The sequence below is a fragment of the Caballeronia sp. LZ043 genome (assembly GCF_031451075.1).
Taxonomy (GTDB): Bacteria; Pseudomonadota; Gammaproteobacteria; order Burkholderiales; family Burkholderiaceae; genus Caballeronia.
In genome coordinates, this window is sequence record NZ_JARUXT010000004.1 from 322,002 (window position 1) to 379,672 (window position 57,671).

The window sequence follows — 57,671 nt, forward strand, 5'->3', positions numbered from 1 at the left end:
GCTTTGCGCCATCAGCAGTCGGCCGACGGCGGTGGAGCCGGTGAACGAGAGCTTGCGCACGATCGGATTGCCGGTCATTTCCTCGCCGATGGCTTTCGGATCGCCGGTGAGGATGCTCAGCACGCCCTTCGGAATGCCGGCGCGTTCGGCGAGCACGGCCATTGCGAAGGCCGAGAACGGGGTGGCTTCTGCTGGTTTCACCACGATCGGGCAACCGGCTGCGAGCGCGGGGCCGACCTTGCGGGTGATCATTGCTGCCGGAAAGTTCCAGGGAGTGATCGCCGCGCATACGCCGATCGGCTCCTTCGTCACGACAATGCGTTTGTCCGCTGCCGGAGTGGCGAGCGTATCGCCGGCGACGCGCTTGCCTTCTTCCGCGAACCATTCGATGAACGACGCCGCGTAGCCGATTTCGCCCTTGGCCTCGGCGAGCGGCTTGCCTTGTTCGGTGGTGAGGATCAGCGCGAGGTCATCGGCGTTTTCCGTCATCAGGTCGAACCACTTGCGCATCACGGCCGCGCGTTCCTTCGCGGTCTTCTTGCGCCAGGCGGGCCACGCAGCGTTCGCTGCATCGATCGCGCGGCGCGTTTCAGCCGTGCCCATCTTCGGCACAGCGCCGAGCGATTCACCTGTCGCGGGATTCACCACATCGAAGGTCGCGCCGTTGTCGGCCTGCTGCCATTCGCCGTCGATGTAGGCTGCGTGACGCAGCAGGGTCGGGTCTTTCAGTTGGTCTTTCAGGCTCATTTCTGCGAATCCTTTGCGATTGATCGGGAGCGTGGGTCGATCATGCCTTCGATCGTCACACCGTGGCGCCGACCGTTTCCGTCAGCACGTCTTCCAGGATGCCCAGCGCTTCGTCGAACACCTCGTTCTGGATCGTCAGCGGGAACAGGAAACGCACCACGTTCGAATACACGCCACACACCAGCAGCAGCAAGCCACGCTCCAGCGCGCGCGTCTGCACGTGCTTGGCGAAGGCGGCGTCGGCGTCATGCGTGCCGGGCTTGCAGAACTCCGCGGCCACCATCGCGCCCGGGCCGCGCACATCGGCAATCTGCGGGACGTCAGCCTTGAGCGCTTCCAGCTTGGCCTTCAGCTTGTCGCCGAGCGCCGCGCCGCGTTCGCACAGCTTTTCTCCGTCGATGATGTCGAGCACCGCGTGCGCCGCCGCCACCGCCAGCGGATTGCCCGCATAGGTGCCGCCGAGACCGCCGGGCGCGGCTGCGTCCATGATCTCCGCCCGGCCGACGACACCCGACAGCGGCATGCCGCCCGCGAGCGACTTCGCGATGGTCATCAGATCCGGCGCGACGCCGTAGTGCTCCATCGCGAAGAGCTTGCCGGTGCGTGCGAAGCCGGTCTGCACTTCATCGGCGATCAGGAGGATGCCGTGCTCGTCGCAAAGGCGGCGCAGCGCGCGCACGAATTCCACCGGCGCCTGATAGAAACCGCCCTCGCCCTGCACGGGTTCGAAGATGATCGCGGCGATGCGCGCGGCTTCGATGTCGGCCTTGAAGAGGTGTTCGATGGCGCGCAGCGAGTCTTCCACCGAGACGCCGTGCAGCGGATTGGGGAACGGCGCGTGGAACACGTCCGACGGGAACGGCCCGAAGCCGATCTTGTACGGCGCGACCTTGCCGGTGAGCGCCATGCCCATCAGCGTGCGGCCGTGGAAGCCGCCGGTGAACGCGATCACGCCCGGACGGCCGGTCGCGGCGCGCGCGATCTTCACGGCGTTCTCGACGGCTTCCGCGCCGGTCGTGAAGAACGCGGTCTTCTTCGGATGCGCGCCGGGCGCGCGGGCGGCGATCTTCTCGGCGAGCGATACGTACGACTCGTAAGGCACGATCTGGTACGCGGTATGGGTGAAGCAGTCGAGTTGGGCGCGGATCGCCTCGACGATCTTCGGATGACGATGCCCGGTGTTGCAGACGGCGATGCCCGCCGCGAAGTCGATGAAGCGGCGGCCCTCGACGTCCCACAGTTCCGCGTTCTCGGCGCGCGCCGCGTAGAAATCGCACATCACGCCGACGCCGCGCGGGGTTGCGGCGTTTTTGCGGGCTTGCAGGTCTGCGTTCTTGACGGGGGTGCTCACGGGGATCTCCTTGGATGGACGGGGCGTTTCGGCTGCGGCGAGAGGGTCCGGCAGGCCAGATGGCCCACGGGACGATGCGATGACTATAGTAAGATTTGGCCCTCAAGTTCAGAGCCATTTCAATAAATCTATAGGGGCCAATCGGATGTCCAATCGTGCCAGCGTGTTGTCGGACTGGCTGGCCCAGCGGATCGAGCGGGGCAATGGTCAGCCGGTCTACCGGCAACTGCACCAGCTTCTCCAGCAGGCGATCCTCACGCGCGAGCTCGCGGCGGGCGCGAAGGTGCCGTCGTCGCGGCTGCTGGCGGCGGAGCTGGGCATCGGACGCAATACGGTGACGCAGGTCTACGAGCAACTCGCCATTGAAGGCTACGTGTCGTCGGCGACGGGGCGCGGCACCTTCGTCACCGACGGCGCGCCCGACGAAATCCTCTTCGACGACACACCGCCCGCCGCCTTGCCGTCCGCCATCGAGGCTGAGCAACCGGCGCTTTCGGCACGCGGTACGCGGCTGATCGCGGGCGCGGGCGTCTCGAAGCGGCAGGGCGGCGCATTCATGCCGGGCGTGCCGGACGTGTCGCGGTTCCCGTCGCGTGTGTGGAACCGGCTGCACGCGAAATACTGGCGCCGTCCACAGCCCGATCTGCTGACCTATGCGCCCGGCGGCGGCCACGCCGGTCTGCGCCATGCGCTCGCGGACTATCTGCGCACGTCGCGGTCGGTGCGCTGCACGCCGGAACAGATCGTCGTGACGACTGGCATCCATCAGTCGATCGATCTCGCCACGCGCCTGCTCGCCGACGCCGGCGACACCATCTGGACCGAAGATCCCTGTTATTGGGGCGTGCGCAGCGTGCTGCAGGTGTCCGGGCTGGACCTGAAGGCGATTCCGGTCGATGCGGAAGGCATCGCGCCGACGCCCGCCGATCTCGCCGCGCCGCCGCGTCTGATGCTCGTCACGCCGTCGCACCAATATCCGCTCGGCATGGTGATGAGCCTCGCGCGCCGCCGCATGCTGCTGGAATACGCGCGCCAGCATCGCTGCTGGATCATCGAGGACGATTACGACAGCGAGTTCCGCTACGGCAGCCGTCCGCTCGCCTCGCTGCAGGGCATGGACACGGGCGGGCAGGTGATTTACGTCGGCAGCTTCGGAAAGACGCTGTTCCCGGGATTGCGCGTGGGTTACGTGGTGGTGCCGGAAGCGCTCGCGGAGAGTTTCGCGACCGCGAGCGCCGAGTTGTATCGCGAGGGACAGCTCCTGCAGCAGGCCGTGCTGGCCGAGTTCATCGAACAGGGACACTTCACGTCGCATATCCGGCGCATGCGCGTCCTCTATGGCCAGCGCCGCGACGTGATGCTCGCCACCATCGCCGCGCGCTATGGCGAGACGCTTGCCATCGCCGGCGGCGATGCCGGGCTGCATCTGGTGCTCAGGCTGCCGAAGGAAATCGACGATCGCGCCGTTGCCGCGGCGGCGCTGGCCGCGAATATCGTCGTGCGGCCGCTGTCGGGGTATTACGCGCATCGGCCGGAGGCGGAGTCGGGCCTGCTGATCGGCTATGCGTGCGTGCCGGACGAGGACATCGCGCCATCTTTCGCCGTGCTCGCGGACGTGATCGACCGCTTCCTGCGCTGAACGAAAAAAAAGCGCACGACACGTCGTGCGCTTTTCACCGCTTTTAGGTGACTCAGGCAGGCAGCCTGAAACTGCCGATCGCCTCGCGCAGCACATCCGCCTGATCCTTCAGCGAGTGCGCGGCGGCGGCCGCCTGTTCGACCAGCGCGGCGTTCTGCTGCGTGACCTGATCCATCTCGACCACTGCACGGTTCACCTGCTCGATGCCCGCGCTCTGCTCGCGTGATGCGTGGCTGATCTCGTCGAGAATCTCGTTCACGCGGCGCACCGACTGGACGATCTCGCCCATCGTCGCGCCCGCGTTCGACACCAGCGACGCGCCGCGTTCCACCGTCTGCGTCGAGGTTTCGATCAGCGCCTTGATTTCCTTGGCGGCCGTGGCGGAACGCTGCGCGAGGCTGCGCACTTCCGCCGCGACGACCGCGAAGCCGCGGCCCTGTTCGCCCGCGCGCGCCGCTTCGACGGCCGCGTTGAGCGCGAGGATATTGGTCTGGAACGCGATGCCGTCGATCACGCCGATGATGTCGCCAATCTGCCGCGAGCTGGCGGTGATGCGCGTCATGGTGTCGATCACGTCGTCGACGACGCCGCTGCCGCGCGTCGCCACGTCCGCTGCCTGCTCGGCGAGGCGCGCGGCCTGCGCGGCGCTTTCGGCGTTGTTCTTCACGTTGGCGGTCATCTCGTCCATGCTCGACGCGGTCTGCACGAGCGCAGCCGCCTGTTCCTCGGTGCGTTGCGAGAGATCCGTGTTGCCCGCCGCGATTTCCGATGCGCCGACATTGATGTTCTCGGTGCCGTTGCGCACGCGCGAGACCGTTTCGACCAGACCGCGCTGCATGATGCCGAGCGCGTGCAGCAGGCTGGTGGTGTCGTCCGGATGCACGTCGACGGCGCTTGTCAGGTCGCCGCGCGCGATGCGGTGCGCCGCGCCGACCGCGAGTTCCAGCTCCCCGCCGAGATTGCGCCGGATGCTGCGCAGGACGATCAGCATCGCGGCCGTCGCGATGCCGCCGAGCACCGCCGTGATCGCGAGCCAGCGCAGCGCGCTCGCCCAGAAGGCGCTTTGCACGTCGTCCATGTACATCCCGGTGACGATGTACCAGTCCCACGGCGCGAAGCGCTGCGAGTAGGACATCTTGCCGACCGGCTTGTCGCTGCCCGGCTTCGGCCACAGGTAGCTGATGAAGCCGCCGCCCGCCTGATCGCCGGCCTTGACGATATCGACGAACAGGCGGTTGCCCGCCGGGTCCGTGTAACCGGACAGGTCCTGTCCGTTCATCGCGGGCTTGATCGGATGCATCACCATTTTCGGATGCGAATCGTTGATCGAGAGATAGCCGTCCGCGCCGTAGCGGATCGCGCCGACCACGTCCAGCGCGCGCTTTTTGGCTTCTTCTTCGGTGAGGGTCTTGTCGGCCGCGAGCGCGGCGTAGTGCGCGGTGATGGCGTGCGCTTCGTTGACGAGGGTCTTCAACTGTTCCTTGCGGTCCTCGATCATCGACGACCGGTTCTGCCACGCCCCGATGATCCCGATCGCAATCAAGCCGATCCACAGCACGGCGATCATCGAGCCGAGCTTCCTGTTCAACGTCATTCTGTTCATGTGCGCCTGCCGCCTCTTGGTATTGTCGGTTGCGACGGCGCATGCCGCCGCATGCCCGCTTTACGGCAGGCGCGGCGGCGTCATGAGGGCGGGGAAAACCCGCGGGTTCCGGGCGCGTTCAGAAGCGGCGGATCGGATCCTTGTCCGGCGGTGCATCGGGATGCTGCGGTTCGTCCGGACGATGTCCCGGCGACGGCGGCGTCAGCGGATCGGCTTCCGGATCGCGGTTCGGGTCCGCGACAGGATCCGGGACGGGATTGGTCTGCAGGTCGATTTTCATGGTGTCCCTCGAAAGACGGTTCGGCGCGCGGACGGCCTCGTCACGCGGATTGGGGTGCGGCCGGCATGTGCAGCGTGAACGGCGCGCCGGGATGCGCGCCGCCTGCGTCCGAGAGGAGGGCGCGGGCGCGGGCCGTGATGGCGTCGCTGGTCGTGTCGCGCGGGTGCTCCGCGAGCACGATGTGCGGCGTGCCGAGCGCGCGGGCCATGGCGACCGGCGACACGGCGGCCGAGGAAGCCGGCGCGGCGTCGTCCGACACCAGCAGGCGCGCATGGGCGATCAGGCGCGGCAGCACGCGCGGCGCGACCGCGCCCGCCAGGAACAGCGCGGCCGTCTGCATCGCGCCCAGCACGCCGCCCGTGCGCACGGGATCGGGCGCATCGCCGACGATGGCGATCTGCCAGCCATCGGCGGCGAGCTGGTCGGCGAGATCGGCGTAACGCTCGGCGGGCCAGGCCGGCGGCGCGCCGTGACTGCCCGGATGCAGCAACACCAGCCGCTCCTGCTCGATGCCATGTAACGCGGCGAGTTCGTCGTATTCGGTGTCGGGCGGAGGGGCTGCACCCTCCGCGCGGGACCTGACATGAGGCGCGCCCGGCGTGTCGGGCAGCAATGCCGGGGAGAGTTCGTCGCTCATGATGGAAAGGGGATTGGCTCGCATCCTGGCTCCTGCAAGTGGCGTGGGCCTCGTTGGATCGTCCGCGATGACGCGGTGGCTGGAGCGGGCAAGCACCGTCCATGCCCGGGCCGGCGCGTGCGCATGGCGTGTGCCGATGCTTTCAAACGCGCGCCGTGACGTGCACGAAGTGCAACGGCGCGCGTGACAGTCTGGTCGAAGACGGCTCTGACAGATATTGAAGGAGCAGCGGCGGCGCGCGTCAAGGCGGGCCGGTGTGGAGCGGGAGTCAGTCGTGGAGCGTAAAAAAGCCGCTGCCTCGTCAAGGCGAGGCGGCGGCTTTTACGGAGACGTTGTACGGCGGAAGCGGGGAATCAGGTTTCGGCGTTGCCGTCGTCGGCGGGCAGGGCTTTCGGCACGAACGCTTCGGCGCGGCGGCGAATGCCTTCGATTTCGCCGGTCACGAAAGTGCGGTTGTCGGCGGCGAGCGCTTCCTGATACGACGTGCCTTCGGGCACGCGATGCAGCAACGCGCGCAATTCGCCCTGGGTCGTCTGCTCGACGGGTTCGTAGTCGTAGAGGCCCAGCGAAAGCTCGGCGCGCTCATGCAGGATGAACAGGCAGGACGCGAACACGGCGACCGCGAGCACTTCCTGCACGCCGAAACGGAATTCGTGGGGCACCGGCGAGAACGGCAGCCAGGCGATGAGCGCCGCACCGGCGAGCGCCACGGCGATGGTGAGATTCAACAGCCACTGCGCGCGGATGACGAGGCGTTCCCGCTCGGTCTTCAGCTGCCCGGCCGACTTCGGCACGAGCGCCAGCAGCGATTGTTGACGGTGGAGTTCCTGAAGCGGGAGAGCGGCCATGTAAGTTGTGGTCGTAACCATCGGTGAGCGCCGGGATCGACGCGACATCGATATTAACGCGCGGCTTACAGGATCGTTGACGGCTCTTTCGTCTTGTTTCTCCTGTTGCTTCCTGTTGCACTTGGACGCCTGAAAGGCGCGCAACGGGTGCGCCGTCAGCGCGTGCGCTCTTTGACCGGGGTACGGATCGTCGCGGTGCCGTCGGCGATCTGCTGCGCGAACACCAGCGCCTCGACTATCGTCCCGAGCACTTCCGCGCGCACTTTTTCGTCGGTCAGGCGCAGCAGATACGACGGGTGATAGGTCGGCACGATGATGCGCCCCTTGTGCTCGATGGTCTTGCCGAGATATTCGGACAGCGCCGTGCGATGCCCGGTGAGCGCCTTCAGCGCGGTGGCGCCCAGCGCGACGACCACTTTCGGCCCGATGCGCGCCAGTTCCTCCTCCAGCCAGAAGCGGCAGGCTTCGCGCTCACGCTGGGCGGGCGCGACGTGCGCGCGCTCGTCGCCGTGCGCTTCCCACTTGAAGTGTTTCACCGCGTTGGTCAGATAGAGCGATTCGCGCGCGAGCGACGCCTCGGCGATGGCTTCGTCGAGCAGCTTGCCCGACGGCCCGACGAACGGCTTGCCCTCGCGATCTTCCTGGTCGCCCGGCTGCTCGCCGACCAGCATCACCCGCGCGCCGGCCGGCCCGACGCCCGGCACCGGCTGCGTGGCGTTGCGCCAGAGCGCGCAGCGCCGGCAGGCGTCGAGCGAGGGCGGCGCGTTCAGGATCGTGCCCTTCACCGGCTCCCGGTCCGTATTGAGCGTCACTTCCATGTCAGACGGCACGTTGCGCGGATGGCCGTCGCGCCGCGAGTACGGATCGGCGCGGGCAATCAGCGCGGGATCGGCGCGTTCGTTCGACGGACTTTTCCAGTAGCGCACCGGCATGTGCGAGGCCATTTCGGCGGCATTCGCCTGGGCCGGCGCGAAGGTGCTCTCGTAGTACGCGAGCCAGAGCGCCTCGATGGCGTCGCCGCTGACCGCCTCGCCACTCATGGCGGTGTCGCCGAAGTCCATCGGCTTTTCTTCCGGCTCGCTCGTGCGGTCGACGCGCAGCAGCGCGCCGTCCCAGAAGGCGGCGCCGTGCGGCGTGGCGATCATCCAGGTGGCGCTGCCCATGCGGGTGGCGAAATGCATGGCGGCATGCTCCAGCAGATCGTGCACGGGCTCGAACCAGCTGATGAACTCCGGCGGCCCGAGCGACGAGTCGCGATGCCTGAAGCGCAGCACGCGGCGCATCGTGTTTTCCTCGGCCTCGACCGCTTCGATCATCCGGCGCAGGCGCAGGCCGTCGGCATCCTCCCGGGACGCGATGGCGCGGTCGCCCTGGGTCCAGCGCCACAGCGCCTTGTACAGGAACGGCCAGCGATCCGGCGCGCGATAGCACGCGGCCGTCTCCAGCATGGCCAGGAATTCGCGGGCGATCCTGACCGGCTGCTTCGCGTCCGGGCCCGTGGCGCCGGCCGACGACTGGATCGTGCCGAACACCGTGGCCGATGCGTCCGATTCACACCAGAGCACCTCCTCGGGACGCAAGCCTTGCGTGAGGAGAGTGCGTGCTTCGGTGCGCCACGCGGCAAACGACGGATCGAGGGTGACGCTTTTCATCGGCGAACGGGATCGGAAAAGTACTGTATATCCATACAGTATTCTAGCGACGACCATTGGCTTAAGGCAACTATCTCGGGACGATCGTGCCCTTTGCCGACTCCGCGCCCGGACAGGCAGGGGCCATGGGTACGGTCATTGCTGAAATCGATCTGTCGCGGCGTTCGATTGTTTTTATTCGACGCCTGAAGCGTCGCGCCATCGATCAACCTACGGAGCCGTCATGCTGGCCATCATCATTCCTGCCCACAACGAAGCTGCGCATATCGGCGCCAGCGTGGCGGCGGCATGCCGCGCCGCGACGTGTCATCAACTGTCCGGCGAACCGGTGCGCGTGATCGTCGTGCTCGACAGCTGCACTGACCAGACCGGCGACATTGCGCTGGCGCACGGCGCGCAGGTGGTATCGATCGATGCCCGCAATGTCGGCCGGGCGCGCGCTCACGGCGCGGCGCTCGCGCTCGAGTTGGGCGCGCGCTGGCTGGCCTTCACGGATGCCGACACGACGGTCGCGGAAGACTGGCTCGTGCGGCAGCTCGACTGTCACGCCGATGCCGTCTGCGGCGTGATCGGCGTACACGACTGGTCGCCGCATATTCACGCCGTGCGGGAGCACTTTGGGCGCACCTACATGGATGCGGATGGGCATCGGCATATCCATGGCGCGAATCTGGGCGTATCAGCGCAGGCTTATCTGCGCGCGGGCGGTTTTCCGCCGCTGGAATCGAGCGAGGACGTGGCGCTGGTGGAAGCGCTGATGGCGAGCGGCGCGAAGATTGAATGGAGCGCGATGCCTCGTGTGGTGACGAGCGCGAGAACGGACTTCCGTGCGCAAAAAGGCTTTGGCGCGACCTTGCTCGAGGTCAGCAAGCGCTATCTGCCGGCGGTGTCCGATGCCGGCGATTCAAACGATGCCGCGGCGATTGCGGCCTGAGGAACCCGCTGGGCCGGATCTTCAGGTTTCCCTCTGTGCCTTGCTTCACGGCTGCCCCTCATGACCGTACCGGTGAGGAACGCCGTGAGCACGCTGACGAGGAGCGTGACCGCCACCGCGATGGCAACGCCGTCATGCTCTTTTTCGGCCAGCTGTAGACGAGCCCGAACCCGATCAGCACGAGAATGCCTGCGATGAATTGCGCGCGGGCGTCCTTGCGGATAGAGCCGCGCGCGTTCATGGATTCCATGTGCCGCGTGTGCTGACCGTTCATCTGAAGTCCTCGACGATCATTCGACCTGCGCCCGGCATGATCCGGTCGTACTGCGCAAGATAGTCAGGCGACGGCATGGGTCCGCGGAACGAATGCGCCTGGACCGCGACCATGACCGAGGCCGGACTCAATGCTTGGCCTGACGACTGATCCAGTCCAGACACGGGTTCAGCCCTTTCGCTCCGAGCCGCATGCGCGACGTAACGAATGCGCGTCTCCTCAGCGGTTCCGCTGACGCTGTCCATAGCCGTTCAAGGTCCTGTCGAAGTCCGACATGGTTCTCTGCCACGCGTCGTCCATCATCTCGGCAGGCGATTTGCGCGGACGATTCGCCAGGTAATCGGTACGCGGATAAATGGAAAAAACGGAGGCGAACGCGTTGGCCACGCGCCGCATTTCGCGCCGGATTGTCATGTGGTGCTCTCTTCCCCGAAGGGGTGCGCCGCGCCGCCGGAATGCCGCGCGATTGAAATTGATCCTACCATTTGATAAACGGTCCGAATCAATTCAGCTCAATGGCCAAGCGCTTTTCAGACAACCCGACAGAGGGTGCGTACACGCCGGCACTGAACCGCTTCAGACGGCTCCGAGATCGCCGGGCACATCGATGTCGCGCAGCACGTTCGGGTCGCCGGCATCCACGATAAAAGGCTCATGCAGGACGAAGAGTCCACGCGCGCCGGCGTCGCCGTCGAGCGCCATGAGCGCGTCCCGATGCGTCAGACCGAAGCCCACCGGATGACCGCGCTGGCCGCAATAGCCGGGCGCGACCAGCGGCTCGCCGCCGTCGAGTGCGCGGGCGACGGCTTCATACGTCGCGGCTTCGATCCACGGCATGTCGCCCAGCGCGACGAGCCAGCCATCGGCTTCCGAGGTGGCGCGCACGGCCGCGGCGAGCGTGGCGCCCATGCCGCGTTCGGCGTCGATGCTGAAGATGACGCCGCAGCCTGCTTCGTTCAGCACATCGGCCAGTTTCTCCGCGCCGGGCCGCACGACGGCGATGACTTCCGACGCCACCGCCAGTAGTCGCCGCGCCGACTGGAACACAACGGGCGTGCCGTCGGGCAGCGGGGCGAGCAGCTTGTTGTGAATGCCGGAGGGATCGAAGCGGGTGCCCAGGCCCGCGGCCAGCAGGACGCCGGTCGCGCTCGACGAATAGGTCATCGCGGCTGCTCGTATGGGGGTCGAACGGCGATTGTGCGGCGCATCGAAGTGCGCCGCAAGCACAAAAAAATGCGCGGCGGGCCGAGGCGCCACCGCGCATTTTGCTCAGCTATCACGCCTGCGTCGAAGGCAGAAGCGTATCGAGCGTGATCGGCAGGTCGCGCACGCGGATGCCCGTTGCGTGATACACCGCGTTGCCGAGCGCGCCCGCCACGCCCGTGATGCCGATCTCCCCGATGCCGCGCGCGCCGAGCGGATTGATCAGCGGATCGGGATGTTCGACGAAGGCAATGTCGAGCGTGCCGATATCCGCGTTCACCGGCACGTGATACTCGGCGAGGTTGGCGTTGGTATAGCGGCCATAGCGTGCATCGAGCTCGCTCTTTTCCATCAGCGCCGAGCCGACGCCCCACACGATGCCGCCCATCAACTGACTGTGCGCGGTCTTCCGATTGAGCAGCGTGCCGACGTCATACACCCCGACGATGCGCGGCACGCGGATGATGCCCAGTTCGGCATCCACATGCACTTCCGCGAACACCGCGCCGAAGGAGTGGAACGCGTACTGCTTTTTCTCGTCGCCGGGGCGCGCGGTGGCCATTGCCTCGATGGCCTTGCCGCCGTTGCGCGCGATGACCGCCGCCGCCGGATCGCGCCGCTCGGGGTTCGACAGGCTCACGACCCAGCCGTTGTTCACCGTGACGTCCTCGCGCGCCAGGCCCGCGACGGGGGAGCCGCGATCCGCGAGCGCCATTGCGATGAGCTGGTCGCGCGCCTGCAGCGACGCCGCCCGCACCGCCGGCGACACGCTCGCCGCCGATTGCGAGCCGCCCGACACCGGCGCTTTCGGCAGCGAGGAATCGCCGAGTGCGAAGCGCACGTAATCGGGTGGAAAGCCGAGCGCGTCGGCGGCCACCTGCGTCATGATCGTGTAGGTGCCGGTGCCGAGATCCTGCGTGCCCGAGGCGACCATCGCGGTGCCGTCCGGCAGGATGCGCGCCACCGCCGACGCCTCGCTGCGGTTGGCCGGATACGTCGCCGTGGCCACGCCCCAGCCGATCAGCGTATTGCCCTCGCGCATCGAACGCGGCTCGGGCTGCCGTTTCGCCCAGCCGAAGGTGTCGGCGCCGCGCTGATAGCACTCCAGCAGCGACTTCTCCGACCACGGCTTCTTCTCCTGCGGCTCCATGTTTGCGTGATTCTTCACCCGGAACGCAAGCGGGTCCATCTTCAGCTGATAGGCCATTTCGTCGATGGCGGTTTCGAGCGCGAACGAGCCGCTCGTCTCGCCCGGCGCGCGCATGAAGGTCGGCGTGCCGATATCGAGCTTCACCAGCTTGTGCGAGGTCGACTGGTTGGGCACCGCGTACAGCATGCGCGTGACGATGGCCGAGCTTTCGGTCCAGTCCTCGAAGGTCGACGTGGTGGAGATCACGTCGTGACGCATGCCGGTCATGACGCCGTCGCCGCGTGCGCTGATCTGGATACGCTGCTCGGTGAAAGGCCGGTTGCCGATCATGCCGAACATCTGCGGCCGCGTCAGCACGAGCTTCACGGGCCGCCCGGTCTGCTTCGACGCCATCGCGGCCAGCACGACATGCGACCAGACCGAGCCCTTGCAGCCGAAGCCGCCGCCGACGAACGGGCAGATCACGCGCACGTTGTCATCGGCGATGCCGAAGAACTTCGCGACCGCGCTGCGCGCGCCGGAGACGCCCTGGGTCGCATCGTAGAGCGTGAGCTTCGGGCCGTCCCAGCGGGCGAGCGTGGCGTGCGGCTCCATCGGGTTGTGATGTTCATAGGGTGTCGTGTAGACCGCGTTCAGACGCGTCGGGCCTTGCCGCAAGCCGGCCTCGACGTCGCCGCGCTGTGTCGTGATCGCGCGGCCCATCATTTTCTCCGGCTGATAGGCCTGAGGCTTCGCGCGCCCGAAATCGGCGTTGGGCATCGCAGCCTCGTAGCGCACGTCGACGTGTCGCGCCGCGTCCTGCGCATGTTCCAGCGAATCCGCGACGACCACCGCCACCGGTTCGTTGCTGTAGCGCACTTCGTTGGTCTGCAGCAGCGTGAGCTTGCGCACGGCGGGCGGCTGCGCATCGGGGACGCCGTTGTTCGGCAGGCGCATGGCGTTCTGATACGTCATGACGAGCAGCACGCCAGGCATTGACTGTGCGCGGTTCGTATCGATCGACGCGATACGCCCGTGCGCGACCGTGCTCGTGACAATCACTGCGTGCGCGAGCTTGGCGTCGGTGTTGTCGGCGCTGTAGCGGGCCTGGCCGGTGACCTTGAGCACGCCGTCGGTACGGTCGAGGGGTTTTCCAATGACAGTCATGCGACACCTCCGGCCTGTTGAACGGCGCGCACGATCGCCCGTTGTGCGAGCGTGACCTTGAACGCGTTGTCGCGCTGCGGCTGCGCGCCTTGCACCGCGAGTGCGGCGGCCGCCTGCAGCGTGGCCGGATCGAGCGGCTTGCCGGCAAGCGCCTGTTCGGCCGCGTTCGCGCGCCACGGCTTGTGCGCGACACCGCCCAGCGCGATGCGCGCCTGACGGATCGTGTTGCCGTCCATCTGCAACGCCGCCGCGACGGACACCAAAGCGAACGCATAGCTCGCGCGGTCCCGCACCTTCAGGTACTTCGAGTGTCCGGCAAACAGCGGCGGCGGCAGATCGACCGAAGTGATCAGCTCGCCGGGCTGCAAGGTGGTATCGAGATCGGGCCGCTCGCCCGGCAGCCGATGAAACTCCGCGAACGGAATGGCCCGCTCGCCGTTCGGACCCGTGACGCGCACGACGGCGTCCAGCGCGGCAAGCGCGACGTTCATGTCGGAGGGATTCGTCGCGATGCACTGACGGCTCGCGCCGAGAATCGCATGCATGCGGTTATGGCCGTCGAGCGCCGCGCAGCCGCTGCCCGGCGTGCGCTTGTTGCACTGGGGAAAGCCGGGGTCATAGAAATACGAACAGCGCGTGCGCTGCATCAGGTTGCCGCCGACCGTCGCCATGTTGCGCAACTGCGCCGACGCGCCCGCGAGCAGCGCCTGCGACAGCAGCGGATAGCGCTCGCGGACCCACGTGTGATTCGCGGCGTCGCTGTTGCGCACGAGCGCGCCGATGCGCAAGCCGCTGTCGGGCAGCGTGCTGATGCCGTCGAGCGCGGCGATGTGCGTGATGTCGACAAGCTTCATCGGCCGCATCACGCCGCCTTTCATGAGATCGAGCAGGTTGGTGCCGCCGCCGATGAACATCGTGCCGGGCTGGCTCGCTGCCTGCAGCGCCGTGCCGATGTCGGCGGCGCGCTGATAGGAGATCGCGTCCATGTGCGTCTCCTCAGGCGTTGCCGGAGGCGACCGACTTCACCGCCGCGACAATGTTCGGATACGCGCCGCAGCGGCAGATGTTGCCGCTCATGCGCTCGCGGATCTCGTCGTCGGACAGCTGCGCGGGGCGGAAGCGCACGTCGGCCGTGACTGCGCTGGCGTCGCCGGCACGGTATTCGGCGATGAGCGCCGTCGCCGAGCACAGCTGCCCGGGCGTACAGTAGCCGCACTGGAAGGCGTCCTTCTCGATGAAGGCGCGCTGGATCGGCGCGAGCGTGTCGCCGTCGGGCGCGAGTCCTTCGACGGTGGTGACGGATTCGCCGTCGTGCATCACCGCGAGCGTCAGGCACGAGTTGATGCGCCGGCCTGAGACCATCACCGTGCAGGCGCCGCACTGGCCGCGATCACAGCCCTTCTTCGTGCCGGTGAGACCGGCGTACTCGCGCAAGGCATCGAGCAGCGTGGTGCGCGCCTCGACTTGCAGTTCGTAGGGATGACCGTTGATGGTCAGCGTGACGGGCAGCGTCGGCACGGCGGCGGGCGGCAGCGGGGCGGGCGCCGGTGCCGCGGCCTGTTGCTGGGCGTGCGCGAGCGGCGCGGCGCTCACGGCGGCGGCCGCCGCGGCCGATTGCAGGAACCGTCGGCGCGATGGCTGCTGCGCGGTTTCGCTGGCGTCTTGGGAAGGTGTATTGGCTGGGGACATGGCGATTCGATGCTCCTCGCTCGTTCGGACGGATGCCTGCACAGTCTCCGGTCTTCATGAAGGCATTCGCCCGCGGCGGAACGCGACATCGTGCGCCGGGTGCTCGAGTGCTGTGCGGTGCATGGGATACGCGGGGCGTGCGCTCGGCCCGATGCTGATCGAACGTTCGACTCCGCGACGGCTGGCAATCAGCAAGTACGGTGCCATGCGGTGCGTGACGCACCTGCCGTGCGAGGCCGGGAGCAAAGGCGGGTAATAGCTGCACGTTCCGGTAAATCCGGCACTTCACATCATCTGGAAGATGGCGAAATTGCCAGTTTCGTGAGCGACGCTCAACGTCCGGGCGGGTTGCCGTAGCGAGGGATGGATCCGTCGGCACGGGCCTGGGCGAGCGCCGCGCGGACTTGCGCCCGGGTGAGCGGGGCGCTCGGCGGCGTGACTTCAGGCTGGGTTTGCGTTCGTGGAGGCGTTTGCATCTGCGGCTGCGGAGGCGCCGTGTCATTCGACTGCGCCACGGCCTGGGCGGCAAGCAGGCAGCCGGCGCACAGGGCCGGGCGAACTGGGAATGTCATGGCGCGCTCCTTCGACTTCGTGCAACGGCAAGCGAGCGGAAGAACGCCATGGTCGCACGGTCACTTGATCAGCGCGAGCGTCTCCCTGAAGCGCGGATGCGCATAGGTGCCGAGCCAGTTGAACAGCGTGGTTTCGACCGTCGTGAGCCGCGCGCCTTCCTGCTGCGCGCGCGCCAGTGCGATGGCGCGATCGGCGGGACGGCGCGACGCCACGGCGTCCGCCACGTACTCCACGCGATAGCCGAGCCGCAGCAGTCCCAATACGGTCAGCAGCACGCAGACATGCGCCTCTGCGCCCGCGATCCACAAAGGCCCGGGCGCGGGCGGCAGCGCGGCGATAAAGGTGGGTTCGAGCGTGGCGTCGAAGGTCTGTTTCTCGATCCGGCGAGCCGCATCGCAATGAGCGAGCAAGGCGTCCGCCGTCCCGCCGATGCCGCGCGGATTCTGTTCCGTGACGAGCATCGGCACGTCGAGCAACCGCGCCGCGCGCATCAGCGTCGCGACGCGGCCAGTCAACTGCTCGCCGCCGTCGAGATGCGGCAGCAGCCGAGCCTGCATGTCGATGACGACGAGCACGGCATCAGGCCTCGCTTTCCATGATGCGGTCGATCAGCCGCGCATTCTCGCCCGCCGAGCCGATGCCGGCATGCCGCGCCATGGGCACGAAGAAATGTGTCGCGATGGGCAGCTTCGAGCGCTCGAGCCAGCCCGTCAGATGCGTCGCGAGGCGCCGCGCGGGCGCCTTCAGTTCCTCGCGCAGCACGGCGGGCAGGGTGTCGAAGTGGCGCATGTCGGTCTGATACGGCTCCGGTGCGACGCACAGCGCGTTCGGCCGGCCATCGACATCGACGGGCAGCCGCTCCAGCGCCTGATGCAGCAGCGCGACGCCGAGCCCTTCGCCACGCCACGGCTTGCGCACTTCCCACAGGCCGATATAGATCACGCGATGCGCGTTGAACACCTCGCAGAGCTTCTCGGGGCCGAGCGCCTCGGTAGCGGCGAGCGCGAGCGACAGCATCTCGCCGGAGTAGGTATCGAGCGTATAGACGAGGTCGGCGCTGCTCTGCAACGGCGGCACCTTGACCAGTTGCAGCTTGACCGCCGCCGCGACGATGTCGCTGCCCGCTTCGTGGAACACCGCGAACGCCGTGCCGAGGCGCTCGTCGTCCACTTGCGGATACTCGTGGCGGTAGGTCATCGTGAACAGAAACGGCCCGATCTTCTCGCGATACGCAAGCGGCCGGTCCACGTCATACACGTCCGTGCCGTCGAGTCCGTAGGGATCGTAATCGCGCTTCTCGCGCCGGGCGCCGTCCTGCGCCAGCGCGGCGAGCGGGCGGCGCGACTCGGGCACGAGATCTTCCGGCAGGCCTTCCCACGTCAGCCGCAGGAACTCGCGGCCGCCGCGATAGTGCGTCTCGAACAGCGCCAGGACGGGATCGGCCGCCACGGGTTCCAGGATGCGCTGCGCGCACTCGGCGGCGCGGTCGAGCAACTGGTCCGCTTCGGCGGGATCGGGCGCGAGGTGCGGTTCGTTGCCGTCCGGCGTGGCGGGCAGGCCGCGCCCGAGGCGTTCCTTGTGCGCCAGTTCGAGCCATTCGTCGGCGGCGCGTTCGGCGATGAAGCCCGCCGCGATCCGGTAACCCGTCAGCACGATCGACTGGCCGGTTTGTCCGAGCGGGAACACGTAGGAATCGTTCATGGCGTCATCGACCGTGACGCTGCGGAAGGTTTCGCGCGGCGCGTGCGTCTGCGCGGCGGTGTCGAAACGGGCATGCGAGAGAACGTGAGCGACGAGGTCGGTGGCGGCCGGACCGAAGTCCGATCCGGCGCCGGGTAGAAGCTTCAGGAGGGACAAGGTGCGGGTGCTGCCGGCCGTGCTCGCTGTGCTCATGAGTGCCATCTCCGATCGTGAAGGGTTATCGTAACAAACCAGGGGGCGCGGCAGGCGCGCCGGTGCAATGATCATTCCCGGGAGAGCACGATGAATGTCAAACAGGGCGACGAAACCAGTGCGACGGTTCACGAGGGCGGCTGCGCATGCGGCGCTTTCCGCTTTCGCGCGGCAGGCCCGCACAAGCGCGTGGGCATGTGCCACTGCATGACGTGCCGGCAGGTGCATGGATCGGCGTTCGGCGCCTACGTGATCTATGCGCGCGGCGCCGTGACGATGAGCGGCAGTGTATCGACCTGGCAGAGTTCCGGGCAGGGGCGGCGGCATTTCTGTCCGGTGTGCGGCTCGGTGGCGTATATGGAATTCGTGTCGCGCGACGAAATCGATCTGCCGCTCGGCGCCTTCGATCAGACCGGCGTGTTCGAGCCGGACTACGAACTGTGGTGCAGGCATCGCGAGCCGTGGCTGCAGCAGGGCGCGCGGCCCGAATATGACGAAGAGCGGCCCGCGCATTAGCCGTTACCCCCTCGTTGCCTGCATCATCCGGGATCCTTCATTTGGAGACATCGTTTGTCTCAATGGAACTGCATGCTCTCGTCAACGGTCCGAGCAATTGCTTTCGCGCCCGGAAAATAAGACGATGAGCGACGTGCGTACAGCGCGTCGCGACACGCGAGAGCGGCAGGATCGGTCACCTGTGAACTGCAAGGCCAACGAGGAGTATTGACATCATGGCGAAGCAACCGGTCAGCGGCAGCGACAAGATTCATCCCGAAGGCGCCAAATGCATCGGCGCGTGCGATCCCGGCGAACAGATCGAAGTGATCGTGATGCTGCGGCGCAAGGACGAGGCGGGCTTCAAGGAGATGATGGCGCGCATCGATGCGGGCGATGCGCCCGCTCAACCCGTTTCGCGCGCCGAGTTCGACAAACGTTTCACCGCCTCCGACGCAGACGTCGAGAAGGTCAAGGCCTTCGCGAAGCAATACGGCCTGACCGTCGTGCGGGCGGAAACCGAGACGCGCAGTGTCGTGCTGAAAGGCACCATCGAACAATTCCAGAAAGCTTTCGATGTGAAGCTCGAACGCTTTCAACATCACAACATCGGCGAATATCGCGGCCGCGCGGGTCCGGTCAACGTGCCCGACGACATGCACGACGCCGTGACCGCCGTGCTCGGCCTCGACAGCAAGCCGCAGGCGCGTCCGCACTTCCGTTTCCGGCCGCCCTTCAAGCCCGCGCGCGGCGCGGCGCCTGCGTCGTTCACGCCGGTGGACCTCGCGCGCCTCTATGACTTCCCCGACGGCAACGGCGCCGGGCAGTGCATCGCGATCATCGAACTGGGCGGCGGCTACCGCGACAGCGATCTCAGCGCCTATTTCAAGAAGCTCGGCGTGAAGGCGCCGACGGTGATTTCAGTCGGCGTCGACAACGCGAAGAACGCGCCCACCGGCAATCCGAACGGTCCTGACGGCGAAGTGACGCTCGACATCGAAATCGCCGGGGCGATCGCGCCGGCCGCGCGCATCGCCGTCTACTTCGCGCCGAACAGCGACGCCGGTTTCGTCGATGCCGTCAATCGCGCGCTGCACGATTCAAGCAACCAGCCTTCGGTGATCTCGATCAGCTGGGGCGGCCCGGAGTCCAACTGGTCGTCGCAGTCGATCAGCGCCTTCAACGCGGTGCTGCAAAGCGCGGCTGCGCTCGGCGTGACCGTGTGCGCCGCATCCGGCGACAGCGGCTCGTCCGACGGCGCCAGCGACGGCGCCGATCACGTCGACTTCCCGGCATCGAGCCCGTATGTGCTCGGCTGCGGCGGCACGAGCCTGACGGCCTCGGCGAGCGGGATCGGCAGCGAGGTGGTCTGGAACGACGGCGACCAGGGCGGCTCGGGCGGCGGTGGCGTGTCCAGTGTCTTCGCGCTGCCGGTCTGGCAGAAAGGGCTTTCGGTCACGCGCAACGGCAGGCATGCGGCGCTCGCGAAGCGCGGCGTGCCGGATGTGGCGGGCGACGCCTCGCCGCAAACCGGCTACGAAGTGCTGATCGACGGCGAAGAAACCGTGGTCGGCGGGACGAGCGCCGTCGCGCCGTTGTGGGCTGCGTTGATCGCGCGCATCAATGCGCTCAACGGGTCGCCGGCCGGCTTCGTGAATCCGAAGCTGTACAAGGCGCAGACCGCGTTCCACGACATCACCGAAGGCAACAACGGCACCTTTTCAGCCTCGGCCGGCTGGGATGCCTGCACCGGGCTGGGCAGCCCGGACGGCGGCAAGATCGCGGCGGCGCTCAAGTCGTCCAAGGGCTGAGTGCATTTGGATTGAATTGAGTTGAGTTGAAGCAACGAGCAGGCAGCACCGACAGTGAACAACAACCACGACGACGATTCTGGAGCGACGACGATGAACTCCGATCCACTGGCAGCGAAGCACCCCTCCGCCGAAGCCGCGCCTGCATCGCAGGCGGCGGCTCCGGCGGTCCCGGCAGCGAAGAAAGCGGCGAAGAAGACCTCGTCCGCGAAGACGGACCAGCCGTATTTCGATCCGGTCGCCTACGGCAACGGTCCCGACGACGCCGTCCAGGCCAGCGAGGCCGATGAGAACGCGGCCATCACGCATCACAGCGTGACCATCGGCGGCGCGAAGATCGCCTATACGGCGACGGTCGGCCATCTCGTGACGGTCGATCCGAGCAGCTCGAAGCCGAACGCGAAGATGTTCTACGTCGCGTTCACGAAGGACGGCGCGAAGGAAGAGACCCGGCCGCTGATGTTCTTTTATAACGGCGGACCGGGATCGTCGTCGGTGTTCGTGCTGCTGGGCTCGTTCGCGCCGCGCCGCATCAAGACCGCCATGCCGAGCTTCACGCCGCCCGCGCCTTACCAGATGGAAGACAACCCGGACAGCCTGCTCGACCGCAGCGACCTGATCTTCATCAACCCGGTCGGGACCGGCTACTCGGCCGCCATCGCGCCGAACAGGAACCGCGATTTCTGGGGCGTGGATCAGGATGCGGGATCGATCGCGCAGTTCATCAAGCGTTATCTGACGAAGAACAACCGTTGGAATTCGCCCAAGTTCCTGTTCGGCGAGTCCTACGGCACGGCGCGCAGCTGCGTGCTGGCCTACAAGCTGCATGAGGACGGCATCGACCTGAACGGCGTCACGCTGCAATCGTCCATTCTGGACTACGCCCAGGCGGGCAATCCTGTCGGCGCCTTGCCGACGGCGTCAGCCGACGCGTGGTATCACAAGAAGCTCGGCGTGCACCCGACGCCGACCAACCTGCTCACGTTCGTCGAAGAGGTCGCGGAGTTCGCGCGCACGGACTATCTGAATGCGCTGCGCAAGTTTCCGCAGACGGACGACGAAGTGGTCGAAAAGCTGTCCGAATACACGGGCATCGAGAAGGCCACCTTGCTGGCCTGGAGTCTCGACATTGCTGCTTACGACAGCCGCGGCAACTCGCTGTTCTTGACCACCTTGCTCAAGGCGAAGGGCGAAGCGCTCGGTTCGTACGACGGACGCGTGACGGCCATCTCGACGGGCATCGCGGGCAAGATCGATCCGAACTCCGGCGGCAACGATCCGACCATGACGGCGGTCAGCGGCGTGTACACGACGATGTGGAACAGCTATCTGAACGAGCAGCTGAAATTCACCTCGACGTCATCGTTCACCGACCTCAACGACCAGGCGTTCCTCAACTGGGACTTCAAGCACACGGACCCGACCGGCGCGCAGAAGGGCGTCGATGCCAAGGGCAACGTGATCCTCTACACGGCGGGTGACCTGGCGGCGGTCATGGCGCTGAACGTGGACCTGAAGGTGCTGTCGGCAAACGGCATGTACGACTTCGTGACGCCGTTCTATCAGACGGTCATCGATCTCCAGCAGATGCCGCTGATCGACAAGACCGTGCGGCAGAACCTGTCGGCGACGTTTTATCCATCGGGCCACATGGTCTATCTCGACGGCGGCTCGCGCACACAGTTGAAAGCGGACGTGGCGAAGATGATCGACGAGACCACGGGCAATCACGCGGCGATGACCCGCATCATCGCGCTGCAGAAGGTCACCGCGGACAAGCTCGGCGCGCTGTCGCCGGCCGCGGGCAGCTGAGGGAGATCGTCCCGCTTCCGCTGCGTCGCCGGTTACCGGCTGACGCAGCGGCCTCTGCTGCAATTCTTTGTCTTCGGCATCCTGCCTTCTTCCCAGACGGCGCTTCTCAAATTCCTCCTCCACGTGCGTAACGGTCTGCATGCCGAAAGACCTTGCGTATCCATCGCGCAAAAGAATCGCCGATAGCGAATCTGCGATTCGCCTCTGCCTCGTCGAAATCGGCGCGCGACGTCGATAAGATTTCTTCGTCCATGGCGACGAACCACGCGCAGCGCCTCGAAGGCTCCGGACGCGGACATTCGAATCAAGTCGCACTGCACGGCCAATTCAATAAAAAAGAGAATGTGCGTGAAAACAGCTTTCCGGCTCTTCGCACCCAGGCCCGTTGCACTACGCCGCTTGAACTGGCGTCGTGTGGCGGCGCTTGCCGTGCTGCTGCCCCTCGCGGCGTGCATGCTCGGTCCGGACTACCAGCGGCCCGCGATCCAGGTGCCACAAAGCTTCAAGGAAGGCACCGACTGGCAACGCGCCGACGCGAATCCGCAAGCCGCCATCGACAGCACCTGGTGGCGCATGTATGGCGACGAGCGCCTGAATCAGCTCGTCGAACAGGCCTTGCAGGCAAACCAGTCGATTGCGGTGGCCGAAGCGGCGTATCGCGTCGCGCTCGCGACGGTCGCGGCCAACCGCGCCGGCCTGTTTCCGACCGTCACGGCGGGTTTCTCCGGGACGCGTTCCGGCGGCGCCGCGCAGGCGGCGGGCGCGGCGCGGACTTCCGGCGCGCCCGCCGCCGTGCCGGGCAACAGCGTGGTCATGCTCGGCTCAGTGAGTTGGGAGCTGGATCTGTGGGGCGCGGTGCGGCGGCAGATCGAGGAAGCCAAGGCGAACGCGCAGGCTTCCGATGCGCAATTGGCCGGCACGCGCATATCCATCGCCGCGAGTCTGGCGATGACGTACTTCGCACTGCGGCAAGCGGACTACGACCTCCAGGCGCTGAACGCGCAACGGGACATCGACGCCCGCCTTCTCGCGATGACCCAGACCGCCCTGGCAGAAGGCTACGCGTCCAGCGACGATGTCCTGTCCGCCCAGCAGACCTTCGAAACGATCACCGCCCTGTTGCAGGCAACCGCCACGGCGCGCGAGCAGGACGAACACGCGATCGCCGTGCTGACCGGGGTGCCGCCCGCGTCGTTCAGCATCGCCGCCGATCCCGACTATCGCTTCGTCGCGCCCGCCGTGCCGCTCGCGCTGCCGGCGCAGTTGCTCGAACGTCGCTATGACGTGGTCAGCGCCGAGCGCTCGGCGGCGGCGGCCAATGCGGGCATCGGCGTGGCGGTGGCCGCGTTCTTTCCAACGCTCTCGCTGTCTGCCGACGGCGGCTTCGCGCACGACACGCTCGCGCATCTGTTCACCGTGCCGTACCGCTTCTGGACGCTCGGCCCCGATCTCGCGCAGACCCTCTTCGACGGCGGTGCGCGCACGGCCGCCGAACACGAGGCCCGCGCGCGCTACGACGAGAGCGTCGCGACGTATCGCAATACGGTGCTGGCGGCGTTCCAGAGCGTCGAAGACAGCCTGTCCTCGATCAACCATCTGCAGACTCAGGAGCACGCGGTCGCGAAGGTGCTGAACGACAACCTGCGGCTGTTCGCGAGCAAGCAAGCGCAGTTCGATGCCGGCGCGGCCAGTCAGCAGGACGTGCTCGCGCAGCGCCTGACCTTGATCCAGGCATGGCAGAGCCTGCGCGACACCGAGGCGCTGCTGACGCAAAGCCACGTGCTGCTCGTGAAGAATCTCGGCGGCGGCTAGCAGCAGGATCACGCTGGCATTGCGCCCGAGCCGGCTGCGCACGCTGCCGCTGCATCCGGCTGATCCGGCGATCCCGCTTGGGCTCCACACGACCGGGCAGCGAGCGGCGGGCGTGTCGGGAGGGAGAGACCGCTCGCATCCGTCACCCGCAAGAGCGGAGTTCATATGACGTCACGCCTTCGACGCGCGACCTTGTCGTGCCTGTGTCCGATCGTGCTTGCCGCCTGTTCGAAGAGTCCGGCGCCGCCCGCGCCGCCGCGCGTCGCGACCGTGACGGTGCAGCCGCGCTCGGTGCCGCTCGAGCGAAGCTTCGTCGGACGCCTGTCGCCGTATTACAGCGCCAACGTCACCGCGCGCGTGTCCGGACTGCTGCTCAGGCGCGATTACACCGAGGGCGCGGCGGTGCGGGCCGGGCAACTGCTCTTCGAAATCGATCCGGCGTTCTACCGCGCGCAGCTCGACACGGCGCTGGCGGTGCTGGCGCAGGACCGCGCCGTGGCCGTCAACAACCGGATCACGGCGGCGCGCGATCGCCGGCTGCTGCCGGTCGGCTCGGTGTCGCAGCAGACGGTCGATAACGCCGACGCCGCCGAGCGCAGCGCCGCGGCCAAGGTACAGGCCGATGAAGCGGCCGTGCAGAGCGCGCGCGTGTCGCTCGACTACACGCGCGTGACCGCGCCGATCAGCGGCATTGCGGGGCAGCAGCAGGTCACGGCGGGCGCGGTGGTGGGCAGCGGCACGTCCGACAGCGGCGGCAACGGCACGCTGCTGACGACCATCCAGACGATCGATCCGATGTACGTGAACTTCACGATCAGCTCCGCCGATCTCGTCACGCTGGAACAGCCATCGAGCCAGCCTGCCATCGAACTTGCGAAGCCTGCCGAGACCACCGTGCGCATCGCGCTGCCCAACGGCGCGCCATACGGCAGCGCCGGGACGATCGACTTCTCCGGCGTCACGGTGAATGCCGCGACCGGGGCCGTCAATCTGCGGGCGCGGGTCGCGAACCCGGAACGGCGTCTCCTGCCGGGCATGTACGTGACGCTGACCGTCGACCTGGGGCGGCAGAACGGCGTGTTCCTGATTCCGCAAGAAGCCTTGCTGCGCGATACCGCGGGTGCCTACGTGCTGACCGTCGATGCACACGACACGGTCGCGCGCCGCGACGTGGAGGCCGCCCAGAGCCACGGTAACGACTGGATCGTCACGCGCGGACTCGGTGACGGCGACCGGGTCATCGTGACCGGGCTCCAGGCGGCGCACGAGGGGGCGAAGGTCGCGACTGTTGCATGGCAAGCTCCCGCGCCGGCCTTGTCCGGCGTGACGAAGTAGAGGAGGCTGCCCATGCCGAGTTTCTTCATCGAGCGTCCGGTGTTCGCGTGGGTCATCGCCGTGCTGATGTCGCTGTTCGGGATCGTGGCGGTGCGCAGCATGGGCATTGCGTCTTATCCGGACATCGCGCCGCCGCAGGTGACGGTCACCGCGCAATACCCCGGCGCGAACGCCGAGACCATGGAATCGACCGTCACGCAGGTGATCGAGCAGCAGCTCACCGGCATCGACAACCTGCTGTACTTCAGTTCGACCTCGGGATCGAACGGCCAGACGCGGATCACCCTCAGCTTCGCGACGGGCACCAACCCGGACATCGCCGAGGTGCAGGTGCAGAACCGGGTCGCGCTGGCGCAGCCGCTGCTGCCTTCGCAGGTCACGCAACAAGGCGTGGTGGTCGCAAAGTCGAGCCCGGACATCCTGATGTTCATTGCCTTGCAGTCGAACAACCCGGGCATCGGGTCTGGGGAGCTGTCCGACATCGTCGCCTCGCGGATCCAGCCGGCCATCGGCCGGGTCACGGGTGTCGGCAACACGACCCTGCTCGGCTCCGAATACGCGATGCGCATCTGGCTCGACCCCGACAAGCTGCAAAGCTACGGACTCTCGACCACGCAGGTCTTCAATGCGGTGGCCCAGCAGAACGCGCAGTTCCCGGCCGGCTCGCTGGGCGCGGACCCGGCCATCGAGGGGCAGGCATTCACGGCGACCGTGTCGGGAGACTCGCTGTTCTCGTCGATGAAACAGTTCCGCGACATCATCGTCCTGTCGAACAGCAGCGGCACGACGGTCAGGCTGAGCGACGTCGCGCGCATTTCGTTCGGGCCGCAGACCGGCGGCGTGGCGGCGTCCTATCGCGGCAAACCAGCTGGCGGCCTCGCCGTCTTCCTGCTGCCGGGCGCCAACGCGCTGAAAGTGGAGCGCGCCGTGAAGGCCACGATGGGAACGCTCGCGCGCGACCTGCCCGCCGGCGTCACATGGTCCGTGCCGTACGACACCACGCCGTTCATCACGGCATCGATCGAGGACGTGGTCCGCACGCTGGCCGAAGCCATCGCGCTGGTGTTCCTCGTCATGCTGGTGTTCCTGCAGAACCTGCGCGCGACGATCATTCCGGTGCTCGTGATTCCGGTCGCGCTGCTCGGCACCTTCATCGGCCTCGCCGCGCTCGGCTTCACCCTCAACCAGCTGACGCTGTTCGGCATGGTGCTCGCCATCGGCATCGTGGTGGATGACGCGATCGTCGTGATCGAGAATGTCGAGCGCATCATGAGCGAGGAGGGCACGCGGCCGCGAGCAGCGACGCACAAGGCCATGACACAGATCACGGGTGCGATCGTCGCCATTACCGTGGTGCTGACGGCGGTGTTCGTGCCTTCCGCGCTGCAACCGGGCGCGACGGGCATCATCTACGCGCAGTTCGCGCTGACGATCGCCATCTCGATGGGCTGCTCCGCCTTCCTCTCCATGTCCTTCACGCCGTCGTTGTGCGCAGCGATCCTCAAGCCGCATCATCGGAAGGAGAAGAACGCGTTCTATCGCGGGTTCGACCGGCTCTTCGACTGGACCGCGTCACGCTACGTGGCCCAGGCCGGCCGCATGATCCGCCGGGCGCCGCGCTGGATGATGGCGTTCGCGCTGGTCGCGGTGCTGGCTGGCTTCCTGTATGCGCGTCTGCCCACGAGTTTCGTGCCGGACGAGGACCAGGGCTTCGTGCTCGCTCTCGTCAACCTGCCGCCCGGCGCGACCTTGCAGCGCACCGCGCACGTGATGGACGAAGTGCGCGACACGCTCGCCCGAAGCGACGTGAGCCGTGACATCGCCGGGATTTTCCAGCCGGAGGGTTTCAGCTTCGTCGGCACGAGCGAGAACGTCGGCATGGCCTTCATCGAGCTCACGAACTGGGACAAGCGGTCCGCGACGGCCATGGCGCTGATCCCGCGCATGAACCGGATCCTGTCCGGCGTCGCGGACGCGCAGATCTTCGTCGTCAATCTGCCGACCATCCGCGGACTGAGCCAGTTCGGCGGCGTCGACATGTTTCTGCAGGCGCGCGCGGGCCAGTCGCGCGCCGAGCTGGGGCAGGCGGAACACACTCTGCTCGCCGATGCCGCGAAAAGTCCCGTGCTGGCAGGCATCCGTCCGAACTCGTTGCCTTACCAGCAGCAGCTGGACATCGCGGTGGACCGCACGCAGGCGCAGGCGATGGGTCTCTCGCTCACGGATGTCTACCAGACGCTCGGAATGGAGCTGGCGCCGTCCTATGTCAACCAGTTCACTTACGGCGGCCGCGTGAAGCGGGTCTATCTCCAGGCGGACGCGCCGTACCGGATGGGGCTCGATGCCTTTCAACATCTGTTCACGCCGGGCATGTTTGCGGCCAACAGCACGAGCAACGGGACGGGCGCCGCCTCGCGCGGCTTCACGACGCCAGTCGATCCCTCGCCCGCCAACACGTCGATCGCGCCGTACAACATGGTGCCGCTCGCGAGCGTCGTCGCTGCCAGATGGGCCTACGGTCCGACCGAGCTGCCGCGCTACAACGGCTATTCGGCGATCGAGATCGTCGGCAATTCGGCGCCCGGCTATTCGACGGGCCAAGCGATGAACACGCTCGATCACATCGTCGATCACGGACTGCCGCACGGCTTCGCGGCGAACTGGACCGGGCAGTCATATCAGGAACTGCTGTCGGGCTCGTCGGCGACGCTGTTGATGGCGCTTTCGATCGTCGTGGTGTTCCTGTGCCTGGCGGCGCTTTACGAAAGCTGGTCGATTCCCGTCTCCGTGCTGCTCGTCGTGCCGCTCGGCATGCTGGGCATGCTGGTGTTCTGCGGGCTCTTCGGCGTGCCGAACGACATCTACTTCAAGATCGGGCTCGTCACGGTGATCGGACTGGGTGCCAAGAACGCGATCCTGATCGTCGAGTTCGCGGTGGAAGGCCAGAAAGACGGCCTCACGCTCCGCGACGCGGTGCTGCAGGCCGCACGCCTGCGCCTGCGGCCGATCCTGATGACCTCGCTGGCGTTCATCCTCGGCGTCCTCCCGCTCGTGCTCTCGTCGGGCGCGGGTGCGGTGTCGCGGCATGAGATCGGCACCGGGGTGATCGGCGGCATGCTGTTCGCGACGGTGTTCGGGCTGCTGCTGATTCCGGTCTTCTATGTGAGCGTGCGGCGCATGCTGGGCGACAGGCTCGATGAAGTCTCGCCGCGCATGCTGCGCGGCAGCCGCGATGAAGAGGACGAAGACGAAGACGAAGACGGCGACGGCGACGCTTCGGCGGAGCGCAAACCGGCCTGACGCGCGGGGCGCGTGGAACGGTGCGACGGCGGATGAAGCGGACACGACAGGAAGCGCTTGCAACACGCGAGCAGATTCTCGACGCGGCCGAATGCGTATTCGCCGAGCAGGGCGTATCGGCCGCCACGCTGGACTCGGTCGCGCTGCGGGCGGGCTTTACGCGCGGCGCAATCTACGGTCATTTCCGCAACAAGCGCGCGTTGCTCGCCGAGGTGATGCAGCGCGTAACGCTGCCGATGGACGTGTTCGCCAATGCCGTCGCCGATGGCGCGGACCCGGATCCGCTCGGCGAGATCCGTCAGCGGCTGTTGTATTTCCTGGGCACGGTGGTGGTGGCGCCGCGCAACCGCCGCCTGTGCGAGGTGCTCTACACGAAATCCGAGCACACGAACATCACGGCGTGCATCTTCGACATGCAGCGCGACGCGGCGGTCGGCGGCCGGGAGCAGTTCGGACGCCATCTTGCGCATGCGGTCGCGCGGGGGCAGTTGCCGCCCGGACTGGATGTAAAGCGCGCGGCCGGCGTGGTCCATGCGTTTCTGGGCGGCGTGCTGCGGGACTGGCTGCTCGAACGGGATGCGATCGCCCTGCCACGCGATGCCGCGAATTTGACTGATGTTTGCATCGGCATGCTGAGGCTCGTGCCGCTGTTGCGCCCGGAGTGTGCCTCCGAACAGGAACGTTGCTTGCGCGGGTGAGAGACGAACAGACGAACCTCACACCCGGAGTCCCCACACATGGCAACAAAGAAGCTACCGGCGAGCGGCGTCGCTCGCGTGCCTTCGCACAGCAACAGCAACGCGAAGGTGGAAGCGCTCGAAACCTTTCGCACCGATGCTACCGGTCAAGCCCTGACGACCAATCACGGCGTCAAGATCGCCGATAACCAGAATTCCCTGCGCGCCGGGGAACGCGGTCCGTCGCTGCTCGAAGATTTCATCATGCGTGAAAAGATCACGCACTTCGACCACGAACGCATTCCCGAGCGCATCGTACATGCGCGGGGATCGGCGGCGCACGGCGTGTTCAAGGTGTACGAATCGCAGGCGGCGCTGAGCAAGGCGGCGTTCCTGCAGGATCCGTCGAAGGAAACGCCCGTCTATGTGCGCTTCTCGACCGTGCAGGGTTCGCGCGGGTCGGCGGACACCGTGCGCGACGTGCGCGGCTTCGCGGTCAAGTTCTACACCGAGGAAGGTAATTTCGATCTGGTCGGCAACAACATGCCGGTGTTTTTCATCCAGGACGCGATCAAGTTTCCTGACTTCGTGCATGCCGTGAAGCCCGAGCCGCACAACGAGATGCCGCAGGGCGGCTCCGCACACGACACCTTCTGGGACTTTGTCTCGCTGGTGCCGGAATCGGCGCACATGGTGCTGTGGGCGATGTCCGACCGCGCCATCCCGAAGAGCCTGCGGACCATGGAAGGCTTCGGCATCCACACGTTCCGGCTGGTGGACGCGCAGGGCAAGGGACGCTTCGTCAAGTTCCACTGGCGGCCGACCATCGGCTCGGCGTCGCTGCTGTGGGACGAAGCGCAGAAGCTCGCGGGCAAGGACCCGGACTATCATCGCCGCGATCTGTGGGAAGCAATCGACAACGGTGACTATCCGGAATGGGAACTGGGCGTGCAGATCGTCGAGGAAGAGGACGAGCACAAGTTCCCGTTCGACCTGCTCGATCCGACCAAGATCATCCCCGAAGACCTCGTGCCGCTGCAGATGATCGGCAAGCTCACGCTCAATCGCAATCCCGACAACTTCTTCGCTGAGACCGAGCAGGTGGCGTTCTGTCCGGGACATATCGTGCCGGGCATCGACTTCACGAACGATCCGCTGCTGCAGGGCCGGCTGTTCTCCTACACCGACACGCAGATCAGCCGCCTCGGCGGTCCCAACTTCCACGAGATCCCGATCAACCGGCCGCTCGCGCCGCTGCACAACGGCCAGCGCGACGCGATGCATCGCATGACGATCGACAAGGGTCAGGCATCGTACGAACCGAATTCAATCGACGGCGGCTGGCCGAAGGAAACCCCGCCTGCCGCTGCGGGCGGCGGTTTCGAGACCTACACTGAGCGCGTGGAAGGCTCGAAGATCCGCGTGCGCAGCCCGTCGTTCAAGGACCACTACTCGCAGGCGACGCTGTTCTGGAACAGCATGACGGATCCCGAAAAGGATCACATCGTGGGCGCTTACTCGTTCGAGTTGAGCAAGGTCGAACGCAAGCCGATCCGCGAGCGGCAGCTCGGTATCCTCGCCAATATCGACGCGACCCTCGCGTCGCGGGTCGCCGAGAATCTCGGTTTGCCCGTGCCGAAGAAGAGCGCAAGCGCCGAGGAACTGGGCACGCCGTCGGTGAACGAGTCGAAGGCGCTGTCGATCGTTGCCAAGACGCCGCCTTCGGTCAAGACGCGCAAGGTCGCCATCCTCGCCGCGCCGGGCGCGGACGCTGCGACCATCCAGGCAATCAAGGACGCACTCCAGGCTGAAGGCGCGCACGGCAAGGTCATCTCGCCGACGCTCGCGCAACCTGCCCAGGGCGTCGAGCCGGATGCGACCATCCTCGGCATGCCGTCGATCATGTTCGACGGCGTGGTCGTCGCCGGCGGCAAGGCGAGCGCGAAGGCGCTGTCCGAATCCGGTGACGCGCGTCATTTCGTGCTCGAATCCTTCAAGCATCTGAAGGCCATCGCGGCTGTCGCGGACGGCGAAGACCTGCTGGCGGCCTCGCATCTTCCCACGGGCGATGACGGCATCGCCGTGGGCAGCGACGTCAAGGACGTGATGAAGCGCTTCATCGAGGCCATGGGCCAGCATCGCGTCTGGTCACGTGCGCAGAAGGCGGAATCGGTGCCTGCCTGAGTCGGTCCGCAACAGGAAACGGCGCTCTGTGGGGCGCCGTTTTTCGCGTGTATCGCCTGATCTGTTTCGTGGCGCGCAAACGATGGTTGGCGTGCGGCGCGCCATTCATGTGTTTTAATTGACCCTCCGATCTTCTCCAATAACAAAGCGGCGCCGTCCGGCCGCACGATGGATTGCACCGAGAGGCATGAATCGAAGGGATAAGAAAGTCATCGAGAGGCGGAAGCGGCGCGCCAGGCGTGGCCGCTTCTCCGTGCGCGCGGCGCTCGCCTGTACCTGCGCGATGTTCGCGTTCGCGCCGGGCATGTCGCAGGCCCAGCGCGCGGAATGGCTCGATGCGCGTGTGACCCAGGCGACCATCGTCGACACGATCTGCGTGCCGGGCTACGTGGACCGCGTGCTGCCGTCGTTCGAAAGCCAGATGCGGCAGAAGGAGCGCCTGCTCAAGCAGCGCAGCATCGATGCTTCGTTCGCATCGGAATATGCGCTCGACCACCGCATGCCGGTCCTGCTGGGCGGTTCGCCCAATTCACCCGCGAATCTCGATCTGCGCCGCTGGGAAGGACGCGCGGGGCAGCGTCGCAAGGAACGGCTTGCCGTCTATCTGAAGCGCTGCGTCTGCACCGGCGACATCACGCTGAAAGACGCGCAGTCGGCGATGGCCGGCGACTGGCCTAACCGCTACCCGAATCTTTCCAGCATGTCCTGTAACGGCCAGTAAGCGTACAACGGGGTCATTGCCGGTGCGCATCCAGCCGATTGTGAAGATCAATCGAAAAAGACGGAATGTCGCGGCTCGGTGCGGGTCTACGGGAATAGACTGAGCAAACCTGTCACTTGCCGTGGAGCCATCATGATCGTCGTCTATGTGTCTCTCTTCGTTGTCGGCACGCTTGCCGCGCGTCATGTGCAGCAGCGTCGCGCGAAGCCTGTACCCGTTCGTGTGCGTGCCAGAAGGTGACGGCGATGAACCTGCTTGTATGGAATCTTCCCGCGCGCTGCGCCGCGCGCGATGTGCGGCGCTTCCTGGAACATGAGCTCGGCGACTACGCGAGCGACATCCAGATCCATGGCGCAGGCACCGCCGATGCCTATGCCACCGTTCGGCTCGATACCGATGTGCCTTACATCGGCGAAGCAATTGCCCAGAAGCTGTGCCATCTGCGCTTGCTCGATGCGCCGCTGCGTGCCCGCGCATCCGCTTCCGGCGATGCCTCCATCCGTCTGCATTGAGCGCTTGCTTTGCAAGTTCTGCGATCGCCCGGAATGAACCTTGCTGCGGCTTGATTGACGAACGTTGGAATGGCGGCTAAGCCGGTGCCTCAACCACACCGGCTTTTTCGTCGCTACGGGCGCGTGTCCGCAGGGCGGTGGCGTGCTTCCATCGACCGAAGCGACGCGTCCACGGACCGTTCGCGCAATCCAGTCAAAGCGGAACATTCATCTCGATGCATCAGGCAGGAAAGAGCAAGACAAGGAAGAAGAGCATCATCGGCGCACGGTTTCTGGCAGGCGCGCTGATATTGAACGCGGTATCGGCCGTAGCGCAGGGAACGCTCACGCAAGAGCACGCGACGGCGCCCGCCGCGCCCATGCCGCCCATACTGCCTGATGCGAGCGCACCGGGTGCCGCCAGCGCCCCGGCGCGTGCGCTTCCCGCGATGCCCGTGCCTGTTCCGGCGCCTGCGCCTGCAGCGGCGTCCAGCGCGTCTGCGACAAGCGCGGCCTCCGAAGCCGCGGCGGCGAGCGCAGCCTCAGCGGCCAGTGCCGCCAGTGCCGCCAGCGCGGCTTCCGAAGCCCAGGTGCCGGAAGTGCCGCTGCCGCCGGAGCCGCCCGAGCCGAACCTCGCGCAGCGCACCGGCATGCCGCCAGCGGGCGCGCTCGCCATGCGTGAGGCTTATGCAAAGGAAGTGAGCCGCCGTCTGACGGTGCCGGCCGTGGACCAGCAGGCTTATGGCCGCCTGCTGCAACATCGGCTGGCCGAGGAAGGTCACGGCGATCTCGCCAATGAGTATGTCGTGCTGGTCGACCGGAGCCCGAACGTGCAGGCGCTCTTCGTCTACTTCCGCGCGCGGCCCGATGAGGCATGGTCGATGATCGGCGCATCGCCGGTATCGACCGGCCGCCCCGGCACCTACGATCACTTCCTGACACCGCTCGGCGTGTTCCAGCACGTGCCCGGCAACATGGACTTCCGCGCCGAAGGCACCTTGAACGAGTACCAGATCCGCGGCTACGGCGCGCGCGACATGCGCATCTACGATTTCGGCTGGGCGGAAGGCGAGCGCGGCTGGGGCAAGGGCGGCAAGTCGCCGATGCGCTTCCAGATGCACGCCACCGATCCCGAGAAACTCGAACCGCTGCTCGGCATGCGGCATTCAAAGGGCTGTGTGCGCATTCCTTCGACGCTCAACACTTTCTTCGATCATCACGGCGTGCTCGACGCCCAATACGAGGCGCGCGCCGCCGAGGGGCAGTCGATGTGGATCCTCAAGGCCTCGCGCAAGACAACGCCATGGGCGGGCCATTATCTGGTCGTCATGGATACGGGGCGGAAATCGCGGCCGGCGTGGTCGCCGGGTCCGGGAAAGGCCGTGCGCGAACACATTCCCGCAGGCGCGGACACGGTCGACTGAGCGCGGCGCGCTTTGCTTCTGCAGGCTATTTCGAGCGCGCCAGCAGCACGCCGGCCAGCGCCACGCCGAAGCCCGCAAGTTGCAGCGCGCCCAGCGTTTCGCCGAACAGCAGGTAGCTTTCGAGCGCGGCAAGCGGCGGTGCGAGAAACAACAGCGCGGTTGCGCGCGACGCATCGCCGCGCCGGACCATCCAGACGAGCAGCGTGGTCGCGACACCCGACAGCATGACGATGCCCCACAGCAGTGAAACCCAGGTGGTCGTCGAGGCAACGAAGCGGTGCTCGCCGAGCGCGAGCACCAGCACGAGCGCGACCACGGCCGCGCCGGCGTTTTGCAGTGCGCTGGCGCTGCGGATATCGGATTGCGCGAGCGAGCTTTTCTGGTACAGCGTTCCCGCCGTGATCGCGAAGATGGCAAGGACCGCTGTCGTCACGACGAACCATTCGGGCGCATGAGCGGCCCCATGCGCAACCGGCGCACCGCTCGCCGCGATCTTCGGCGCCAGCACGAGCGCGACGCCGAGCAGACCCAGCAGCAGGCCGCCCCAGGCACGCGGAGAGAGCCGTTCGCCGAACAGGCGCGCGGCGACGGCCGCGGTCAACAGCGGTTGCAGCGCGCCGAGCAGGGCCATGATGCCCACGCCCAGCCCTTGCGCGACCGCCCAATAACCCGAGCCGAGATAGACGCCTTGCAGCAACGCTCCCGCGAACAGATGCCGGCCGATATCGCGCCCTTTAGGCCAGGGCGCACGCGCGGCCACGGCGATCACGGTGAACAGCAGCGTCGTGCCGGTGAAGCGCACGAGCAGATACATGTTCGGGTCGACGTAAGGCGTGATGGCGCGCGCCACGATGAAGCCCGTCGACCAGAGGAACACGAAGACCGGCGCGGCGAGTAGCGAGAGCATGGAGGTGGACGACGAAACGGAATCCCGCAGTATCGTCGCTCCGGCGCGCGCGTGTCTTGTCTGGCCGTGCAACCCGGAACGCTTCAGTCGAGCGAGAAGGTATCGAGCGGCTGGTTGGCGCGCGCCTCGCCGTCGAGACGACGCGACAGTTGCGCGTGCAGACGCCTGGCCTCGTCGAGCGTGAGGTCGATCCAGTAGGGATCTCCGGCGGCGTCGTTGAGACGCTCGGGCGGAAACTGAATTTCGATGACCACGCCTTTCTTGTACATCCGCTTGCCTCGATCAAAACCTGTGCGAAGCCTGCGAGTTTAGCGAAGGACGCTGCCCGGATTGCCAACGCAGCGGAAACAATCCGTTGCGCGATCGGGCCAGCGTCCCGCGTGCCGCCTTGCCAAGGATTTGCCACACAAAGCCGCTAGACTCCTCACGCTGCCTTATCCCGACTACACGCGATGCTCCCCGAACAACGCCATCACTACATCCTCGATGAACTTGACAAGCACGGCGTGCTTGCGGTCGCGGACGTCGTGCGCGCGCTGTCCGTCTCGCGCGAAACCGTGCGGCGCGATCTCAACACGCTCGCCGGGCGCGGCCTGCTGACGACGACCCACGGCGGCGCGCTCTCGACGGAGCGGCGCGAAGCGCATCTCGACATACGCGAAGGGGAAAACGCGGCGGCCAAGCAGGCGATCGGCGTGCGGGCGGCGGCGTTCGTGCCGGACGGCGCTTCGGTGATCGTCGATTCGGGCAGCACCACGCAGGCCGTGGCCCGGGCGCTCGCGGACCGGCATCGGCTGACCGTGTACACCAACGACTGGCGCATCGCGCTGTTGCTGGCGCGGCGCAACGGCAACCGGGTGACCGTGCTCGGCGGCGAACTCGCCGATGCCGAGGACGCCGCGTTCGGCCTCGATACCCTCACGCAGCTCACGCAGTATCACGCGGATTTCGCGTTCATCGGCGCAGGCGGGATCACGCAGGACGCGCATCTCACCGACTATTCGCGGCTGGCCGCCGAAGTGCGCGGCAGGATGATCGCATCGGCCGCGTGCGCGATCGTGGTGGCGGACTGCTCGAAGTTCGGGCGCGTCGCGCCGGTGCGCATCCGCGGCTTCGAGACGGTGCGCTACCTGGTGTGCGAAGTGCCGCCGGAGCGGGCCATGCAGCGCGCCATCGCGTCGAGAGGACCGCAAGTGGTGCCGGTCGTGGAGCCCCGTCCGCCGCGCACCTGACCCGGCAGCGGCCGTTGCCGGCCGCATGACGGGACGAAAGCCGCCGTTATTCCTTGACGCTCTGCGTCGCGGCGGTCTCGATCAGCTTCGCGACTTCGGCCGGATGCGACATGAAGGGCACGTGACTCGACTTCAGTTCGATCGTCTTGCTGCCCGCGCGCCGGGTCATCGAGCGTTCCAGTTCGGGACTGATCATGCGGTCCGCGGTAGCGATGACGCCCCAGCTCGGCTTGGTCCTCCAGGCGGCCTGCTTGATCGGCGTGCCAAAGTCCTTCGCGTTCGGCATCACCTGCGAGATGGCCATGAAGTTGGTTTCGGCGACGGGAAGATCGGCTGCGAAATCCGCATGGAAGCGGGCCGGATCCAGATACAGATAGCCGTCCGGCGTGAGCTTGATGGCATTGCTCGCAGGCGGCGTCTTCTTCGACAGCGAAGCAGGCGATTCATCCGCGTCCGGTTCGAATGCGGCCACGTATACGAGGCCGGCGACCTTGTCGTGATTGCCGGCTTCGGTCACCACGGCGCCGCCGTAGCTGTGGCCGACCAGGATGGCCGGGCCGTCCTGCTGGTCGAGGACGCGCCGCGTGGCGATCACGTCATCCTCGAACGAGGTTTCCGGCTCCTGCACGACGGAGACCTTGTAGCCGCCGTGCGCAAGGATGTTGGCGACCGGCTGCCAGCCGGAACCATCGGCGAAAAAGCCGTGCACGAGGACGATGTTCTTGATCGGCTCGGCGGGAGCCGCGTGGGAGGCCATTGCGCCGAGCGACAGCATCACGCCGGCTGCGGCGCGGGAAAGGGACAAGGAAATGCGCATGTTCATGCTCCAGATGAGTAGGGAAGCGGCAGTTCTTCAGTAAAGCGGACGGCATCGTATGTGGGCGCGAAATGCATCGCAAGGCATCGAAGTGGTCTGGAGCGCGAAGTTCGTTCGGCCTGGGCGGATCACGGATTCGCCCCGTTGTTCGGGCGCTGCAAGGTTGGCGAAAAGTGCCGATTATTGGCAAATCGTGGTGGGTTCACGTCGATGTCACGGATATCTGCAATTCTCCGGTTCGAGGTTGAAACCGCCTCGAATCCTCCCGACATCAGAGAGCTCATCACCATGACCCGCGATTTGCGCCTTGCGCGCGCCGTGCTGCCGGCGATCGCCGCTGCAGTCAGCCTGTTTGCCGCGATGCCCGTGCACGCCGCCGAAGCCGTCGTTCTCTATACCGCCGACGGTCTCGAGAACCTCTACAAGGACGTGCTGCCCGCGTTCGAGAAGAAGGAAGGCGTGAAGGTCAACATCGTCACGGCGGGCAGCGGCGAAGTCGTGAACCGCGCGACGGTGGAGAAGGATGCACCGAAGGCCGACGTGCTCGTCACGCTGCCGCCGTTCATCCAGCAGGCGCAGCAGGGCGGCCTGCTGCAGCCGTACGCGAGCGTGAACTACAAGAACGTTCCGGCGATCGCGAAAGCGCAGGATGGCGCGTGGGCCACGTTCGTGAACAACTACTTTTCGTTCGCGATCAATCCCGACGTCACGAAGAACGCGCCGCGCACCTTCGCTGACCTGCTGCATCCGAACTACTCGGGCAAGATCGCGTATTCGAATCCCGCCACCGCCGGCGACGGCATGGCCGTCATCATCCTGACCTCGGCGCTGATGGGCGAAGACGCCGCGTTCAGCTATCTGAAGAACCTCGAGCAGAGCGCCAAGTTCCACACGAAGGGCACCGGCTATCTCGACGTGCTGCTCTCGCGCAACGAGATCGCCTTCGCGAACGGCGACCTGCAGATGGACCTCGACGACGCCGCCAACGGCGGTCTCTCGATCAAGCCGCTGTTCCTCTCGCACAAGGCCGGCGAAGCGCCGAGCACGTTCCAGCTGCCGTATGCGATCGGCCTCATCAGGAGCGGTCCGAACCAGGCCGAAGGCAAGAAGCTGATCGACTATCTGATGTCGCCGGAAGTGCAGGCGAAGGTGCCGGACATCTACGGCATTCCGGGCCGCACCGACGTGCCGCTCGCCGGCAAGAACGGCGAGGCCGTGAAGCAGGCCATCGCGGGCGTGAAGCTGATTCCGGTCGACTGGAACCAGGTCATGGCAAAGAAGGCCGGCTGGACCGAGCGCTGGAAGAACGAAGTGATCGGCAACACGGGCAAGCAGACCGAAGTGGTCAAGCCGAAGTCGTAACGTGAACGCGATTCCCAGCCACACAGCGGGCGTCGATGCGACGCCCGGCGTGCAGATCGACCGGCTCACGGTGCGCTTCGGTGCGCGCGCCGTGCTGGACGATCTCTCGCTGCATGTCGAACGCGGCGAGTTCCTGACGGTGCTCGGCAAGAGCGGCTGCGGCAAGACCACGCTGTTGCGCTTCATCGCGGGCTTCGTCGCCGCCGATGCGCTCGCCGGCCGGCTGTCGATCGCCGGCCGCGACCTGACGCACGCGCCGCCGCATCGGCGCAATCTTGGCTTGCTGTTCCAGAGCTATGCGCTGTTTCCGCATCTCTCGGTGTTCGACAACGTCGCCTTCGGCCTGCGCGCGCGCCGGCTGGCGGGCGGCGAGATCGCGCGCCGCGTCGCCGATGCGCTCAAGCTCGTGCAACTGTCCGATGCCGGCCATGTGATGCCCGCGCAATTGTCGGGCGGCATGCAGCAGCGCGTGGCGCTGGCGCGTGCGCTGGTCATCGAGCCGGACGTGCTGTTGCTCGACGAGCCGCTGTCCGCACTCGATGCCAACCTGCGCGCGTCCGTGCGCAGCGAACTGAAGGCGCTGCATGAACGCCTGCCGAACCTGACGATCGTCTGCGTGACCCACGATCAGGACGACGCGCTCGTGCTCTCTGACCGCACGCTGTTGATGCGCGATGGCCGCATCGCGCAACTGGGCGTGCCGCGCGAACTGTATGACGCGCCGAACGATGCCTACGTCGCGCGCTATCTCGGCGCGGCGAACCTGCTGCCGCCGCGCGTGGTGTATCCGCTTGGGAATGCGCGCCATGAGGAGCGTGAGCGGCTGGCGTGCATCCGTCCGGAAAGCTTCAGGATCGTGCCGCTGGGCGAAGGCCGCCTGCATGGCACGATTGCGTCCGTCGAATGGTATGGCGCCGCGTTGTCCATCTCGGTCGCGCTCGATGCGTTGCCCGGCGAGCCGGTGCTCGTCGCGATGCAGCGCGGCCACGCCCGTGCGCCGGAGCAGGGCGCGCGCGTCTCTTTGAGTTTCGAGGCTGACGATGTCGTCCTTGTTCGTCCCTGACAGCGTCGCGCGCGACGAGCCCCCCGGCGACGCCGAACTGTCCGCGCAGTTCGCCGCGCATGCCGCCGCCGCGAAACGCCGCGCGCGGCGCGCACAGTGGCATCTGTTGTTCATTCTCGTGGTCGTGCTCGGGCCGCTCGTGGTCTATCCGCTCGCGCGTCTCGCGATGCTGAGCGTAAGCGGACCGCAAGGCTTCACGCTGCATGCCTATACGGCGTTCTTCGGCAATCCCGAAACGCGCGGCATGATCGGCACGACGCTTGGGATCTTGTTCGCGAGTGCGAGCATTGCTTCAGTGCTCGGTGTCGGGCTCGCCTCGATGCTGTTCTTCAGGCCGTTCGCGGGCGCGCGGCTGCTGACGCGCTTCCTGGAATTGTTTGTCGCGTTTCCTTCGTTTCTCGTGGCCTTCACGCTGATCTTTCTGTATGGCTCGCAGGGTTCGGTGAGCATCGGCCTGCAACGGCTCTTTTCGCTCGATGCCACGCCGCTCGACTTCCTGTTCGGCATCGGCGGCGTGATCCTGGCGGAAGTGGTGTTCTATGCGCCGTTCGTCGTGCGTCCGACGCTCGCGTCCTATGCGACGCTCGATCTGCGTCTCGTCGAAGCGGCACGGAGCCTCGGTGCGAATGGCTGGATGGTCGCGCTGAAGGTCGTGCTGCCGCTCGCGTGGCCGGGCATCGCGGCGGGCACGGTGCTGTGTTTCCTGCTGACGCTGAACGAGTTCGGCATTCTGCTCGTGCTCGGCAGCGCGCATCTGGTTACCTTGCCGATCGCCATCTACAGCGCCGCGACCGTCGATCTCGACCTGCCCAGCGCGGCCGCCGGCGCGGTCGTGATGCTGCTGATGTCGCTGTCGCTGCATGCGCTCTACCGGCGCGCGGAACGCTGCTCGAAAGGACGTTGACATGCAGCTTGCCCTTGCTTCGCGCTTCAGGCCCGGCGCCGTCCTGAGTTTCATCGCGACGGCATGCGTCGCGCTGCTGTGCTTCTGGCTGTTCGTGCTGCCGGTGGGCGTGGTCGCGCTGTCGAGCGTCGCGTCGCACTGGTCCGGCACGATCCTGCCCGACGGCTACAGCACGCGCTGGTTCGCGCGCCTCTCATCCAGCGACTTCGACGCCGTCATCACGAGCCTCGAAGTCGGTGTCGGCGTGGCGGTGCTCGGCACCGCGCTGGGGCTCTGGCTCGCGCTTGCTCTGGAAGGACGCGACCGGCGCGGCCTCGGCGCGCTCGTCGATGCCGTCGCGATGATGGGCAGCGGCGTGCCGAGCGTCGTGCTTGGTCTCGCGGTGCTGATCGCGTATCACAAGCGTCCGCTCGATCTCTCCGGTTCGGCGGCCATCGTCGTGCTGGTGCAGCTCGCGCTCGTGCTGCCGTTCTGCTACCGCTGCGCGGCGGCGGCGCTGCGCCCCGAGCTGACGACGCTGCGCGAGGCGGCCGCGAGTCTCGGCGCGCCGCCGCGCATGGTGCTGTTGCGGGTCGTGCTGCCGCAACTCGTGCCGGCGATCCGCGCCAGCCTGGCGCTGGGCTTCGCGCTGTCGCTCGGCGAACTGGGCGCGACGCTCACGGTATATCCGCCGGGCTTCGCGACGGTGCCTATCGTTGTCGTGGGGCAGGTCAACCGCGGCTACTATCTGCCGGCGTCGGCGCTATCGCTGATCCTGCTGGGCATCTCGCTTGCCGCGCTGCTGCTGATCGCCGCGCGGACCCCGCGCCGTTGAGAAGCATGCCAATCATACGGATGGCGAAGTAAATATTTCCCTCGCGCCGAGCAGGGCGAGGGCGCCGGTCAGCAATTCCCGGGCCTCATTGCGGTGCACGAGCCGTCATACCAAAAACAATAAAACTGGCGTAACCTGCACGTTCAGGCGCGACCGCACCCGCGCGGAACGGAGCGATGGCCGGTAAATGCGTCCAGTCGGTGAACTCCGGATGCGCTTTCGCGGTCGCTGCATATGACGCAATAACCGGAGGTTTCGATGACATCCGTCGACCTGGAATTCGACCAGCTCAATAGTACTGTCGATGCGCTCAGGCGCTCCATCTCGAACCGCCTGATGTACGGCGTGGGCAAGGATGCGGTCACCGCGCAGCCGCGCGACTGGCTGCATGCCGTCGAACTGGCGGTGCGGGACCGCCTCGTGGCGCGCTGGATGCGCACCACTCGTCTGCAATATGAACAGGACGTGAAACGCGTCTATTACCTGTCGATGGAGTTCCTCATCGGCCGGACCTTCACCAATGCGCTGCTCGCGCTCGGCATTCACGACGAGGTGCGCGATGCGCTCGCCGGCCTCGGCGTCGATCTCTCCGCGCTGGAAGATCTCGAACCCGATGCCGCGCTCGGCAACGGCGGCCTGGGCCGTCTCGCTGCCTGCTTCCTCGACTCGATGGCAACGGTCGGCGTGCCCGGTTTCGGCTATGGCATCCGTTACGAATACGGGATGTTCCGCCAGACCATCGTCGACGGCAATCAGGTTGAAATGCCCGACTACTGGCTGCGCGCGGGCAATCCGTGGGAGTTTCCGCGTCCCGAGGTCGTGTACACCGTGCACTTCGGCGGGCGTACTGTGCAGCACGAGGACCGCACCGACTGGATCGATACCGAGCACGTCAACGCGATGGCCTACGACACGGTCATCCCCGGCTTCGCCACCACGGCGACCAACACGTTACGCCTGTGGTCCGCGCGCGCGACCGACGAGTTCGATCTCTCCGCCTTCAACCAGGGCGACTATCGCCGCGCGGTGGAAGCGAAGAACACGTCCGAACACGTGTCGCGGCTGCTGTATCCGGATGATTCGACGCAAGCCGGCCGCGAACTGCGTCTGCGCCAGGAATACTTCTTCGTCTCCGCGACGATGCAGGATCTGATCCGCCGCTATCAGCGCACGCATACGCACTTCGGGCGGCTCGCCGAGAAGGTTGCGGTGCATCTGAACGACACCCACCCGGTGCTGGCGATTCCCGAACTGATGCGCCTGCTGGTGGACCGTCATCATCTGCCATGGGACAAGGCGTGGAAGCTGATCCAGCAGATGTTCTCATACACGAATCACACGTTGATGCCGGAAGCGCTCGAGACGTGGGATGTCGAGATGCTCGCGCGGCTGCTGCCCAGGCATCTGGAAATCATCTTCGAGATCAACGCGCAGTTCCTGAAGCAGGTCACCGAGAAGTTCGGCCGTGACGTGGAGTTGATCCGCCGCATCTCGCTCGTCGATGAATACGGTCAGCGCCGCGTGCGCATGGCGCATCTGGCGATCGTCGCGAGTCACAAGGTCAACGGCGTCTCGAAGCTGCACTCGCAACTGATGGTGCAGAACATCTTCTCCGACTTCGCGCGCATGTATCCGGAGCGCTTCACCAACGTGACGAACGGCGTCACGCCGCGCCGCTGGCTGGCGCAGGCGAGTCCGTCGCTGTCCAGCCTGATCGACAAGCGCCTCGGGCCGCGCTGGCGCACCGATCTCTTCGAACTCGGCCGGCTGCGCGAATGGCGCGACGATCCCGAATTCCGCAAGGCGTTTCATGACGCGAAGTTCGCGAGCAAGCTGCGGCTCGTCGAACGCGCGAAACGCGACGCCAACGCGATCATCAATCCCGAGGCGCTGTTCGACCTCCAGGTGAAGCGGATCCACGAGTACAAGCGGCAGCTGCTCAACATCCTGTACGTGATCGTGCGCTACAACCGCATTCGCGAGAATCCGGAGAAGGACTGGACGCCGCGCGTGGTGATGTTCGCGGGGAAGGCGGCGTCGGCGTACAAGATGGCGAAGAACATCATCAAGCTCATCAACGACGTCGCGAAGAAGATCAACGCGGACCCGCTGATCGGCGATCGCCTGAAAGTGGGCTTCATCCCGAACTACGGCGTGAGCGTCGCGGAGCTGATCATTCCGGCAGCGGATCTCTCCGAACAGATCTCGATGGCCGGCACCGAAGCATCGGGCACCGGCAACATGAAGCTCGCGCTGAACGGCGCGCTGACCATCGGCACGCTGGATGGCGCGAACATCGAGATCTGCGATGCGGTGGGGCGCGAGAACATCTTCATCTTCGGCAACACGACCGACGAGATCGAGTCCTTGCGCGCGGCGGGGTATCGGCCGCGGCAGATCTATGAAGAGAACCCGGAGCTGAAGGTGGCGCTCGACCAGATCCGCCTCGGGCATTTCTCGCCGGAAGAGCCGCACCGCTTCTACGACATCTTCCACACGCTGGTGGACTGGGGCGATCACTACATGGTGCTCGCCGACTTCGACAGCTTCGACAAGACCCAGACCGAAGTCGATCTCAAGTTCCGCGACAGGGACGCGTGGACGCGGAGCGCCATCGAGAACGTGGCCGGCATGGGCATTTTCTCGTCGGACCGCACGATCGCGGAGTATGCCCGCGATATCTGGCATGTCGAGCCGTTGCAGATCACCTGACTCCGTGACGATCAGCTCTGCGGCTTGACTGCCGCAGAGTTCGCCGCATGCTTCGCGACCGCCTCGGCGACCAGCGCGGCCACCTTGTCCGCGAAGTCCTGATCCTTCGTGATGAGCACTTCGCGTTCGCCGTCGGGCGTGGCCACCATCAGTTGATAGATGACGTCCTGCGTGATCCAGGTCAGGTAGCCGACCACGACGATCATGATGCCGAGCACGAGCGCCGCGCCCGAGCCGGTGAAGATGCCCGCGCCCAGCACCACGAGCCCGATCAGCGCGAAAAGGATCGGCAGCGGCTTCTGGCGCGGAATCATGACGACGCGCGCCGCGCGCAGTTCGCGCAGCGGGATCATCTGGCCCGAGGCCGACAGGCCCGCGCGCGACAACGTGACGCCGCGTTCGTTGAAGGGAGTATCCATAAGCGTTGCGTAGAGGTTCCGACGACCGGTGAAACCGGGCAGGTTACCAGACCGCGCGGTCTGGCGGCGTGTGCCGTATCGACACGGGCCGCCGGATCCGCCACGTGAGGCAGCCTAGAAGGCGTAGCGGACACCCGCGAAGACGCTGCGTCCCTCGCCCGGATAGAAGATCGCGGTCGATGCCGTGCGGGCGTCGGCGACCGTGCTGATGTCGCTGACATAGCGCTTGTTGGTCAGGTTGCGCGCGTCCAGGAAGACCGACAGCCCGTTTTTGAAGTCCATGCCCGCCTGGAGGCCGAGCAAGGTGTAGCCGGGCACGCGCAGCGTGTTGGCGTCGTCGGCCCAGGCGCCTGCCGGCACCCAGTCCACCGATGCCGAAATATGAAACCCGTTGGGCCGCGAGTAGCCGAGCACCGCGCGCATCACGTTCACCGGCACGCCCGCAATGCGGTTGTTGCCGTACACCGGATCGTCCTTGAAGCGGAAGTCGCTCAGGTTCCACACGCCGGAGAGCGTCACCTTGTCGCCCGCGCCGCGGCTCGTCAGATTGCGCAGCACGTCCACTGAAATGCCCGCTTCTACACCTTGCAGCACGGTCTTGTTCGCATTGAAGGTGGAGGCGGGGATGTCGGGGCTCGTCGTGTATTGCAGCAACTGATCGCGCACGATCGAGCGATATGCCGTCAGGTCCCAGCTCACACGATCGCGCGTGCCGCGCGTGCCGAGTTCCAGCGTCCACGCATGTTGCGCGCTCAGCGGCGTGAATTGCGTCGTGTTCGAGAAGGTCTGCGTCAGGTCGCTGAAGTCGGGCACGTCCTGGCTGCGCGTGACGTCCACGTACGCCTGGATTTCGCGGCTGGGCTGCCACAGCAGTCCGAGTTTCGGATTCACGCCGCTGAAGGTTTCGCTGGTCGACTTGTAGGTCGGGTCGGCGGCGAGTCCGCCATGGTCGACATACTGGCGCACATCGCGCAACGCCTTGAAGCCCGCCATCAGCGCGACAGTCGGCAGGAAGAACAGGCGGTCTTCCACGTAGGCTTCGTAGTTATAGGCGCTTTGCGTGGAATCGAGCGTCTGCGTGCCTTCGTTGCCCGAGACATTGACGTACTGCCGCGCCTGCGTATTGCCGCCGAAGAAGCGCGCGCCCGCGATCACGTCGTTGCGCATACCGCCCAGATTGAGCGTCGCCGTGTAGCGCGGCGCGATGCCGTAGGTCCAGCCGTCCTGATCAAGCACCTGGAAGATCGGGTGATAGAGACTCTTGTGTATCGCCCAGGTGACGACGTCGAGCTGGCCGACATCGAGCTTCACGCTCGTCTTGTTGGCGATGCGTTCGGTGCGCGTGTCGCGTGCCTGATCGCCGGACAGCGCGCTCGGCGCCGCTTTGGTGGGATTGTTCAGGGCGTCGCTGAGCGAGAGCGTGCCCGGCAGTTCCTGATCCACGACATAGACGCCGAGGTAGAAGCGCGTTTCGATTTCCGGCGAAAAGCGGTAGCCGATGTTCGCGTTGAACTGCTCGTACTGCCCGCGTTCGTGATCGCGATAGCCATCCGCATGATTCACCGAAAACGTGCCGATGAAATCCAGCGGCCCCAGCACGCGCGAGAACTGCGCACTGCTGCGCACCGTGCCGTAGCTGCCGCCTTCGAGGCGAAGGATGTTCGGCGCTTCGGCGGTGCGGGCGGTCGGCGTAATGAAGTCGATCGCGCCGCCCTGCATCGACGAGCCGTACGCGAGGCCGTTGCCGCCCTTGTAGACATCGACGGATTGCAGCGCGATGGGGTCGATCTGATAGTAGTCGCCGCTGCCGTCGGCGAGGTTGGTCGGAATGCCGTCCTGAAGGATTTCGAGTCCGCGCGTGTGATAGCTGCGCGCGATGCCCGAGCCGCGGATCGACAGCCGCAGTTCCTGGCCATAGCGGTTCTGCACGAACACGCCGGGGACGTTCTTGAGCACATCGCGCAGGGTGAAGGCGTAGGTGTTCTGGAAGTCGTCGCCGTCGACGAAACCGACTGAGCCGACCGTCTCGAAGAGCTTGCGTTTCTCCTGGGCGACGCTCTGCGACGTGAGCGACTGATCGGACTGTCCCTGCACGATCACGGCGGGGAGCGTGGCGGCGGGCTCAGGCGTCGTCTGGGCAAACGCGCGCGAGGCAAACAGCAGGCTCACGCCGGTAGCGAAGGCGCTTCTTCTGGCGAGGGCGTATTTCATTGTTTCGCCTCCACGAGCGTGGAAGCAGGCGAGGTCGGCTCGCTGCCGCAAGGGATCGGGCACAGGTGCATGGTTCTTCTCTGATATCGGTCGTGAAAGATCGCGCACGCGCACAGGCGTGCGAAACCGTTCGATGCCGGCAAGGCATCGCGTCATGGGAACGAGGTCAGATCAGAACGGGCGGGGCGCGTGGTTGCGCCGGGGAGAAGTGCGTGACGCGCCGCGTGTCGCGCGCAGGCGTGGGCGCGACGGATTGCCGCGCAGGAATATCCAGCGCGAACGCCAGCCGTACGGCCGGCAAGACAGGCGCGTGCGCGAAGACATGACAGTAGCCGCAGGCCTGGCCGCCGAGGTGCGCGGGGGCATCGGAGTTGCGATGTTCGTCCGCGGGTGTCGCGTGCGCCGAGCACAGTTCCGCAGTGAAGTCGGCGGTACGCGCATGCGCCGCGAGCAACTGCGAGATCGCCGGGGCGAACGTGATCAGCAGCATGGCGAACAGCGCCAGCAGTGAACCCGTTCGTTGATGGAGGCGACGGCGCATCGTGATCAGATGTAAGGACGGAAATCGTGACGGCGGCGATTATGCCATCGGCTACGTGGTATTACAGAACAAATTGCCCGGAAATTCCCGGAATAAATACGGTGCGTGAAACGGTGCATGCCATTGCATGTGCGGCACAGCGCACCGAGGCGCCTGGCTCGCTGTGGCAGCGTGTTCGCAGGAAGCTCACGGCACGGGAGGTCGCATGAACGTGCGCACGGTTTCGTTGTGCCTGGCCATGGCATGCATGGCCAGGCATGCCGCCGCCGACACCCTCACACGCGCGGACGGCGGCCGCTACGTCGGACAGGTCGTGAACGGCAAGGCCGACGGTCAGGGCGTCGAAACGCGCCCCGACGGCACCATCCTCAAGGGGCGCTTCGCCCAGGACGCCTTCGTCGAAGGCACGATGCGTTCCGGCGGCTGGGTCGTGCCGTTCTCGGCCTGCCATTCGACCCCTGCTGGCGCCGCCTCCACGCCAGAGATTGCGGACCGGTGATGCGTCGGCACTTGCATATCGTAAATTCCCGATATAAACTTCGAAGCAAGACGATTTCGGGAGCCTTTGCATCCGTTTCGTCAGACGCAAGAGCACCGAAATGGACATCGACGCAATTCACAAGGCCCTCGCCAACCCCCTTCGCCGCGAGATTCTCGAGTGGTTGAAGGAGCCGGAACTGCATTTCCCTGATCAGGAACTGCCGCATCTGCACGGCGTATGCGCGGGCCAGATCGATGGGCGCTGCGACATGTCGCAGTCCACCGTTTCGGCGCATCTCTCTGTTTTGCAAAAGGCCGGACTCGTCACCACGAAGCGCGTTGGACAATGGGTGTTCTTCAAGCGCGACGAAGCGGTGATCCAGGCGTTCCGCGATTCGCTCGCGAAGCTCTGAGCAAGGTGTTTCGCCCGGCGCAGTCCAGCTTCAAACTTATTTAGGATGCCATTACATGACGACTCTCTTCGATCCGCTCAAGGTAGGCGCACTTACGCTCAAGAACCGCATCATCATGGCCCCGCTCACGCGTCAGCGTGCCGGTGTCGAGCGTGTGCCGAACGCGCTGATGGCGCAGTACTATGCGGACCGCGCATCGGCCGGCCTGATTCTCAGCGAGGCCACCTCGGTGACGCCGCAGGGCGTCGGCTATGCCGACACGCCGGGCATCTGGTCGGATGAGCAGGTGGAAGGCTGGAAGCTCGTGACGAAGGCCGTTCACGATGCCGGCGGCAAGATCATGCTGCAACTGTGGCATGTGGGCCGCATCTCGGACCCCGTGTTCCTCGACGGCGAGCTGCCCGTGGCGCCGAGCGCCATCGCGGCGGGCGGACATGTGAGTCTCGTGCGTCCGCAGCGTCCGTTCGTGACGCCGCGCGCGCTCGAGCTGGATGAGATCGCCGGCGTGGTCGCTGCATTCCGCAAGGGCGCGGAGAATGCGAAGCGCGCGGGTTTCGACGGCGTCGAAGTGCATGGCGCGAACGGCTATCTGCTCGACCAGTTCCTGCAGGACAGCACCAACAAGCGTACCGATGCCTACGGCGGCGCGATTGAAAACCGTGCGCGCCTGCTGCTCGAAGTGGTCGACGAATGTATTGATGTGTGGGGTGCGGACCGCGTGGGCGTGCATCTGGCACCGCGCGCGGATTCGCACACGATGGGCGACAGCGACCGTGCAGCCACCTTCGGTTATGTGGCGCACGAACTCGGCCGTCGCAAGATTGCGTTCATCGCGGCGCGTGAGCATGAAGCGGGCGACAGCCTCGGGCCGCAACTGAAAAAGGCCTTTGGTGGCGTGTATATCGTGAACGAAGGGTTCTCGAAGGCGAGCGCCGAAGCGATCATCGCGCGCGGCGATGCCGATGCCGTCGCCTGGGGCAAGACGTTCATCGCGAACGCGGATCTGGTGCGCCGCTTTGAGCAGGACGCCGCGCTGAACGACTGGGACACCTCGACGTTCTACGCGCCCGGTGCGAAGGGCTACACGGACTATCCGCTGCTCGAAACGGCGGAATAAACCCACGCATTGAAAAAGAGGAGAACGACGGCGCGCGCCGTCGTTCTTCAATGCTCGCGCATCGGGCGCAAGCCAGTTTCCCTCTCCCCGCCATTCGGTCCCTCTCTACGCGCGCATCAGCGTCCGCGTTTCTCCCTCCGTAAGTTGCCTCGACCAAAGCGCCCTCCAAGCGCCCTCAAAGCGCTCATCGACGAACTTCGACCCTGACGACCGCCGGGCAATTGCCGCTCACAAAAAATTGCGGACTTGTTAGGGACAATTTCGAAAATTGGTGTATTGGTGAGCCGTCGAGATGAATCCGTGCCAGGCGCAGTCCCAGCCCGTGGACGATTCACATACGCCCGGCAAGACGCAGAAAAAATTGCGTCGAATTGTGCGTGTGTTGTCGTCGGTCAAGCTGCGCTTCATTTCGAGTGGACGGTTGGAACTTCCTCAATATGATTCAGGCGATTCAAATGATCGTGCTGATTTTCTGCCGTTCTTGGTCAAAAAAACGGCAAAGCAGCTTCGACTTGACAAGGAACGCTTATGTCATGGCTTACTGCAACACTGCGTAGTTATCCTGAAATCGCCGTATTTCTCTCGTTGGGCGTTGGCTACTGGGTCGGCGGAAAAAGCTTCAAGGGGTTCAGTCTCGGCGCAGTGACCGCGACCCTGCTTGCCGCCATCGCCGTAGGCCAGCTCGGCATCACCATCTCGCCCAACGTCAAGTCCGTCTTCTTCCTGATGTTCCTGTTCGCCGTCGGCTATGGCGTCGGGCCGCAGTTCGTGCGCGGCATCGCGAAGGACGGGTTGCCGCAGGCGTTGTTCGCCGTCATTCAATGCGCGTTGTGCCTGGCCGCGCCGTGGGTCGCCGCGAAGATCGCCGGTTATGACATCGGCTCGGCGGCGGGGCTGTTCGCAGGCTCGCAGACCATCTCGGCTTCCATGGGCCTCGCGACAGACGCAATCAATCGCCTTGGCCTGCCGCCCGAGCAGGCCAAGGCGATGCTCGACGCCATGCCGACTGCCTACGCCGTGACCTACATCTACGGCACGATCGGCTCGGCGCTGATCCTGGCGATGCTCGGTCCACGGCTTCTCGGGATCGATCTGGTTGCGGCGTGCAAGGAGTACGAGAAGCAACTCGGCGGCGGCACGGAGCTGGGCGGCGACGGCTCGGGCTGGCATCAGTTCACGTTGCGCGCCTATCGCGTGCAGGCCCATGGCCGTGTCGCGGGTCTGACGGTCGCACAGGCGGAAGCGCTGGAGCCCGCGGGCGCCCGGCTCTTCATCGAGCGGATCCGGCGCGGCGGGCAGATCCAGGAAGCGAAGATCGACGACGTACTGCAGGCCGGCGACGTGGTCGCCGTGGTCGGGCGGCGCGATCAGCTGGTCGAGATTCTCGGCGGCGGCGTGGCGACAGAAGTCGACGACGCAGAATTGCTCGCCGTGCCGGTCGAAGGCGTCGATATCTTCGTGACGAACAAGGCGGTGGAAGGCAAGACGCTCGGCGAGCTGGCGCATCTGCCAGGCGCGCGCGGCGTGTTCATCCGCAGGATCAAACGCGGTGCGACCGAGACGCTCATTCCGGTCCTGGCGAACACGAAACTGCATCGTGGCGACACCGTGACGGTGGTAGGGCGCACGCAGGACACCACGGCGGTCGCCAAGGCGGCCGGCGTGATCGACCGCCCGAGCGATGTCGCCGACATGGCGTTTACCGGCCTGGCGATCACGCTTGGCGCGCTGATCGGTGCGGTCGTCATTCACGCGGGCGGCGTTCCGCTCACGCTGTCGACCGCGGGCGGCGCGCTGATCGCGGGGATTCTCTTCGGCTGGCTCCGCGCGATTCACCCGACCTTCGGACGGATTCCGTCTCCGACACTGTGGTTCATGAATTCGGTCGGCCTGAACGTGTTCATCGCAGTGGTGGGCATCACCGCTGGTCCGGGCTTTGTCGCGGGTCTCGAGAAGCTCGGCGTGAGCCTCTTTCTGTGGGGCATCTTCGCGTCGTCGGTGCCGCTCATTCTCGGCATGTACATCGCGAAATACGTCTTCAGGTTTCATCCGGCGATCCTGCTCGGCATCTGCGCGGGCGCGCGGACCACGACGGCCGCGCTCGGCATGATCTGCGATGCCGCGAAAAGCCAGGTGCCGGGCCTCGGCTACACGGTCACCTACGCGGTGGGCAATACGCTGCTGACCATCTGGGGGATGGTGATCGTCATGCTGCTTTCGTGAGCGTGCCGCATGTCTTTTCAAGTGTCATCGAGTTGATTTCTTTTTCTGGGGGTGTTGGATGGCCAAGTCTTCAAAGCCGGCTCGCGACGATCGTGCTGCGATGGCAGCGCTCAGCCCGTTCGAACTCAAGGACGAGCTCATCAAGGCCGCGGGCGGCAGCGCGGTCGAGCGGCCCGCGAATCTCGCGATGCTCAACGCGGGCCGCGGTAACCCGAATTTTCTTGCGACGATTCCGCGCCATGGCTTCTGGCAACTGGGCCTCTTCGCGATGCGGGAGTCGGAGCGTTCGTTTGCCTATATGCCGGAAGGCGTCGGCGGATTTCCAAAGCGGGAAGGCATCGAGGAGCGCTTCGAAATTTTTGCGCGCGAGTTTCATGGCACGCCCGGCATCAGCTTCCTGGCGGGCGCCGTGTCCTACGTTCGCGACCAGCTCGGCCTGAATGCGGCTGATTTCCTGTATGAGATGTGCGAAGGCATTCTCGCCTGCAACTATCCCGTGCCGGATCGCATGCTGGCGCTGTCGGAGCGCATCGTCGCGCAGTATCTGCGGCGCGAGATGATCGGCAAGCATCCGTTCGTCGGCGAATTCGACGTCTTCGCGGTGGAAGGCGGTACCGCGGCGATGACCTACATCTTCAACACGATGCGTGAGAATTTCCTCATCAAGCCGGGCGACACCATCGCGCTCGGCCGGCCGATCTTCACGCCGTACATCGAAATTCCGCGCCTGAACGACTACAAGCTGAACGTCATCAACTGCGATGCCGACGTGAAGAACCGCTGGCAGTACTCGAAAAGCGAGCTCGACAAGTTACGTGACAAGAAGGTGAAGGCGTTCTTTCTCGTCAATCCGAGCAACCCGCCGTCGGTGAAGATGGATGAGGCGAGCTTGCAGTACATCGCCGAAATCGTGAAGGAGCGGCCTGATCTGATTCTGCTCACCGACGATGTCTACGGCACCTTCGCCGACGACTTCGTGTCGCTCTTCGCGCTGTGCCCGAAGAACACCATCCTGGTCTATTCGTATTCGAAGTACTTTGGCGCGACCGGCTGGCGCCTCGGCACGATCGCGACGCACCGTGACAACGTGCTGGACGAGCAGATCGCGGCCCTGCCGAAAGATGCGCGGGCGATCCTGCACGAACGTTACGAATCGATCACGACCGAGCCCGACAAGCTCAAATTCATCGACCGTCTGGTGGCGGACAGCCGGACCGTCGCGCTGAATCACACGGCCGGCCTCTCCACGCCGCAACAAGTGCAGATGGTGCTGTTCTCCCTGTTCTCGCTGATGGACACGCCCGATGCCTACAAGAACGCGCTGAAGCGTCTGATCCGTGGCCGCAAGGCGGCGCTGTATCGCGAGATCGGTGTGGCGCAGGAAGCGGAGGACGAGAACCAAGTCGACTACTACACGATCCTCGATCTCGAATACATGGGTGGGCGCGCGTATGGCAAGGAATTCGTCGACTGGGTGCTCAAAAGCGTGCAGCCCTCCGAAATGCTCTTCGAGCTTGCAAAGGAAGCGCGCGTCGTTCTGCTGCCGGGACGCGGCTTCGGGACGCCGCATCCTTCGGGCCGCGTGTCGCTCGCCAATCTCAACGAGAGCGACTACATGCTGATCGGCCGCGCGATTCGCAAGCTGATGGATCGATACGTCGAGCGCTTCAGGAAGGAAGGCGGCAAAACAGCGAAGTAATCGAAATTCTCAATCCTTATTTGCAGAGGATGCAAGGCAATGAATCCTGCAACGAACCCGGACGGCACGCCGCCTGAAAAAGTCACGATGTACGACGAATTCAATCTCGAAGTGCCGGAGAACGCCTTCCCGCGACACGGCATTTCGGCGCGCGCCGCGGACGCGCTGGTCTGGAGCGACGAGTGGACCGACACCAATCCCATGCTGAACATGTCGTCGTTCGTCACGACCTTTGCGGAACCCGAGGCGGTGGAGACCGCGCGGCGCAACATGTACAAGAACTACATCGACCATGACATGTATCCGCAACTCTTCGCGATGGAGAGGCGCATGGTCCGCTGGCTGCACGAGCTCTGGAACGGTCCGAAAGACGTGGAGCCCTACGGTGCGGCGACTATCGGCTCCTCCGAGGCGTGCATGCTGGCGGGACTGGCGCACAAGTGGAACTGGCGGCAGGCGCGCGAGAAGGCCGGCAAGGACGCATCGCGACCGAACATGGTGACCGGCGGCAATGTGCAGATCGTCTGGAAGAAATTCCTGCGCTACTTCGACGTCGAGCCGCGCATCGTGCCGCTCGAGCCGGGCAACTATCGGCTGACCGCGGATCAGCTGGACAAGTACGTCGACGAGAACACCATCGCGGTGGTCGCGATCGCCGGCCAGACGTTCACCGGCGAGGACGACGACATCCAGGCAATCCACGACTGGCTCGACGCGTACGAACAGAAGACCGGCATCTCGATTCCGATGCATATCGACGGCGCCTCGGGCGGCTTCGTCAATCCCTTTCTCTATCCGGACTACGCGTGGGATTTCCGTCTGCCGCGCGTGCAGTCGATCAACGCGTCCGGGCACAAGTTCGGGCTCACGCCGCCAGGACTCGGCTGGGTGGTGTTTCGCGAGCGCAAGGTTTTCAATGAAGACCTGATCTTCTACGTCAACTATCTTGGCGGTGAAATGCCTACCGCGACCCTCAACTTCAGCCGCAACGCGGCGCCGATCGCGGTGCAGTACTACCAGTTTCTGCGTCTGGGCTTCGATGGCTACAAGCGCATCATGACGCACACGCTCGCCAATGCGGTCAGGCTGCGCGACGAACTGGTCAAGAGCGGCTACTTCACCATCATGAACGAGACGCAGCGCATTCCTGTCGTCGCCGTCACGCTCGATCCCAAGGTGAAGAAATTCAATGAGTTCGACGTGTCGAACAAGGTGCGCGAGAAAGGCTGGGTGCTGTCGGCGTATTCGATGCCGCCCAACGCCGAGGAAGTGAGGAGTCTGCGCGTGGTGGTGCGTCCACACATCAACCACACCGTCGCGATGTCGCTGGCGCGCGACATCGTCTCCGCCTGCGCGTACCTCGACGAGCACGGCGGCACGGCCACCGCTCCGGCACTGCACGCTCACGTCGATCCTCACAAGGTCGCCGTGGCGAAATGCTGAGCCGCGCGAGCGTGTGAGCGTGTGAAAAAAACGGGCCGCCCAAGGGCGGCCCGTTTCGTTCAGCAGACGTCCTTCGACAGGACGCCTGGCATCGCAGCGATGCTTAGAACTTGTGGCGGATGCCGACGCGGAACGCGAGCTGGTCGTCTTCGCCCAGACCTGACGTACCGAAGTAGCTGGTCGCCGAACCGATCTGCGCCTGCACGTCGTTCGTGCCGTTGCGGCCCGAAGCCTTCTGGTAGATGCCGAGCACGTAGACATCGGTACGCTTTGACAGCGCGTAGTCGACCGACGCGTCGAACTGGTGCCAGTGGCCCTTGGCGTTGTCCGTCAGGTTCATGTACGAGTAGCCGAGGCCAGCCGTCAGCGCCGACGTGAAGGCGTACTTGCCGCCGATGTCGAACGCGTTGAACTTCGAGCTCGCGCCGGTAACCGGTTCGAAGCGCGTGTTGGTCCACAGGCCGAAGATCGTCGCTGCGCCCAGCGCGTAGTTCGCGCCGACGCCGAACGTGCGCAGGTCCTTGATGTTGGCTTGCGTGATGTTCGCGATGTTGGTCGAGAATGTCGGCGTGGACGAGCCTGGGTAGTGGATGTCAGTGTAAGCCGCGCCGATGCCAAGCGGGCCCGCCTTGTAGTTCAGGCCGAAGCTGTAGGCGCGCGACGAACCGGCCGTCGTGCCGACCGTCGGCGAGCCGGCGAAGGCGCCAGCCGCGTTCGAGAAGCCGTACATGGCGCCGAACGTCACGCCGTAGAAGCTGGCGCTGCTGAACTTGACCGAGTTGTTGATGCGGCTCGAGGTCAGCTGGTCGACGTCGTTGATGTGGTAAGCGTAGTTGCCCGCGACGGTCTGGCCGCCGATCGAGTACGCGCCGCCGAGATAGTCGGTCGAGAATGAATATTGACGACCGAAGGTCAGCGCGCCGACGTCGTTCTTCGAAATACCGACGAATGCCTGACGGCCGAATTCAGCCCCGCCCTGGCCCAGAGCGCCGGTGCCGCTGTTGAAGCCGTTTTCCAGCGTGAAGATCGCCTTCAGGCCGCCACCGAGGTCTTCGGAGCCCTTCAGGCCCCAACGGCTGCCTTGCGCCACGCCGTCGTCGTACTTGACGAGCGAGTCGCTGCCGCCGGTGCGTGCTGCGTTGGTCGCGTAGCTGATACCGGCGTCGATGATGCCGTACAGCGTGACGCTGCTTTGGGCTTGCGCGGAGGTGGCGGCGAGGGCGGCAAATGCGGCGAGCGCGGCGGTCGCCAAGAGATTCTTCTTCAAAACAAGCTCCGTGAGTTGGTTCGCGGTGGTGGTGACGATGTCGGTCAAATCCGCGTTCTACGACGTGTTCATTGCGACGGGCGCAACTGTAGCGAGCGCTGAAGAAGAAAATGTGACAGTGCTTTCAGCCGGCTTTCGGTGTATCTCAGGGGCAACACCACTGGCGGAATCGTTGCGCTTGTGTGTTCAGTGGGCGCGATGCGATGCTCACGCTTCACTCTCTAAGCGAGCGACACCATGGACGAAACGGGAATCCTTGCACTGGAAGCGCGCCTGAAGCAGGCGATGATGAAGTCGGACGTGGATGCGCTCGACGCGCTGCTCGCCGACGACCTGAGTTTCGTCGACGCCACCGGCAAGGTGTGGACGAAGGCCGACGACCTGAACGGACATCGCTATGGGATCCAGCGGATCGAGAAGCTGGAGACGGAGGACGTGCGGGTGCGCGTGTATGGCACGTTCGCGGTGACGGTGACGCGCGTGGCGATCACCGGCACGTTCGGCGGCGCCCCGTTCGCGGGCAGCCTGCGCTACACGCGAACCTGGGGCGAGATCAACGGGAACTGGCGCGTGGTGGCCGCGCAATGCGGCCTTGCGCCTTACTAGAGAAAGCGGCTCAGGCGGACAGCAGCGACCCGGTCCGATACGCCTTCGCGCCCGCGATGCGCGCCACTTCGAGACCGGCCGTCGCGAAGCGCACGATGTGGCGTGCGTACATGACGCCCGAGGTCGTGCACTTGAGCGTGGTCACGGTGTCGGTCAGCGGATCGATGATATCGGCGACCGGCGCGCCCGCCTCGATGTACTCGCCCACCGGCGCGCGGAACACCAGGATGCCCGACATCGGCGCGACGATCGGCTCCGCGCCCGCAAGCGGCGTGGCCGGATAAGCGAGCGGCGGCAGCTCGGGCACTGGGGCGTCGATCACGCCGCGCCGGATCAGGTAATTGACGATGGCCTGCGCGTCCTTGTCCGCGAGTTCGTAGGACACGTCGTGCTGGCTGCGCAGCTCCACCGTCACCGACACGCCGCCGTTCGGAATCGGGAAGCGCTCGCCGTAACGCTGGCGCAGATCGGACCAGCAGAAGCTGTGGATCTCATCGAACGGATTGCCCACCGAATTCAGCGCGAGCAGCGACGCGCGGGCGTCGAGATAGCGCGCGAGCGGCTCCACTTCTTCCCAGATGTCCGGATTGGTGTAGAGATGCAGCGCGGCGTCGAGGTCGCAGTGCAGGTCGAGCACGACATCGGCGTCGAAGGACAGCTTCTGCAACGCCAGACGTTGCGATTCGAGTTCGGTGTGCGGCGTCTGCTCGTCGAGCGCTTCCTGCATGGCGGCGCGCACGGCCAGCTTGTTGGCCTCCGCGTCCGGGCCGAGACGCGCCTCGATGCGCGGCGCGATCAACGCGGCGAGATCGTGGAAATTGCGGTTGAAGTTGTGGCCGCTGTTGGTTTCGAAACGGCCCATCAGCGTGCCATGCAGATGCTGGGACAGGCCAATCGGATTCGGCACCGGCACGATCACCACTTCGCCGCGCAGCTTGCCGGCGGCTTCGAATTCGGCCAGCTGGCGGCGCAGACGCCATGCGACCAGCATGCCGGGCAGCTCGTCCGCGTGCAGCGAGGACTGGATGTAGATCTTCTGGCCGCCGCCGGGACCATAGTGGAAGCTGGTGATGGTGCGGGTGGTGCCGAGGGACGGCGAGATCAGGGAGTGGGTTCGGGTTTGCATAGGGGTCGCGCGCACGCGAATGCGTGCTTCTTGCCTCGGATAGTTGCGGGGCGCCGCGGTGTCTCCTTCCGCTGGCGTCTTACCGGACGTTCGATCTTAGCCGAAATCACTGCGGCGGGCGCCCGGACGGCGGCGTCCGCAAGGGATGACGCAAACGAAACGGGCTCCGTGCCTTGCGGCGCGGAGCCCGTTTTAGGGAAGGCGAGGCGGCTTAGCTGCCGTACACGTCGAAGTCGAAGTACTTCTTCTCGATCTTCTTGTAGGTGCCGTCCTTGATGATGTCGGCGATGGCCTTGTCGATCTTGGTCTTCAGGTCGGTGTCTTCCTTGCGCAGGCCGATGCCGGCGCCGTTGCCGAGCGTCTTCGGATCGTCGAGGTCCTTGCCCGCGAAGTCGAAGCCCGCGCCGCGCGGCGTCTTCAGGAAGCCGATTTCGGCCTGCACGGCGTCCTGCAGCGCGGCGTCGAGGCGGCCCGACGTCAGGTCGGCGTAGACCTGATCCTGGTTCTGGTACGGCGTGACCGTCACGCCCTTCGGCGCCCAGTAGGTCTTCGCGTAGGTTTCCTGGATCGTGCCTTGTTCCACGCCGACGTTCTTGCCCTTCAGGCTTTCGGCCGTCGGCAGGATGTTGCTGCC

General features: G+C 65.7%; 49 protein-coding genes and 1 pseudogene (1 of these 50 only partly in view). 26 read left to right on the forward strand and 24 right to left on the reverse strand.

Annotation, left to right across the window (positions count from 1 at the left end):
- Together QCE64_RS28940 and gabT are read right to left on the reverse strand one after the other, a co-directional pair.
- Positions 1 to 747: aldehyde dehydrogenase family protein (locus QCE64_RS28940; RefSeq protein ID WP_310007627.1), on the reverse strand; the 747-nt coding region annotated here is incomplete at its 3' end.
- A gap of 55 nt (positions 748 to 802) precedes the next feature.
- Positions 803 to 2,098, reverse strand: coding sequence for a 4-aminobutyrate--2-oxoglutarate transaminase (gene gabT / locus QCE64_RS28945; RefSeq protein WP_310007629.1), 1,296 nt, complete (start codon positions 2,096 to 2,098; stop codon positions 803 to 805).
- Between the two features lie 145 nt (positions 2,099 to 2,243).
- On the opposite strand from gabT, the gene QCE64_RS28950 reads away from it, so the two are divergent.
- The gene (locus QCE64_RS28950) at positions 2,244 to 3,737 is read left to right on the forward strand and encodes a PLP-dependent aminotransferase family protein (protein WP_309934449.1); all 1,494 of its coding nucleotides are present in this window, start codon (positions 2,244 to 2,246) and stop codon (positions 3,735 to 3,737) included.
- A 52-nt stretch (positions 3,738 to 3,789) separates the two neighbouring features.
- Here QCE64_RS28950 and QCE64_RS28955 read toward each other — a convergent pair whose 3' ends face one another.
- From QCE64_RS28955 to QCE64_RS28975, 5 genes are all read right to left on the reverse strand, one after another.
- Positions 3,790 to 5,331 (reverse strand): methyl-accepting chemotaxis protein, encoded by a 1,542-nt coding sequence (locus tag QCE64_RS28955; protein WP_309927486.1) that lies wholly within the window; start codon positions 5,329 to 5,331, stop codon positions 3,790 to 3,792.
- 127 nt (positions 5,332 to 5,458) lie between these two features.
- The gene (locus QCE64_RS28960) at positions 5,459 to 5,620 is read right to left on the reverse strand and encodes a hypothetical protein (protein WP_309819430.1); all 162 of its coding nucleotides are present in this window, start codon (positions 5,618 to 5,620) and stop codon (positions 5,459 to 5,461) included.
- A gap of 40 nt (positions 5,621 to 5,660) precedes the next feature.
- Positions 5,661 to 6,281: a glycosyltransferase family 9 protein gene (locus QCE64_RS28965; protein ID WP_310007631.1), complete on the reverse strand. Its 621-nt coding sequence runs from the start codon at positions 6,279 to 6,281 to the stop codon at positions 5,661 to 5,663.
- 329 nt (positions 6,282 to 6,610) lie between these two features.
- Positions 6,611 to 7,126 carry a hypothetical protein gene (locus QCE64_RS28970; protein ID WP_309925744.1) on the reverse strand — a complete coding sequence of 172 codons (516 nt, stop codon included), beginning with the start codon at positions 7,124 to 7,126 and terminating at the stop codon, positions 6,611 to 6,613.
- Positions 7,127 to 7,260: 134 nt separating this feature from the next.
- Positions 7,261 to 8,757 carry a UdgX family uracil-DNA binding protein gene (locus QCE64_RS28975; protein WP_309934451.1) on the reverse strand — a complete coding sequence of 499 codons (1,497 nt, stop codon included), beginning with the start codon at positions 8,755 to 8,757 and terminating at the stop codon, positions 7,261 to 7,263.
- 223 nt (positions 8,758 to 8,980) lie between these two features.
- Between QCE64_RS28975 and QCE64_RS28980 the strand changes: the two genes are divergently transcribed.
- The gene (locus tag QCE64_RS28980; RefSeq protein WP_309934452.1) at positions 8,981 to 9,691 is read left to right on the forward strand and encodes a glycosyltransferase; all 711 of its coding nucleotides are present in this window, start codon (positions 8,981 to 8,983) and stop codon (positions 9,689 to 9,691) included.
- 493 nt (positions 9,692 to 10,184) lie between these two features.
- Here the strand turns inward: QCE64_RS28980 and QCE64_RS28985 are convergent, their stop codons facing one another.
- From QCE64_RS28985 to QCE64_RS29020, 8 genes are all read right to left on the reverse strand, one after another.
- Positions 10,185 to 10,379, reverse strand: a complete 195-nt coding sequence (locus QCE64_RS28985) for a hypothetical protein (RefSeq protein ID WP_309909813.1) — start codon at positions 10,377 to 10,379, stop codon at positions 10,185 to 10,187.
- 162 nt (positions 10,380 to 10,541) lie between these two features.
- On the reverse strand, positions 10,542 to 11,129 hold the full coding sequence (locus QCE64_RS28990; RefSeq protein WP_310007633.1) for a nucleotidyltransferase family protein: 588 nt from the start codon (positions 11,127 to 11,129) through the stop codon (positions 10,542 to 10,544).
- 112 nt (positions 11,130 to 11,241) lie between these two features.
- Positions 11,242 to 13,464: a xanthine dehydrogenase family protein molybdopterin-binding subunit gene (locus QCE64_RS28995; protein WP_310007635.1), complete on the reverse strand. Its 2,223-nt coding sequence runs from the start codon at positions 13,462 to 13,464 to the stop codon at positions 11,242 to 11,244.
- On the reverse strand, positions 13,461 to 14,450 hold the full coding sequence (locus QCE64_RS29000; RefSeq protein WP_310007637.1) for a xanthine dehydrogenase family protein subunit M: 990 nt from the start codon (positions 14,448 to 14,450) through the stop codon (positions 13,461 to 13,463). Before QCE64_RS29000 ends, QCE64_RS28995 begins: the two co-directional genes overlap by 4 nt.
- Positions 14,451 to 14,460: 10 nt before the next feature.
- Positions 14,461 to 15,153, reverse strand: coding sequence for a 2Fe-2S iron-sulfur cluster-binding protein (locus QCE64_RS29005; RefSeq protein WP_309925759.1), 693 nt, complete (start codon positions 15,151 to 15,153; stop codon positions 14,461 to 14,463).
- 332 nt (positions 15,154 to 15,485) lie between these two features.
- Complete coding sequence (locus QCE64_RS29010; protein WP_309934459.1) at positions 15,486 to 15,725, reverse strand: DUF4148 domain-containing protein; 240 nt, start codon at positions 15,723 to 15,725, stop codon at positions 15,486 to 15,488.
- Positions 15,726 to 15,785: 60 nt separating this feature from the next.
- Positions 15,786 to 16,301, reverse strand: coding sequence for an isochorismatase family protein (locus QCE64_RS29015; RefSeq protein WP_309925762.1), 516 nt, complete (start codon positions 16,299 to 16,301; stop codon positions 15,786 to 15,788).
- Between the two features lie 4 nt (positions 16,302 to 16,305).
- Positions 16,306 to 17,619, reverse strand: a complete 1,314-nt coding sequence (locus QCE64_RS29020; RefSeq protein ID WP_310007639.1) for an inositol monophosphatase — start codon at positions 17,617 to 17,619, stop codon at positions 16,306 to 16,308.
- A gap of 90 nt (positions 17,620 to 17,709) precedes the next feature.
- Here QCE64_RS29020 and QCE64_RS29025 point away from each other — a divergent pair, with 90 nt between their 5' ends.
- From QCE64_RS29025 to QCE64_RS29075, 11 genes and pseudogenes are all read left to right on the forward strand, one after another.
- The gene (locus QCE64_RS29025; RefSeq protein WP_309934461.1) at positions 17,710 to 18,135 is read left to right on the forward strand and encodes a GFA family protein; all 426 of its coding nucleotides are present in this window, start codon (positions 17,710 to 17,712) and stop codon (positions 18,133 to 18,135) included.
- A gap of 215 nt (positions 18,136 to 18,350) precedes the next feature.
- A complete protein-coding gene (locus QCE64_RS29030) occupies positions 18,351 to 19,925 on the forward strand; it encodes a S53 family peptidase (RefSeq protein WP_310007641.1) in 1,575 nt (524 codons plus the stop codon).
- A gap of 93 nt (positions 19,926 to 20,018) precedes the next feature.
- Positions 20,019 to 21,737 (forward strand): S10 family serine carboxypeptidase-like protein, encoded by a 1,719-nt coding sequence (locus tag QCE64_RS29035; RefSeq protein WP_310007643.1) that lies wholly within the window; start codon positions 20,019 to 20,021, stop codon positions 21,735 to 21,737.
- Between the two features lie 399 nt (positions 21,738 to 22,136).
- On the forward strand, positions 22,137 to 23,549 hold the full coding sequence (locus QCE64_RS29040; RefSeq protein ID WP_310007645.1) for an efflux transporter outer membrane subunit: 1,413 nt from the start codon (positions 22,137 to 22,139) through the stop codon (positions 23,547 to 23,549).
- A 165-nt stretch (positions 23,550 to 23,714) separates the two neighbouring features.
- A complete protein-coding gene (locus QCE64_RS29045; RefSeq protein ID WP_310007648.1) occupies positions 23,715 to 24,884 on the forward strand; it encodes an efflux RND transporter periplasmic adaptor subunit in 1,170 nt (389 codons plus the stop codon).
- 12 nt (positions 24,885 to 24,896) lie between these two features.
- Positions 24,897 to 28,184: an efflux RND transporter permease subunit gene (locus tag QCE64_RS29050; RefSeq protein WP_309925773.1), complete on the forward strand. Its 3,288-nt coding sequence runs from the start codon at positions 24,897 to 24,899 to the stop codon at positions 28,182 to 28,184.
- A gap of 32 nt (positions 28,185 to 28,216) precedes the next feature.
- Positions 28,217 to 28,882: a TetR family transcriptional regulator gene (locus QCE64_RS29055; protein WP_310007650.1), complete on the forward strand. Its 666-nt coding sequence runs from the start codon at positions 28,217 to 28,219 to the stop codon at positions 28,880 to 28,882.
- A 30-nt stretch (positions 28,883 to 28,912) separates the two neighbouring features.
- Positions 28,913 to 31,045 (forward strand): annotated as a pseudogene (katE, locus tag QCE64_RS29060) (catalase HPII); the annotation flags it as partial.
- Between the two features lie 187 nt (positions 31,046 to 31,232).
- Entirely contained in the window at positions 31,233 to 31,766 is a 534-nt protein-coding gene (locus tag QCE64_RS29065; protein ID WP_309925777.1) for a hypothetical protein, read from the forward strand.
- A gap of 245 nt (positions 31,767 to 32,011) precedes the next feature.
- Entirely contained in the window at positions 32,012 to 32,278 is a 267-nt protein-coding gene (locus tag QCE64_RS29070) for an RNA-binding protein (protein ID WP_309925779.1), read from the forward strand.
- Positions 32,279 to 32,493: 215 nt separating this feature from the next.
- Positions 32,494 to 33,681 (forward strand): L,D-transpeptidase, encoded by a 1,188-nt coding sequence (locus QCE64_RS29075; protein WP_309925780.1) that lies wholly within the window; start codon positions 32,494 to 32,496, stop codon positions 33,679 to 33,681.
- Between the two features lie 25 nt (positions 33,682 to 33,706).
- On the opposite strand, the gene QCE64_RS29080 is transcribed toward QCE64_RS29075, so the two are convergent.
- Both QCE64_RS29080 and QCE64_RS29085 read right to left on the reverse strand, forming a co-directional pair.
- Positions 33,707 to 34,588, reverse strand: a complete 882-nt coding sequence (locus QCE64_RS29080; protein WP_310007653.1) for a DMT family transporter — start codon at positions 34,586 to 34,588, stop codon at positions 33,707 to 33,709.
- Positions 34,589 to 34,671: 83 nt separating this feature from the next.
- Positions 34,672 to 34,857 carry a hypothetical protein gene (locus QCE64_RS29085; protein ID WP_309925783.1) on the reverse strand — a complete coding sequence of 62 codons (186 nt, stop codon included), beginning with the start codon at positions 34,855 to 34,857 and terminating at the stop codon, positions 34,672 to 34,674.
- Positions 34,858 to 35,040: 183 nt separating this feature from the next.
- Between QCE64_RS29085 and QCE64_RS29090 the strand changes: the two genes are divergently transcribed.
- Positions 35,041 to 35,820: a DeoR/GlpR family DNA-binding transcription regulator gene (locus tag QCE64_RS29090; RefSeq protein WP_309934474.1), complete on the forward strand. Its 780-nt coding sequence runs from the start codon at positions 35,041 to 35,043 to the stop codon at positions 35,818 to 35,820.
- Between the two features lie 46 nt (positions 35,821 to 35,866).
- Here the strand turns inward: QCE64_RS29090 and QCE64_RS29095 are convergent, their stop codons facing one another.
- Positions 35,867 to 36,637 carry an alpha/beta hydrolase gene (locus QCE64_RS29095; RefSeq protein WP_310007655.1) on the reverse strand — a complete coding sequence of 257 codons (771 nt, stop codon included), beginning with the start codon at positions 36,635 to 36,637 and terminating at the stop codon, positions 35,867 to 35,869.
- A gap of 288 nt (positions 36,638 to 36,925) precedes the next feature.
- On the opposite strand from QCE64_RS29095, the gene phnS reads away from it, so the two are divergent.
- From phnS to QCE64_RS29120, 5 genes are all read left to right on the forward strand, one after another.
- Positions 36,926 to 37,999 (forward strand): 2-aminoethylphosphonate ABC transporter substrate-binding protein, encoded by a 1,074-nt coding sequence (phnS, locus tag QCE64_RS29100; RefSeq protein ID WP_309925788.1) that lies wholly within the window; start codon positions 36,926 to 36,928, stop codon positions 37,997 to 37,999.
- A gap of 1 nt (position 38,000) precedes the next feature.
- Positions 38,001 to 39,062: a 2-aminoethylphosphonate ABC transport system ATP-binding subunit PhnT gene (gene phnT / locus QCE64_RS29105; RefSeq protein WP_310007657.1), complete on the forward strand. Its 1,062-nt coding sequence runs from the start codon at positions 38,001 to 38,003 to the stop codon at positions 39,060 to 39,062.
- Positions 39,040 to 39,966 carry a 2-aminoethylphosphonate ABC transporter permease subunit gene (phnU, locus tag QCE64_RS29110; protein WP_310007659.1) on the forward strand — a complete coding sequence of 309 codons (927 nt, stop codon included), beginning with the start codon at positions 39,040 to 39,042 and terminating at the stop codon, positions 39,964 to 39,966. Before phnT ends, phnU begins: the two co-directional genes overlap by 23 nt.
- A gap of 1 nt (position 39,967) precedes the next feature.
- Positions 39,968 to 40,780 (forward strand): 2-aminoethylphosphonate ABC transport system, membrane component PhnV, encoded by an 813-nt coding sequence (phnV, locus tag QCE64_RS29115; protein WP_310007660.1) that lies wholly within the window; start codon positions 39,968 to 39,970, stop codon positions 40,778 to 40,780.
- Between the two features lie 258 nt (positions 40,781 to 41,038).
- A complete protein-coding gene (locus QCE64_RS29120) occupies positions 41,039 to 43,492 on the forward strand; it encodes a glycogen/starch/alpha-glucan phosphorylase (protein WP_309925793.1) in 2,454 nt (817 codons plus the stop codon).
- A gap of 11 nt (positions 43,493 to 43,503) precedes the next feature.
- Here QCE64_RS29120 and QCE64_RS29125 read toward each other — a convergent pair whose 3' ends face one another.
- The 3 genes from QCE64_RS29125 to QCE64_RS29135 all read right to left on the reverse strand — a co-directional run bounded on the left by QCE64_RS29125 (position 43,504) and on the right by QCE64_RS29135 (position 46,663).
- The gene (locus QCE64_RS29125; RefSeq protein ID WP_309819501.1) at positions 43,504 to 43,911 is read right to left on the reverse strand and encodes a DUF6232 family protein; all 408 of its coding nucleotides are present in this window, start codon (positions 43,909 to 43,911) and stop codon (positions 43,504 to 43,506) included.
- A 114-nt stretch (positions 43,912 to 44,025) separates the two neighbouring features.
- Entirely contained in the window at positions 44,026 to 46,122 is a 2,097-nt protein-coding gene (locus QCE64_RS29130) for a TonB-dependent receptor (protein ID WP_310007662.1), read from the reverse strand.
- 166 nt (positions 46,123 to 46,288) lie between these two features.
- Positions 46,289 to 46,663: a DUF2946 domain-containing protein gene (locus tag QCE64_RS29135; protein ID WP_309934485.1), complete on the reverse strand. Its 375-nt coding sequence runs from the start codon at positions 46,661 to 46,663 to the stop codon at positions 46,289 to 46,291.
- A 205-nt stretch (positions 46,664 to 46,868) separates the two neighbouring features.
- On the opposite strand from QCE64_RS29135, the gene QCE64_RS29140 reads away from it, so the two are divergent.
- From QCE64_RS29140 to QCE64_RS29165, 6 genes are all read left to right on the forward strand, one after another.
- Positions 46,869 to 47,162, forward strand: coding sequence for a hypothetical protein (locus QCE64_RS29140; RefSeq protein ID WP_309925797.1), 294 nt, complete (start codon positions 46,869 to 46,871; stop codon positions 47,160 to 47,162).
- Positions 47,163 to 47,262: 100 nt separating this feature from the next.
- Positions 47,263 to 47,556, forward strand: coding sequence for a metalloregulator ArsR/SmtB family transcription factor (locus tag QCE64_RS29145; RefSeq protein ID WP_309819508.1), 294 nt, complete (start codon positions 47,263 to 47,265; stop codon positions 47,554 to 47,556).
- Between the two features lie 55 nt (positions 47,557 to 47,611).
- Entirely contained in the window at positions 47,612 to 48,673 is a 1,062-nt protein-coding gene (locus QCE64_RS29150; RefSeq protein WP_309925799.1) for an alkene reductase, read from the forward strand.
- Between the two features lie 528 nt (positions 48,674 to 49,201).
- On the forward strand, positions 49,202 to 50,896 hold the full coding sequence (aspT, locus tag QCE64_RS29155; protein WP_309925801.1) for an aspartate-alanine antiporter: 1,695 nt from the start codon (positions 49,202 to 49,204) through the stop codon (positions 50,894 to 50,896).
- Positions 50,897 to 50,954: 58 nt separating this feature from the next.
- Positions 50,955 to 52,595: a bifunctional aspartate transaminase/aspartate 4-decarboxylase gene (locus QCE64_RS29160; protein WP_309925802.1), complete on the forward strand. Its 1,641-nt coding sequence runs from the start codon at positions 50,955 to 50,957 to the stop codon at positions 52,593 to 52,595.
- Positions 52,596 to 52,634: 39 nt separating this feature from the next.
- Positions 52,635 to 54,038 (forward strand): glutamate decarboxylase, encoded by a 1,404-nt coding sequence (locus tag QCE64_RS29165; protein WP_310007664.1) that lies wholly within the window; start codon positions 52,635 to 52,637, stop codon positions 54,036 to 54,038.
- A 103-nt stretch (positions 54,039 to 54,141) separates the two neighbouring features.
- Here QCE64_RS29165 and QCE64_RS29170 read toward each other — a convergent pair whose 3' ends face one another.
- Positions 54,142 to 55,305 carry a porin gene (locus tag QCE64_RS29170; protein WP_309925804.1) on the reverse strand — a complete coding sequence of 388 codons (1,164 nt, stop codon included), beginning with the start codon at positions 55,303 to 55,305 and terminating at the stop codon, positions 54,142 to 54,144.
- Between the two features lie 237 nt (positions 55,306 to 55,542).
- Here QCE64_RS29170 and QCE64_RS29175 point away from each other — a divergent pair, with 237 nt between their 5' ends.
- Complete coding sequence (locus tag QCE64_RS29175) at positions 55,543 to 55,911, forward strand: nuclear transport factor 2 family protein (protein ID WP_310007666.1); 369 nt, start codon at positions 55,543 to 55,545, stop codon at positions 55,909 to 55,911.
- A gap of 10 nt (positions 55,912 to 55,921) precedes the next feature.
- On the opposite strand, the gene QCE64_RS29180 is transcribed toward QCE64_RS29175, so the two are convergent.
- Both QCE64_RS29180 and QCE64_RS29185 read right to left on the reverse strand, forming a co-directional pair.
- A complete protein-coding gene (locus QCE64_RS29180; protein ID WP_309837624.1) occupies positions 55,922 to 57,037 on the reverse strand; it encodes a M14 family metallopeptidase in 1,116 nt (371 codons plus the stop codon).
- Between the two features lie 211 nt (positions 57,038 to 57,248).
- A protein-coding gene (locus tag QCE64_RS29185) for an ABC transporter substrate-binding protein (RefSeq protein ID WP_309925808.1) crosses the window boundary here: on the reverse strand, positions 57,249 to 57,671 show its 3' portion. Its footprint extends 372 nt past the window's final position; 423 of the gene's 795 nt are visible here — the last part of the coding sequence; its start codon lies off the right edge, out of view — the gene reads right to left on this strand; the stop codon is at positions 57,249 to 57,251.

Coding starts and splice junctions, on each gene's coding strand:
- QCE64_RS28950 (WP_309934449.1), top strand. CDS start 2,244: ATGTCCAATCGTGCCAGCGTGTTGTCGGACTGGCTGGCCCAGCGGATC.
- QCE64_RS28955 (WP_309927486.1), bottom strand. CDS start 5,331: ATGACGTTGAACAGGAAGCTCGGCTCGATGATCGCCGTGCTGTGGATC.
- QCE64_RS28960 (WP_309819430.1), bottom strand. CDS start 5,620: ATGAAAATCGACCTGCAGACCAATCCCGTCCCGGATCCTGTCGCGGAC.
- QCE64_RS28965 (WP_310007631.1), bottom strand. CDS start 6,281: ATGCGAGCCAATCCCCTTTCCATCATGAGCGACGAACTCTCCCCGGCA.
- QCE64_RS28970 (WP_309925744.1), bottom strand. CDS start 7,126: ATGGTTACGACCACAACTTACATGGCCGCTCTCCCGCTTCAGGAACTC.
- QCE64_RS28975 (WP_309934451.1), bottom strand. CDS start 8,757: ATGAAAAGCGTCACCCTCGATCCGTCGTTTGCCGCGTGGCGCACCGAA.
- QCE64_RS28980 (WP_309934452.1), top strand. CDS start 8,981: ATGCTGGCCATCATCATTCCTGCCCACAACGAAGCTGCGCATATCGGC.
- QCE64_RS28985 (WP_309909813.1), bottom strand. CDS start 10,379: ATGACAATCCGGCGCGAAATGCGGCGCGTGGCCAACGCGTTCGCCTCC.
- QCE64_RS28990 (WP_310007633.1), bottom strand. CDS start 11,129: ATGACCTATTCGTCGAGCGCGACCGGCGTCCTGCTGGCCGCGGGCCTG.
- QCE64_RS28995 (WP_310007635.1), bottom strand. CDS start 13,464: ATGACTGTCATTGGAAAACCCCTCGACCGTACCGACGGCGTGCTCAAG.
- QCE64_RS29000 (WP_310007637.1), bottom strand. CDS start 14,450: ATGGACGCGATCTCCTATCAGCGCGCCGCCGACATCGGCACGGCGCTG.
- QCE64_RS29005 (WP_309925759.1), bottom strand. CDS start 15,153: ATGTCCCCAGCCAATACACCTTCCCAAGACGCCAGCGAAACCGCGCAG.
- QCE64_RS29010 (WP_309934459.1), bottom strand. CDS start 15,725: ATGACATTCCCAGTTCGCCCGGCCCTGTGCGCCGGCTGCCTGCTTGCC.
- QCE64_RS29020 (WP_310007639.1), bottom strand. CDS start 17,619: ATGAGCACAGCGAGCACGGCCGGCAGCACCCGCACCTTGTCCCTCCTG.
- QCE64_RS29025 (WP_309934461.1), top strand. CDS start 17,710: ATGAATGTCAAACAGGGCGACGAAACCAGTGCGACGGTTCACGAGGGC.
- QCE64_RS29030 (WP_310007641.1), top strand. CDS start 18,351: ATGGCGAAGCAACCGGTCAGCGGCAGCGACAAGATTCATCCCGAAGGC.
- QCE64_RS29035 (WP_310007643.1), top strand. CDS start 20,019: ATGAACTCCGATCCACTGGCAGCGAAGCACCCCTCCGCCGAAGCCGCG.
- QCE64_RS29045 (WP_310007648.1), top strand. CDS start 23,715: ATGACGTCACGCCTTCGACGCGCGACCTTGTCGTGCCTGTGTCCGATC.
- QCE64_RS29050 (WP_309925773.1), top strand. CDS start 24,897: ATGCCGAGTTTCTTCATCGAGCGTCCGGTGTTCGCGTGGGTCATCGCC.
- QCE64_RS29055 (WP_310007650.1), top strand. CDS start 28,217: ATGAAGCGGACACGACAGGAAGCGCTTGCAACACGCGAGCAGATTCTC.
- QCE64_RS29065 (WP_309925777.1), top strand. CDS start 31,233: ATGAATCGAAGGGATAAGAAAGTCATCGAGAGGCGGAAGCGGCGCGCC.
- QCE64_RS29070 (WP_309925779.1), top strand. CDS start 32,012: ATGAACCTGCTTGTATGGAATCTTCCCGCGCGCTGCGCCGCGCGCGAT.
- QCE64_RS29075 (WP_309925780.1), top strand. CDS start 32,494: ATGCATCAGGCAGGAAAGAGCAAGACAAGGAAGAAGAGCATCATCGGC.
- QCE64_RS29080 (WP_310007653.1), bottom strand. CDS start 34,588: ATGCTCTCGCTACTCGCCGCGCCGGTCTTCGTGTTCCTCTGGTCGACG.
- QCE64_RS29085 (WP_309925783.1), bottom strand. CDS start 34,857: ATGTACAAGAAAGGCGTGGTCATCGAAATTCAGTTTCCGCCCGAGCGT.
- QCE64_RS29090 (WP_309934474.1), top strand. CDS start 35,041: ATGCTCCCCGAACAACGCCATCACTACATCCTCGATGAACTTGACAAG.
- QCE64_RS29095 (WP_310007655.1), bottom strand. CDS start 36,637: ATGCGCATTTCCTTGTCCCTTTCCCGCGCCGCAGCCGGCGTGATGCTG.
- phnS (WP_309925788.1), top strand. CDS start 36,926: ATGACCCGCGATTTGCGCCTTGCGCGCGCCGTGCTGCCGGCGATCGCC.
- phnU (WP_310007659.1), top strand. CDS start 39,040: ATGTCGTCCTTGTTCGTCCCTGACAGCGTCGCGCGCGACGAGCCCCCC.
- phnV (WP_310007660.1), top strand. CDS start 39,968: ATGCAGCTTGCCCTTGCTTCGCGCTTCAGGCCCGGCGCCGTCCTGAGT.
- QCE64_RS29120 (WP_309925793.1), top strand. CDS start 41,039: ATGACATCCGTCGACCTGGAATTCGACCAGCTCAATAGTACTGTCGAT.
- QCE64_RS29125 (WP_309819501.1), bottom strand. CDS start 43,911: ATGGATACTCCCTTCAACGAACGCGGCGTCACGTTGTCGCGCGCGGGC.
- QCE64_RS29130 (WP_310007662.1), bottom strand. CDS start 46,122: ATGAAATACGCCCTCGCCAGAAGAAGCGCCTTCGCTACCGGCGTGAGC.
- QCE64_RS29135 (WP_309934485.1), bottom strand. CDS start 46,663: ATGCGCCGTCGCCTCCATCAACGAACGGGTTCACTGCTGGCGCTGTTC.
- QCE64_RS29140 (WP_309925797.1), top strand. CDS start 46,869: ATGAACGTGCGCACGGTTTCGTTGTGCCTGGCCATGGCATGCATGGCC.
- QCE64_RS29145 (WP_309819508.1), top strand. CDS start 47,263: ATGGACATCGACGCAATTCACAAGGCCCTCGCCAACCCCCTTCGCCGC.
- QCE64_RS29150 (WP_309925799.1), top strand. CDS start 47,612: ATGACGACTCTCTTCGATCCGCTCAAGGTAGGCGCACTTACGCTCAAG.
- aspT (WP_309925801.1), top strand. CDS start 49,202: ATGTCATGGCTTACTGCAACACTGCGTAGTTATCCTGAAATCGCCGTA.
- QCE64_RS29160 (WP_309925802.1), top strand. CDS start 50,955: ATGGCCAAGTCTTCAAAGCCGGCTCGCGACGATCGTGCTGCGATGGCA.
- QCE64_RS29165 (WP_310007664.1), top strand. CDS start 52,635: ATGAATCCTGCAACGAACCCGGACGGCACGCCGCCTGAAAAAGTCACG.
- QCE64_RS29175 (WP_310007666.1), top strand. CDS start 55,543: ATGGACGAAACGGGAATCCTTGCACTGGAAGCGCGCCTGAAGCAGGCG.
- QCE64_RS29180 (WP_309837624.1), bottom strand. CDS start 57,037: ATGCAAACCCGAACCCACTCCCTGATCTCGCCGTCCCTCGGCACCACC.